General features: G+C 60.5%; 50 protein-coding genes, 1 pseudogene and 2 riboswitches (1 of these 53 running past the window's edge). Of the genes and pseudogenes, 38 read left to right on the top strand and 13 right to left on the bottom strand.

Features of this window, described 5'->3' with window-relative positions; genetic code table 11:
- The first annotated feature begins 750 nt into the window (after positions 1 to 750).
- From BFR47_RS01435 to BFR47_RS01450, 4 genes are all read left to right on the top strand, one after another.
- Complete coding sequence (locus tag BFR47_RS01435) at positions 751 to 1,689, top strand: PDC sensor domain-containing protein (RefSeq protein WP_071471414.1); 939 nt, start codon at positions 751 to 753, stop codon at positions 1,687 to 1,689.
- A gap of 86 nt (positions 1,690 to 1,775) precedes the next feature.
- Positions 1,776 to 2,177 carry a hypothetical protein gene (locus tag BFR47_RS01440; RefSeq protein ID WP_071471415.1) on the top strand — a complete coding sequence of 134 codons (402 nt, stop codon included), beginning with the start codon at positions 1,776 to 1,778 and terminating at the stop codon, positions 2,175 to 2,177.
- Positions 2,178 to 2,210: 33 nt separating this feature from the next.
- The gene (locus BFR47_RS01445; RefSeq protein WP_071471416.1) at positions 2,211 to 2,876 is read left to right on the top strand and encodes a hypothetical protein; all 666 of its coding nucleotides are present in this window, start codon (positions 2,211 to 2,213) and stop codon (positions 2,874 to 2,876) included.
- A gap of 35 nt (positions 2,877 to 2,911) precedes the next feature.
- The gene (locus BFR47_RS01450; RefSeq protein ID WP_071471417.1) at positions 2,912 to 3,262 is read left to right on the top strand and encodes a DnaJ family domain-containing protein; all 351 of its coding nucleotides are present in this window, start codon (positions 2,912 to 2,914) and stop codon (positions 3,260 to 3,262) included.
- A 92-nt stretch (positions 3,263 to 3,354) separates the two neighbouring features.
- Here BFR47_RS01450 and sstT read toward each other — a convergent pair whose 3' ends face one another.
- Positions 3,355 to 4,575: a serine/threonine transporter SstT gene (sstT, locus tag BFR47_RS01455; protein ID WP_071471418.1), complete on the bottom strand. Its 1,221-nt coding sequence runs from the start codon at positions 4,573 to 4,575 to the stop codon at positions 3,355 to 3,357.
- 375 nt (positions 4,576 to 4,950) lie between these two features.
- On the opposite strand from sstT, the gene BFR47_RS01460 reads away from it, so the two are divergent.
- From BFR47_RS01460 to BFR47_RS01485, 6 genes are all read left to right on the top strand, one after another.
- Positions 4,951 to 8,697: a hypothetical protein gene (locus BFR47_RS01460; protein WP_071471419.1), complete on the top strand. Its 3,747-nt coding sequence runs from the start codon at positions 4,951 to 4,953 to the stop codon at positions 8,695 to 8,697.
- A complete protein-coding gene (locus BFR47_RS01465) occupies positions 8,688 to 9,044 on the top strand; it encodes a hypothetical protein (RefSeq protein WP_071471420.1) in 357 nt (118 codons plus the stop codon). Before BFR47_RS01460 ends, BFR47_RS01465 begins: the two co-directional genes overlap by 10 nt.
- Positions 9,045 to 9,148: 104 nt before the next feature.
- Positions 9,149 to 10,066 (top strand): glycine betaine ABC transporter substrate-binding protein OsmF, encoded by a 918-nt coding sequence (osmF, locus tag BFR47_RS01470; RefSeq protein WP_083398962.1) that lies wholly within the window; start codon positions 9,149 to 9,151, stop codon positions 10,064 to 10,066.
- A gap of 269 nt (positions 10,067 to 10,335) precedes the next feature.
- A complete protein-coding gene (locus tag BFR47_RS01475) occupies positions 10,336 to 11,487 on the top strand; it encodes an ABC transporter permease (protein WP_071471421.1) in 1,152 nt (383 codons plus the stop codon).
- Positions 11,484 to 12,446, top strand: a complete 963-nt coding sequence (locus BFR47_RS01480; RefSeq protein WP_071471422.1) for an ABC transporter ATP-binding protein — start codon at positions 11,484 to 11,486, stop codon at positions 12,444 to 12,446. The genes BFR47_RS01475 and BFR47_RS01480 overlap by 4 nt, the downstream gene beginning before the upstream one ends.
- Positions 12,443 to 13,183: an ABC transporter permease gene (locus BFR47_RS01485; RefSeq protein WP_139215079.1), complete on the top strand. Its 741-nt coding sequence runs from the start codon at positions 12,443 to 12,445 to the stop codon at positions 13,181 to 13,183. Before BFR47_RS01480 ends, BFR47_RS01485 begins: the two co-directional genes overlap by 4 nt.
- 17 nt (positions 13,184 to 13,200) lie before the next feature.
- On the opposite strand, the gene BFR47_RS01490 is transcribed toward BFR47_RS01485, so the two are convergent.
- From BFR47_RS01490 to BFR47_RS01500, 3 genes are all read right to left on the bottom strand, one after another.
- Complete coding sequence (locus tag BFR47_RS01490) at positions 13,201 to 13,881, bottom strand: type 1 glutamine amidotransferase domain-containing protein (protein WP_071471423.1); 681 nt, start codon at positions 13,879 to 13,881, stop codon at positions 13,201 to 13,203.
- A gap of 175 nt (positions 13,882 to 14,056) precedes the next feature.
- Positions 14,057 to 15,358, bottom strand: a complete 1,302-nt coding sequence (locus BFR47_RS01495; protein ID WP_217645423.1) for an LLM class flavin-dependent oxidoreductase — start codon at positions 15,356 to 15,358, stop codon at positions 14,057 to 14,059.
- Positions 15,358 to 16,131 carry a 3-oxoacyl-ACP reductase gene (locus BFR47_RS01500; protein WP_071471424.1) on the bottom strand — a complete coding sequence of 258 codons (774 nt, stop codon included), beginning with the start codon at positions 16,129 to 16,131 and terminating at the stop codon, positions 15,358 to 15,360. Before BFR47_RS01500 ends, BFR47_RS01495 begins: the two co-directional genes overlap by 1 nt.
- 48 nt (positions 16,132 to 16,179) lie before the next feature.
- Positions 16,180 to 16,285: riboswitch (TPP riboswitch) on the bottom strand.
- Positions 16,286 to 16,460: 175 nt separating this feature from the next.
- On the opposite strand from BFR47_RS01500, the gene pyrC reads away from it, so the two are divergent.
- Positions 16,461 to 17,516: a dihydroorotase gene (pyrC, locus tag BFR47_RS01505; protein WP_071471425.1), complete on the top strand. Its 1,056-nt coding sequence runs from the start codon at positions 16,461 to 16,463 to the stop codon at positions 17,514 to 17,516.
- A gap of 146 nt (positions 17,517 to 17,662) precedes the next feature.
- Positions 17,663 to 17,770, top strand: a riboswitch (TPP riboswitch).
- Between the two features lie 99 nt (positions 17,771 to 17,869).
- Positions 17,870 to 19,309: a sodium:solute symporter family transporter gene (locus BFR47_RS01510; RefSeq protein ID WP_071471426.1), complete on the top strand. Its 1,440-nt coding sequence runs from the start codon at positions 17,870 to 17,872 to the stop codon at positions 19,307 to 19,309.
- A 146-nt stretch (positions 19,310 to 19,455) separates the two neighbouring features.
- Here BFR47_RS01510 and BFR47_RS01515 read toward each other — a convergent pair whose 3' ends face one another.
- Positions 19,456 to 19,827, bottom strand: a complete 372-nt coding sequence (locus tag BFR47_RS01515; RefSeq protein WP_175514044.1) for a cupin domain-containing protein — start codon at positions 19,825 to 19,827, stop codon at positions 19,456 to 19,458.
- Positions 19,828 to 20,081: 254 nt separating this feature from the next.
- Here BFR47_RS01515 and BFR47_RS01520 point away from each other — a divergent pair, with 254 nt between their 5' ends.
- The gene (locus tag BFR47_RS01520; RefSeq protein ID WP_071471427.1) at positions 20,082 to 20,351 is read left to right on the top strand and encodes an RNA recognition motif domain-containing protein; all 270 of its coding nucleotides are present in this window, start codon (positions 20,082 to 20,084) and stop codon (positions 20,349 to 20,351) included.
- Positions 20,341 to 20,814 carry a YehS family protein gene (locus tag BFR47_RS01525; protein WP_071471428.1) on the top strand — a complete coding sequence of 158 codons (474 nt, stop codon included), beginning with the start codon at positions 20,341 to 20,343 and terminating at the stop codon, positions 20,812 to 20,814. Before BFR47_RS01520 ends, BFR47_RS01525 begins: the two co-directional genes overlap by 11 nt.
- 69 nt (positions 20,815 to 20,883) lie before the next feature.
- On the opposite strand, the gene BFR47_RS01530 is transcribed toward BFR47_RS01525, so the two are convergent.
- Entirely contained in the window at positions 20,884 to 21,777 is an 894-nt protein-coding gene (locus BFR47_RS01530; protein ID WP_071471429.1) for a LysR family transcriptional regulator, read from the bottom strand.
- Between the two features lie 185 nt (positions 21,778 to 21,962).
- Between BFR47_RS01530 and BFR47_RS18405 the strand changes: the two genes are divergently transcribed.
- Positions 21,963 to 22,112, top strand: a complete 150-nt coding sequence (locus BFR47_RS18405) for a hypothetical protein (RefSeq protein ID WP_245748749.1) — start codon at positions 21,963 to 21,965, stop codon at positions 22,110 to 22,112.
- On the top strand, positions 22,106 to 23,002 hold the full coding sequence (locus BFR47_RS01535; RefSeq protein WP_245748750.1) for a YeiH family protein: 897 nt from the start codon (positions 22,106 to 22,108) through the stop codon (positions 23,000 to 23,002). The genes BFR47_RS18405 and BFR47_RS01535 overlap by 7 nt, the downstream gene beginning before the upstream one ends.
- A 74-nt stretch (positions 23,003 to 23,076) precedes the next feature.
- Here BFR47_RS01535 and BFR47_RS01540 read toward each other — a convergent pair whose 3' ends face one another.
- From BFR47_RS01540 to BFR47_RS18415, 3 genes are read right to left on the bottom strand one after another with little or no spacing between them, the layout of a single operon-like run.
- Entirely contained in the window at positions 23,077 to 24,108 is a 1,032-nt protein-coding gene (locus BFR47_RS01540; RefSeq protein WP_071471430.1) for a Gfo/Idh/MocA family oxidoreductase, read from the bottom strand.
- 12 nt (positions 24,109 to 24,120) lie between these two features.
- On the bottom strand, positions 24,121 to 24,630 hold the full coding sequence (locus BFR47_RS18410; protein ID WP_245748751.1) for a substrate binding domain-containing protein: 510 nt from the start codon (positions 24,628 to 24,630) through the stop codon (positions 24,121 to 24,123).
- A complete protein-coding gene (locus BFR47_RS18415) occupies positions 24,621 to 25,025 on the bottom strand; it encodes a LysR family transcriptional regulator (protein ID WP_245748752.1) in 405 nt (134 codons plus the stop codon). Before BFR47_RS18415 ends, BFR47_RS18410 begins: the two co-directional genes overlap by 10 nt.
- A gap of 158 nt (positions 25,026 to 25,183) precedes the next feature.
- Between BFR47_RS18415 and BFR47_RS01550 the strand changes: the two genes are divergently transcribed.
- From BFR47_RS01550 to BFR47_RS01570, 5 genes and pseudogenes are all read left to right on the top strand, one after another.
- Positions 25,184 to 26,884 (top strand): L-lactate permease, encoded by a 1,701-nt coding sequence (locus tag BFR47_RS01550; RefSeq protein WP_083398964.1) that lies wholly within the window; start codon positions 25,184 to 25,186, stop codon positions 26,882 to 26,884.
- Between the two features lie 73 nt (positions 26,885 to 26,957).
- Positions 26,958 to 27,730 (top strand): annotated as a pseudogene (locus BFR47_RS01555) ((Fe-S)-binding protein).
- Complete coding sequence (locus tag BFR47_RS01560) at positions 27,720 to 29,138, top strand: LutB/LldF family L-lactate oxidation iron-sulfur protein (RefSeq protein WP_071471432.1); 1,419 nt, start codon at positions 27,720 to 27,722, stop codon at positions 29,136 to 29,138. Before BFR47_RS01555 ends, BFR47_RS01560 begins: the two are co-directional and overlap by 11 nt.
- Complete coding sequence (locus tag BFR47_RS01565) at positions 29,138 to 29,791, top strand: LutC/YkgG family protein (protein ID WP_071471433.1); 654 nt, start codon at positions 29,138 to 29,140, stop codon at positions 29,789 to 29,791. Before BFR47_RS01560 ends, BFR47_RS01565 begins: the two co-directional genes overlap by 1 nt.
- 66 nt (positions 29,792 to 29,857) lie before the next feature.
- Complete coding sequence (locus BFR47_RS01570; RefSeq protein ID WP_071471434.1) at positions 29,858 to 32,659, top strand: FAD-binding and (Fe-S)-binding domain-containing protein; 2,802 nt, start codon at positions 29,858 to 29,860, stop codon at positions 32,657 to 32,659.
- 24 nt (positions 32,660 to 32,683) lie between these two features.
- Here the strand turns inward: BFR47_RS01570 and BFR47_RS01575 are convergent, their stop codons facing one another.
- A complete protein-coding gene (locus BFR47_RS01575; protein ID WP_071471435.1) occupies positions 32,684 to 34,483 on the bottom strand; it encodes a hybrid-cluster NAD(P)-dependent oxidoreductase in 1,800 nt (599 codons plus the stop codon).
- A 97-nt stretch (positions 34,484 to 34,580) separates the two neighbouring features.
- Between BFR47_RS01575 and BFR47_RS01580 the strand changes: the two genes are divergently transcribed.
- On the top strand, positions 34,581 to 34,931 hold the full coding sequence (locus BFR47_RS01580; RefSeq protein WP_071471436.1) for a RidA family protein: 351 nt from the start codon (positions 34,581 to 34,583) through the stop codon (positions 34,929 to 34,931).
- 70 nt (positions 34,932 to 35,001) lie between these two features.
- Here BFR47_RS01580 and gdhA read toward each other — a convergent pair whose 3' ends face one another.
- A complete protein-coding gene (gdhA, locus tag BFR47_RS01585) occupies positions 35,002 to 36,354 on the bottom strand; it encodes an NADP-specific glutamate dehydrogenase (RefSeq protein ID WP_071471437.1) in 1,353 nt (450 codons plus the stop codon).
- A 215-nt stretch (positions 36,355 to 36,569) separates the two neighbouring features.
- On the opposite strand from gdhA, the gene BFR47_RS18420 reads away from it, so the two are divergent.
- From BFR47_RS18420 to BFR47_RS01650, 14 genes are all read left to right on the top strand, one after another.
- On the top strand, positions 36,570 to 36,950 hold the full coding sequence (locus tag BFR47_RS18420) for a GspE/PulE/PilB domain-containing protein (RefSeq protein WP_245748754.1): 381 nt from the start codon (positions 36,570 to 36,572) through the stop codon (positions 36,948 to 36,950).
- Positions 36,947 to 38,284: a type II secretion system ATPase GspE gene (gene gspE, locus BFR47_RS01590; protein ID WP_245748755.1), complete on the top strand. Its 1,338-nt coding sequence runs from the start codon at positions 36,947 to 36,949 to the stop codon at positions 38,282 to 38,284. The genes BFR47_RS18420 and gspE overlap by 4 nt, the downstream gene beginning before the upstream one ends.
- A gap of 1 nt (position 38,285) precedes the next feature.
- A complete protein-coding gene (locus BFR47_RS01595; RefSeq protein WP_071471438.1) occupies positions 38,286 to 39,500 on the top strand; it encodes a type II secretion system F family protein in 1,215 nt (404 codons plus the stop codon).
- Between the two features lie 18 nt (positions 39,501 to 39,518).
- Positions 39,519 to 39,947 (top strand): type II secretion system major pseudopilin GspG, encoded by a 429-nt coding sequence (gspG, locus tag BFR47_RS01600; RefSeq protein WP_071471439.1) that lies wholly within the window; start codon positions 39,519 to 39,521, stop codon positions 39,945 to 39,947.
- Complete coding sequence (locus BFR47_RS01605) at positions 39,916 to 40,374, top strand: GspH/FimT family pseudopilin (RefSeq protein ID WP_071471440.1); 459 nt, start codon at positions 39,916 to 39,918, stop codon at positions 40,372 to 40,374. The genes gspG and BFR47_RS01605 overlap by 32 nt, the downstream gene beginning before the upstream one ends.
- Positions 40,367 to 40,768, top strand: coding sequence for a type IV pilus modification PilV family protein (locus BFR47_RS01610; protein ID WP_071471441.1), 402 nt, complete (start codon positions 40,367 to 40,369; stop codon positions 40,766 to 40,768). Before BFR47_RS01605 ends, BFR47_RS01610 begins: the two co-directional genes overlap by 8 nt.
- Positions 40,765 to 41,430: a prepilin-type N-terminal cleavage/methylation domain-containing protein gene (locus BFR47_RS01615; protein WP_071471442.1), complete on the top strand. Its 666-nt coding sequence runs from the start codon at positions 40,765 to 40,767 to the stop codon at positions 41,428 to 41,430. Before BFR47_RS01610 ends, BFR47_RS01615 begins: the two co-directional genes overlap by 4 nt.
- Positions 41,420 to 42,322, top strand: coding sequence for a type II secretion system minor pseudopilin (locus tag BFR47_RS01620; RefSeq protein ID WP_071471443.1), 903 nt, complete (start codon positions 41,420 to 41,422; stop codon positions 42,320 to 42,322). The genes BFR47_RS01615 and BFR47_RS01620 overlap by 11 nt, the downstream gene beginning before the upstream one ends.
- 11 nt (positions 42,323 to 42,333) lie before the next feature.
- On the top strand, positions 42,334 to 43,413 hold the full coding sequence (locus tag BFR47_RS01625) for a PilN domain-containing protein (protein WP_071471444.1): 1,080 nt from the start codon (positions 42,334 to 42,336) through the stop codon (positions 43,411 to 43,413).
- The gene (gspM, locus tag BFR47_RS01630) at positions 43,410 to 44,024 is read left to right on the top strand and encodes a type II secretion system protein GspM (protein ID WP_245748756.1); all 615 of its coding nucleotides are present in this window, start codon (positions 43,410 to 43,412) and stop codon (positions 44,022 to 44,024) included. The genes BFR47_RS01625 and gspM overlap by 4 nt, the downstream gene beginning before the upstream one ends.
- Positions 44,025 to 44,059: 35 nt before the next feature.
- Positions 44,060 to 44,617: a hypothetical protein gene (locus BFR47_RS01635; RefSeq protein WP_139215080.1), complete on the top strand. Its 558-nt coding sequence runs from the start codon at positions 44,060 to 44,062 to the stop codon at positions 44,615 to 44,617.
- Positions 44,614 to 46,707, top strand: a complete 2,094-nt coding sequence (gspD, locus tag BFR47_RS01640; protein WP_071471446.1) for a type II secretion system secretin GspD — start codon at positions 44,614 to 44,616, stop codon at positions 46,705 to 46,707. Before BFR47_RS01635 ends, gspD begins: the two co-directional genes overlap by 4 nt.
- A gap of 302 nt (positions 46,708 to 47,009) precedes the next feature.
- Positions 47,010 to 48,419 (top strand): hypothetical protein, encoded by a 1,410-nt coding sequence (locus BFR47_RS01645; protein WP_139215081.1) that lies wholly within the window; start codon positions 47,010 to 47,012, stop codon positions 48,417 to 48,419.
- A 641-nt stretch (positions 48,420 to 49,060) separates the two neighbouring features.
- Positions 49,061 to 51,139 carry an Ig-like domain-containing protein gene (locus tag BFR47_RS01650; RefSeq protein WP_139215082.1) on the top strand — a complete coding sequence of 693 codons (2,079 nt, stop codon included), beginning with the start codon at positions 49,061 to 49,063 and terminating at the stop codon, positions 51,137 to 51,139.
- Positions 51,140 to 51,196: 57 nt separating this feature from the next.
- Here the strand turns inward: BFR47_RS01650 and BFR47_RS01655 are convergent, their stop codons facing one another.
- Positions 51,197 to 53,536 (bottom strand): Ig-like domain-containing protein, encoded by a 2,340-nt coding sequence (locus BFR47_RS01655; protein ID WP_071471449.1) that lies wholly within the window; start codon positions 53,534 to 53,536, stop codon positions 51,197 to 51,199.
- 721 nt (positions 53,537 to 54,257) lie between these two features.
- Positions 54,258 to 55,661, bottom strand: coding sequence for a sigma-54 dependent transcriptional regulator (locus tag BFR47_RS01660; RefSeq protein ID WP_071471450.1), 1,404 nt, complete (start codon positions 55,659 to 55,661; stop codon positions 54,258 to 54,260).
- A 142-nt stretch (positions 55,662 to 55,803) separates the two neighbouring features.
- On the opposite strand from BFR47_RS01660, the gene BFR47_RS01665 reads away from it, so the two are divergent.
- On the top strand, positions 55,804 to 57,522 hold the full coding sequence (locus BFR47_RS01665) for an AAA family ATPase (protein WP_071471451.1): 1,719 nt from the start codon (positions 55,804 to 55,806) through the stop codon (positions 57,520 to 57,522).
- Positions 57,506 to 57,671 carry the start of a general secretion pathway protein GspB gene (locus tag BFR47_RS01670; RefSeq protein ID WP_071471452.1) on the top strand. It continues 533 nt past the right edge of the window, so the window shows 166 of its 699 coding nt (coding positions 1-166); it begins with the start codon at positions 57,506 to 57,508; the stop codon falls past the right edge of the window. Before BFR47_RS01665 ends, BFR47_RS01670 begins: the two co-directional genes overlap by 17 nt.

The raw sequence follows: 57,671 nt of genomic DNA on the forward strand, positions 1-57,671 counted from the left end.
AAGGTGGTGTCACATGCCTTGCATTGGAACCGAGGATGACCCGCAGAAGTCAGTCCTCTACGGCGGTAAAGAGTGCTAGGTGCATCAGCATAGAGCCCAAATTGTGGGCATTCTATGTTGTGGCAGCCGAATCCATCCTGCCGGTAGACCTTGGATAATACTGGTTTGTAACGAAGTCGCTCTACCTCTTCAGAGACAGCAATGTTGCTCTTTATCATGTAGATACGACCACAGCTAACACACTGAATGCATGATTCTTTTTTCATTCCTGTCAGTTTGTAGTGTGGGTCTTTTCTACTCTGGGTAGGGGATATGTTGAAGTTTTGGCAAGTTGGGTTCACGCAGACGTTCAGATCGACATTATCTGCGGTTTTCTCTGGAACCCTTGGTTGAGGTGCTTGGCCGGATATCTGTCCCATGGATGCCACCCATTAGCTGTATGTAAATACAGTATGGATGTGCATCCATGTGTTATCAACCACTCACCTTATGCACACGAAAGGGGAATGGCTTGGAATTACTCACCGGCCTTTTTACGTTCTCCAGACCCGGAGCCTGCCGGCGGCGACGACGAGCTGGCCTGATCCCTGTTGAGCGGCGCCCCGCTGCCCAACATCAGCCAGCAGCCCTGCTCCCGACGAGATCACATCCTTAACAATTATCTGGTTTCCATATCGAATACTGTCATCTACTTGCGCTACAGTCGTGACCTCAGCATTCACCCATTGCAAGCCAGAGAACCCCTCAGCCGTGAGCACCCACAATCATTTCCGCCTGCTGGAGCAGTACCAGCAATACGAGTCCGTCATCCACAGCCTGATGGAATCGATCATGACCAGCCTGAACGGGCCTGCGCTGTTGCAGGACAGTCAGGCCCAACAGCAGAGCATCGACTACCTCAGCCGGGCCTATCCCTTTGTTGAGCTGCTTTACAGTCTGGACAGCGACGGCATCCAGCTGATGGACTCCGCCAACAGCCCCACCATGAGCGAGCGCCAGCGCCGTTCGCTGGGCAAGGGCAGTGACCGCAGCCAGCGTCCCTATGTGCTGGCCGCAAAACAGCAGGCCAATGCCGTTGTGGTCACCAGCCCCTACCTGTCGAATGCCACCCATCAACTGGCCATATCGGTGGTACAGCATCTGGTGGACGAGCAAGGCCGCGATCGCGGTTACCTGGTGATCAACTTCAACCTGCGCCGCCTGATTTCCTACCTCAACGGCGACGAGATGCGCTTTCGCTGCCATCACTACTTCCAGTGGATCTACGGCCTGATCGGCGGCCTGCTGATCCTGGTGGCGGCGCTGTTGTTGTATTCGGCGTTCGAATCTCTGGTGTCGGTGTTCGATGAAGACAGCAATATCGCGACCGGCGCCTTCGGCACCGTTATCCTGATCACCCTGGGGATGTCGATTTTCGACCTGGGCAAGACCATCCTCGAGGAAGAGGTGCTGGTGAACAAGGATATCCACCATCACGACTCGACCCGGCGCACCATCTCCCGCTTCATGGCGGCCATCATCATTGCGGTTTCTATCGAAGCCCTGCTGCTGATGTTCAAGTCTCTGCTCGACGGCGATGGCGGCAACCAGCTGATCAATGCGGTATGGATGCTGATGGCCGCGGTGGCCATGCTGGCCGGCCTGGGGGTCTACCTCAAACTGAGCCGGGACAACCAGACCGCCGACTAGCCGCCCTCCGGGCGGCTCAGCCTGCTAAAATGGAAAGTGAGCGCACACTCTGATGCGATATTTTTCCCGCCTGCTGGAGGCGCCCGATGAACATCCTGCTTCGGTATGGCCTGCTGATCGCCCTGCTGGGGACGGTCCCGAGCGGCGTGCAGGCCACGCCAGGACTACTGGACGGGATGAGCTTTGTCGGCCTCAATGGCGAGGCGGGCAAGCCCCTCGACCCGGATGAACACGAGGAAATCACCTTTCACGACGGCCTGTTCACCTCGGTGTCCTGCGAGCCCTATCATTTCGGGAGTGCAGAGTATTCAACCACCGAAGTTGACGGTGCCATTCATTTCACCGCGGTGACCGAGAGTCCGACCCACGGCAAGATAAGCTGGCAAGGGGTGGTGAAGGGCCGCACCGCCGAGGTCGGCTTTGTCTGGACCAAGGAACGCTGGTACTGGAATACCCGCCGGGAATACTGGTTCAGAGGCACCCTTTAGCAATAAGGCATGCCATGCTCGTGAAAGGCGTATATGACTGACTCACATCAAGATCCTGACGGAAATAGCCGACTGGCCCGCTACCTCCGACTCGCCCTGCTGGTCGGCATTATCATCGTGCTGAACATAGGGGGCGGCTGGCTGGCCCGCCAGCTCAACCTGCAGCTGTTTCCCCGGCACGATACGCTGATCGGTTTGGTGATACTGACGGCAGCCTGCCTCTATATTCTGCTGATGGCGATACCCTTCATGCCCGGCATAGAAATCGGGCTGGCGTTGATGATGCTGCTGGGCAGCGAGGGCGCCCTGCTGGTTTACCTGTGCACCCTTGCCGCCCTGTCGCTCAGCTTCCTGATCGGTTGGCTCATTCCGCCTCCCCTGATCCGCTGCCTGCTGAACTGGCTGCACCTGTACCAGGCCGGCGATCTGGTCAGACAGCTGGCTCCCCTGGGCCGGCAACAACGGCTGGCCCTGCTCGGCGAGCGGCTCCCCAGACGCATCGCACCGCTGCTGCTGAAATACCGCTACCTGACCATTGCCGCCGCCCTCAACCTGCCGGGCAATACCCTGATTGGCGGCGGCGGCGGCATCGGCCTGGTGGTGGGCATGAGCAGGCTGATCCCCTTTCACGGTTTTATTATGCTGACAGCCCTGGCCGTGGCGCCGGTGCCAATCTGGTTTTTCTTTTTCGGCGGATAGGCCGGTCACCCCCTCTGCCACAGACAGGAGGCAACATGTGGTTAATCGACAAGCTGGCCGAACAGGCCATCGACAAGGCCCGGCGGGAAGGTCAGCTCGATAACCTTCCCGGTGCCGGCAAACCGCTGGTACTGGAAGACGACAACCAGGTTCCCGAGCCGCTGCGTGCCGGCTACCGGCTGCTGAAAAACGCCGGTTTCCTGCCGCCGGAGCTGGAAGCACGCAAGGAATATCTGGCACTCCATGAATTGCTGGAAACGGTAGCCGCACCCCAGCAGGCCGAGCTGCAACGCCGCCTCCGCCAGCTGGAACTGACCCTGGGCGAGCGTTTCAGCCAGTTGCCGGCAGCGGCAAAACAGCAGCTTGCCGCCAAAAAGTCAGGCTGATCCGGCCACCAGCGTCGTCAGGCATGAAATGCAAAAGGCCGGTTGGCGTGCGCCAACCGGCCTTTGGATTACCGGGATGGTTTACTGTCGGTTCAGGCCTTGTGCTGATCGGCCTGGCAGGCGGCGGCGGTAAACAGCACGTCGGTAGAGCTGTTGAGGCCGGTTTCTGCCGAATCCTGCAGCACGCCGATGATGAAGCCCACGGCCACCACCTGCATCGCCACCTCGTTGGAGATACCGAACAGGCTGCAGGCCAGCGGGATCAGCAGCAGCGAGCCACCGGCCACGCCGGAGGCGCCACAGGCAGAAACAGATGCGATCACACTCAGCAGCAGGGCGGTGGCGATGTCTACCTCGATACCCAGAGTATGCACCGCGGCCAGGGTCAGCACGGTAATGGTGATGGCGGCGCCGCCCATGTTGATGGTGGCTCCCAGCGGGATGGACACCGAATAGGTGTCTTCATGCAGATCCAGCCGCTTGCACAGGTCCATGTTGACCGGAATGTTGGCGGCGGAGCTGCGGGTGAAGAAGGCGGTCACGCCGCTCTCACGCAGGCACTTGAACACCAGCGGATAAGGATTGCGACGGATCTTGTAATAGACGATCAGCGGGTTCATCACCAGGGCGATGATCATCATGGAGCCGATCAGTACCGCCAGCAGCTGGGCGTAACCCCACAGGGCCTCGAAGCCGGTGTCGGCGATGGTGCTGGCCACCAGGCCGAAAATACCGACAGGCGCCAGCCGGATCACGAACTTGACGATGCCGGACACGCCGTTGGCAACATCCCGGAACAGGTGCTTGGTGGAGTCGGCACCATGACGCATGGCCAGACCCAGGCCGATGGCCCAGGCCAGCACACCGATGAAGTTACCGGTCAGCAGCGCATTGACGGGATTATCCACTACCTTGAACAGCAGGGTCTGCATCACCTCACCGATGCCCTCGGGCGGAGAGGCCTCGGCGCCGCTGGTCACCAGCACCAGCTCGGTGGGGAAGACAAAGCTCATCACCACCGCGGTCAGAGCGGCGGCAAAGGTACCCAGCAGGTACAACGACAGTATCGGCTTGATGCTGGTCTGGTTGCCCTGCTTGTGGTTGGCGATGGACGAGGCCACCAGCACGAACACCAGCACCGGCGCCACGGCCTTGAGCGCGCTGACAAACAGGCTGCCCAACAGGCCGACCGAGGTGGCGGTGGCCGGCGATGCAACTGCCAGCAGGGTACCGGCGATGATGCCGATCAGGATTTGAGTGACCAGGCTGCCGCTGTTGGCGACCCGAAGCAGAAGAGGTTGTGTTTGGTTCATAGTCATCCTTTGATGGGCGAAAATCCATCTCATACGCTAAAGACGCTGCGACTTTATAGCAGAACCGACTAGAAAAAAACCAAAAGTGCAGCATTTTGCAACAGCCGACACATATGAACCCGCTTTTATGCTATTTTTGGATATATAAGAAGCTATAAAATTACGTTTCGAAATAAAAAAGCCGTCTTCTCCCCGCACCAGACAGCCATCCCTCGGAGAATGTCGACCGTTAAGGCAACCCAGATCTATTGCCGTTTGACTCTATTTCCTGCCAGCTCCTGCTACGCTTGATAATCTATCGGCCACATCGTTGCCAACCGACCATCAGGCTCATAACAATGCCGATATCGCCGTCGCTGCCAAGGAAGGAACCCTATGCGCCCCGTCACCATGGTTTTCTTGTTGATGTTGACCTTGCTGCCGTTCACGGGCAGGGCCCTGAGTCCGGAGCAGGTACCTGCTCCGCTGCAACCCTGGATTGACTGGGTACTGCACGGCGAAGAACAGCGTCACTGCCCCTTTGTCTACCATCAGGGGACCGCCTACCAGTGCGCCTGGCCCACCCGGCTGGCGCTGAACCTGAGTGATAACGGCGGTCGCTTCAGCCAGCAATGGCAACTCTATCGGGAAAGCTGGGTGCGACTGCCCGGCGACCATAAATACTGGCCCCAGCAGATCACCGTTAACGGCGAACCGATGCCGGTATCGGCGGACAAGGGCACACCCCGAATCAAGCTGCCCGCCGGGAAACATCTCATCGAAGGCCAATGGCAGTGGACCCGATTGCCGACAACGTTGCCCCTCAACCCCGCCACCGGCTTGCTGGCACTCACTATCAATAATAAACAGGTAGCGTGGCCGGAACTGGATAAAACAGGCCGCCTCTGGCTCGGCCAACGCAAGGCCGGTGCCGAGGATACCCCCCCTCGGGGAGATGCACTGACGCTGCAGGTGTATCGCAAGGTCGAAGACAACATTCCCCTGCAGATCACCACCCTGCTCAATCTGGAGGTGGCCGGTGAGCAACGCGAACTGCTGCTGGGCCCGATGCTGCTCGACCAGCAGATCCCGCTGCAACTCGACAGCCCCCTGCCCGCCAGGCTCGAACCCGACGGCCGCTTGCGGGTACAGGTACGCCCCGGTCGCTGGAGCATCCGCCTGCTCAGCCGTCATCCGGACCCGGTGACCCGCCTCGCCGCGCCCACCGTGCCCGCTCCCTGGCCGGAACAGGAAGTCTGGGTGTTCCAGGCCGTCAATCAGCTGCGGCTGGTCGAGGTCGAGAATTTGGTCGCCATCGATCCACAGCAAACCAGTCTGCCGCAAGACTGGCAACGTCTGCCCGCCTACCAGCTCGGCCAGGGTGAACAGATGCAGCTCAGGGTGATCCGGCGCGGCGACCGGGAGCCAGAGCCGGATCGGCTCGGCCTGCAGCGCCAGCTGTGGCTGGATTTCGACGGGGGTGGCTACACGGTGCAGGACAGCATCACCGGCCGCATGACCCGGGGCTGGCGGCTGGAAACCACCCCGGCCCTGCAACTGGGCCGGGTTTCCATCGACGGCCAGCCCCAGTTTATTACCCGTCAGGAAGACTCGGACCGGCTGGGCGTGGAAGTCCGTCGGGGGGCGCTCAATCTCAGTGCCGACAGCCGCTATGAGGGGGACATCCGCACCCTGCCGGCGGTGGGCTGGGATACCGACCTGCAAAGCCTGCACACCCGGCTGCACCTGCCGCCGGGCTGGAAGCTCTTTTCCGCCTCGGGCATGGATAACGCCCCCAGTACCTGGCTGCAACGCTGGACCCTGCTGGATTTGTTTCTGGTGCTGATCGCCGCCCTGGCCGCCTATCGCCTCTGGGGCTGGCAATGGGGCTTGCTGGCCCTGCTGACCCTGGTTCTGATCTGGCACCAGTCCACCGGCATGGGGCCACCGCGCTGGGTCTGGCTGCATCTGCTGGCGGCCACGGCGCTGCTGCGGGTGCTGCCCGCCGGCCGGCTGCGACAGGGGATGATCGGTTATCGCAATCTCAGTCTGCTGGTGCTGCTGCTGATCGCCATTCCCTTCATGGTGGCCGAGGTGCGCACCGCCATGTACCCGCAGCTGGCGCAGGCCTCGGCCTATAACCCCTTTCCCGTCGAAGCCGAAGCCCCGATGGAAATGACCACCGGCGCCGAACAGACATTACCGGCCACGGCACCGTTGCGGGAACTGGCCGACAAGCGGCAGGCCTCGTCCTATGCCTCCGGCCAGGGCAAACCGCTGACGCAACTCGATCCCGATGCCCGGGTGCAAACCGGCCCCGGCCTGCCGAACTGGCAATGGAACAGCGTCGAGCTAAGCTGGAACGGCCCGGTGCAACGGGATCAGCAGATCCGGCTGGTGCTGCTGTCACCCGGCATCAATCTGCTGCTGAACCTGCTGCGGGTGGCACTGGTCAGCCTGCTGGTACTGCGTATGGCGGGGGTAAGCTTCAGCCGTGGTCGCGGCTTCCATCTGCAACAGGGCCTGTTGTCGGCTCTGGTGCCGATATGGCTGCCGGTTTCGCTGCTGCTGTTGTTGACCCTGCCGAGCCCGGCCCGGGCGGACATGCCGGATGCCCGGCTGCTCGAGCAACTGAAAACCCGGCTGCTGGCTCCGCCCGACTGCCTGCCTGACTGTGCCCAGATATCCATTCTGCGCCTGACTGTCAGCCCGCAACAACTCGATGCCGAACTGGAAGTACATGCCCAGGAAGCGGTCGCCGTGCCCCTGCCGGCCAACACCGATCACTGGATGCCGCGCCGGGTACTGATAGAGGGGGTAGTGGCCGAGGCGCTGCTGCGTGATAGAACCGGCACCCTTTATCTGCCGCTGTCGGCGGGCATTCACCGGGTCAGGCTGAGTGGACCCCTGCCCGAGCAGGACGGCGTACAGCTGCCCCTGAGCCTGCGCCCTCATCGGATAGAAACACAGATGGATGGCTGGGCCCTGCAAGGGGTGGATGAAAATGGTGTGCCCGGCGATCAGCTGCAGTTGAACCGGATCCGCCCGCAAAGCGCCGCGGCGGAGCACAACAGACTGGAGCCCGGCATGCTGCCGGATTTTGTCCGGGTGGAGCGGATACTGCGGCTCGATCTGGACTGGATGGTCGAAACCCGGGTCTCCCGCCAATCGCCGGCCGGACAACCTATCTCACTGGAGATACCGCTGCTGCCGGGTGAGTCGGTACTCACCGACGGCGTGCGCGTACAGGACGGCAAGGTCATGCTCGATCTTGCCGCCAGCCAGCAACAGGCATACTGGCAGTCCCGTCTGGAGAAAATACCGCACCTCATCCTGACTGCGCCCGACACCCGTCGCTGGACCGAAACCTGGCGCGTGGATATCAGCCCGATCTGGCATCTGGAGAGCAGCGGCATACCGGTGATCCATCATCAGGATCAGACCGGTAACTGGCTGCCGGAATGGCGGCCCTGGCCCGGAGAGCAGCTCAGGCTCGATATCAGCCGCCCCGCCGGAGTCGACGGTCAAACCCTGACCATCGATCACACCCGGTTAAAGGTGCAACCCGGCAAGCGCGCAATCGACGCCAGCCTGCGACTGCACCTGCGCAGCAGCCAGGGCGGCCAGCACAGCCTGCAACTGCCCGACAAGGTGGAACTGCTGGCGGTGACTATCGACGGCAAGGCCCAGCCGATCCGTCTGCAGGGCCAGACCCTGACCTTTCCGCTGACGCCGGGCGCCCAGACCCTGGACGTCCACTGGCGCCACAATGACGGCATCAGCCCGCTGCTCTATACGCCGAACATCGAGCCGGGCAGCGCCAGCGTCAACAACAACATCGAGCTGGAACTGGGCCGGGACCGCTGGATCCTGTTCGCCATGGGTCCGCGGATGGGTCCGGCGGTGCTGTTCTGGAGCCTGCTGACCATCACCCTGCTGCTGGCCGTCGGGCTGAGCCGGGTCTCCTTCACCCCGCTGCGCCTGCATCACTGGCTACTGCTGGGCATAGGACTGACCCAGGTGCCCTTGTGGATGGCGCTGATGGTGGTGGCCTGGCTGCTGGCCCTCGGCCTGCGTGGTCGCTGGCAGCATGCGGAAGCGGCCGGCTGTTCAATCTGGTCCAAATCGGCCTGGTGCTGCTGACCATCGCGGCCCTGAGCTATCTGTTCTATGCCATACAACAGGGCCTGCTGGGCCTGCCCGACATGCAGATCAGCGGCAACAACTCCTATGCCAGTACCCTGCGCTGGTATCAGGATCGAAGCGAGGCCGCGCTGCCCCAGGCCTGGGTGCTGTCGGTGCCGCTGCTGGTGTACCGGTTGCTGATGCTGGCCTGGGCACTGTGGCTGGCTTTCGCCCTGCTGAACTGGTTGCGCTGGGGCTGGGGTTGCTTCTCCAGCCACGGCATCTGGCGACCATTGCGGCTGCGGATCGCGAAAAACGACAAAAATGAGCCAAGGGGCCGCCGAGACAATCAGCCCAGGAGCTGAGCAAGGCGAACCGCAAATACCGGTTAACGGTTTACCGAGGGTCTGGCTTTGCATAGAGTATCCTTATGCATTCGGGACCCATTCTCAAGACAAGGAAAAACGACATGAAAAAGTCGCTGGCTTCGGCCGTGTTTACCCTTTCCATGGCCGTGGCTCAGCCCGCTCTGGCCGCCGACTCCATAGTGGTGTCTTCCAAGATCGACACCGAAGGCGGCCTGTTGGGCAATGTTATCTATCTGGCGCTGGAAAATGCAGGACTCGAGGTAGAGAATCGTTCTCAACTGGGCGGTACCCCCATAGTACGCAAGGCCATCATCTCCGGCGAAATCGATATCTATCCGGAATACACCGGCAACGCCGCCTTCTTTCACCAACGGGAAGAAGACGCGGTATGGAAAGACTTTCAGCAGGGTTACGATCTGGCCAAACAGCTGGATTACGACCAGCACCAGCTGGTGTGGCTGACGCCGGCCAACGCCAACAACACCTGGGCCATCGCGCTGCGTCAGGATATCGCCGATAGTAACCAGTTACATACCATGTCCGACTTCGGCCGCTACGTCAGCCAGGGGGGCGAGGTCAAGCTGGCCGCCTCGGCCGAGTTCGTCTCCAGCCCGGCGGTCTTGCCCGCCTTTCAGCAGACCTATGACTTCACCCTGAGCGACGATCAACTGCTGGTGCTGTCCGGTGGTAACACCGCCGCCACCATCAAGGCGGCGGCGCTGCAGACCGACAACACCAATGCCGCCATGGTATACGGCACCGACGGCGCCATCGCCTCGGTCGGCCTGGTGGTCATGGAAGACGACAAGGGCGTGCAACCGGTCTACGCCCCGGCACCCATAGTGCGCCAGCAAACCCTGCAGGCACACCCCGAGATCGCCGGCATACTGGAACCCATCTTCCAGTCGCTGGACGTCAAGACCCTGCAGCAGCTGAACAGCCGCATCGCCATCGGTGGTGAAAGCGCCCAGGCCGTCGCCAGAAGCTACCTGTCCGACAAGGGCTTTTTGAAGGACTGATGCCATCGGATTAAAGATGCGTGAAAATTGCCAATAACACCGTTAAACGTGTACGCATCGGACAAAGGGTCCACTCCGCCGACTCGCTGCAAGTACATCCATGTACGCTCTCTGTTTCATCCCTGAAACAGAAGGTCGGCGGAGCAGATCCCTTTGTCCTCCTTTACGCTCTGGTGTCGCCTGTCTGCATTACCACCAGCACCTCGGTTGCTGCTGAGAGACAGCAATATAAATCGGCGGTTTTTTTAAGTCTGTGCCAGGAGTCTTTTTTGAAGTTTTCCAATCTGGACAAGGTCGGCGGCATACTCGGGTTCGCCCTGCTGCTGTCGCTGTTTGCCCTGCCCTTCGTCAGCCTGCAACCCAACCGTATCATGCCCGGCCAGCGCCTCGGCCTGCTGGAGGCAGCCAGCCTCAATACCCTGATGCCACTGCTGCTGATGTTAGTGCTTACCAGCCTGACATCCCTGTTCAAAACGGCAATACGCATCCGTTTGGTGCTGACCCTGATAACGCTGATGGCGCTGATGTATGCCGTCGGCGCCGGCGCATCCCAGCAGCTAAGCGATGCCAGCCCCCTGGCCCGGGTTTCCCTCAACGCCGGCTTCTGGCTGGCGATATTCTGGCTGGCGCTGCTGATCACCGACGCCGCCATCAAGCTGGCCTTGCGTCCCCTGCCCCGGCTGGCGCTGGTGACCCTGATAATGACGGCGGTGATGGCCCTGCTGGCCGCCGGCCACTGGGACGATCTGTCGCTGCTGCGGGAATATCACAACCAGACCGACTTCTGGGGCCAGGCGGTGCGCCATCTGCAGCTGTCGCTCGGCAGCATAGTGCCGGCGGTGCTGGTCGGCATTCCGCTGGGGGTGCGTAGTCATCGCTCGGCCCGCCTCAAGGCCATGGTCTTTCCGGTGCTCAATGTCCTGCAGACCATTCCCAGTCTGGCCATGTTCGGCCTGCTGATGATCCCCCTCAGCCTGCTCGCCACCGGCTACCCGCTGCTGGCCGAGCTGGGTATCCGCGGCATCGGCGCCGCACCGGCGGTGATAGCGCTGTTCTTCTATTCGCTGCTGCCCATCGTCAGCAATACGGCCCTGGGCTTCGACAAGATAGACGCCCGGGTGCGGGAAGCCGCCACCGGCATGGGCATGAATGCCCGCCAGCGACTGTGGCAGGTGGAGTTTCCGCTGGCCATGCCGGTGATCCTCACCGGCCTGCGAGTGGTGGTGACCATGAACATCGGCCTGGTGGCGGTGGCGGCCCTGGTGGGCGGTGGCGGCTTCGGCACCTATATCTTCCAGGGACTGGGCCAGACCGCCACCGACCTCGTGATCCTCGGCGCCGTGCCGACCCTGGTGCTGGCCTTTTTGTTCGCCATCGTCATCGACACCCTGATAGCCCTGCAACGAGGCGGCAAAGCATGATCGAAGTAAAAGCACTCAGCAAACAGTTTGGCGCACAAATGGCCGTCAATAACCTCTCGCTCAAGGTAGATCGCGGCCAGTTCTGCATGCTGGTCGGTACTTCCGGCTGCGGCAAGTCCACCACCCTGCGCATGATCAACCGGCTGATAGAGCCCAGCGGCGGCCAGATCCTGATCAACAATCAGGATGTTACCAGCCTGCCGCCGGAGCAGCTCCGGCGGCGCATCGGCTACGTGATCCAGGGGGTGGGACTCTTTCCGCACCGCAGCATCCATCAGAACATTGCCACCGTGCCCCGGCTGCTGGGCTGGAAAAAGGCGGATATCGATGCGCGGGTCACCGAGCTGCTGACCCTGTTCAAGCTGGATGCCGCCACCTTTGCCGGCAAATATCCGCACCAGCTGTCGGGCGGCGAACAGCAACGGGTGGGCGTGGCCCGTGCCCTCGCCGCCCGGCCGGAACTGCTGCTGATGGACGAACCCTTCGGCGCCCTGGATCCACTGACCCGGGAGCTGCTGCAGGATGAATTGTTGCGGGTGCAGAAGCTGCTGGGCATTACCATCATCATGGTGACTCACGATCTGGAAGAAGCGATGAAGATGGCCGATGTCATCGCGGTGATGGACAAGGGCGAGCTGCTGCAGCTGGATACCCCCGAGACCCTGTTACGCCATCCACGAGAGGGCTTCGTGCAGAGTCTGGTGGGCGGAATGGACCGCTCCCTGCATTTGCTTGCCATCAAGCCGGTGAGCCAGGTGATGACTCCCCTGTCTTTGCAACAACAGCAACAGCCATCGCCGTCACCGGCCCCCACCATCGAGGCCAACGCCAACCTGCGCGACGCCATGGCGCTGCTGATCTGGGAGCAGGCGGAACAACTGCAGGTGGTGGATGCCGACGGCACCCCCATCGGTCGAGTCACCATGCATGATCTGCTGCAACAGGGCGCCAGAGCATGAAGATCTCCTCTGTTCGCGGCTGGCTGGCCATCGGTCTCCCCCTGCTGCTGTTGCTGATCATGACCCTGAAGATGCCATGGCTGGAGCCGCTGTTTCGCCCGCTGGTCGATGCCCGGGCCCCTGCCATCTATCCCCGCGACAGCTTCCTCAACCTGCTGATCTGGCATCTGGCGGCGGTATTCATCGCCATCGCCGCCGCCACCCTGGTGGCCCTGGGTGGCGGCATTCTGGTCACCCGTGCCGCCGGCCGGGAGTTTCTGCCCCTGGCACGGGCCATCGCCAACCTGGGCCAGACCTTTCCGCCGGTGGCGGTGCTGGCGCTGGCGGTGCCGGCGCTGGGCTTCGGTCTGACACCGACTCTGGTGGCACTGTTTCTCTACGGCATGCTGCCGATCTATGAAAATACCGTCACCGGCCTGCAGCAGGTGCCCGCCAGCGTGCGCGAGGCGGCGCGCGGCATGGGCATGAGCCCGCGCCAGCAACTGTTGTCGGTGGAGCTGCCGCTGGCGCTGCCGATGATCATCGCCGGTATCCGTATTTCACTGGTGATCAGCATCGGTACCGCCACCATAGGGTCGACGGTGGCGGCCAAGGGGTTCGGGGAAGTAATCATCGCCGGCCTGCTGACCGACAACATGGCTTTCGTGCTGCAGGGCGGCATCATGGTGGCATTGGTGGCCATCCTGATCGACGCCATGTTTCAACGGTTGGAGCGGCGGCTGTCGCCGCCGGGCTGAAGCGTCAGTGCTTCAACTTAATGCTTCAACAGGGCCAGCAAGGCCTCGGCGGCAGGCTCGGAAGAGGCCGGGTTCTGACCGGTCACCAGCAGGCCGTCGGTTTCCACATGAGGATGCCAGTCATCGGCCTTGCGATAGTCGCCGCCGTTTTTCCGGAGCATATCCTCCACCAGAAAAGGCACTATGTCGGTCAGCTGCACCGCGGCTTCTTCGCTGTTGGTAAAGCCGGTCACCCGCTTGCCGTCCACCAGGGGTTTGCCGGTGCCAGAACGGACATGGCGCAGCACCGCCGGAGCATGGCACACCGCCGCCACCGGTTTGCTGGCCGCGGCAAAAGACTCGATCAGCGCGATGGAGTCGGCATCTTCCGCCAGATCCCACAGGGGACCGTGGCCACCGGGATAAAACACCGCATCAAAATCGGCTGCCGACACCTCGGCCAGCTTGTGGGTGCTGGCCAGCTCCGCCTGGGCGGCCGGATCTGCCCGAAAACGCTCGGTAGCAGCGGTTTGGGCATCGGTTGCATCGCTTTTCGGATCCAGCGGCGGCTGGCCGCCCTTGGGTGAAACCAGGGTGATGGTGGCGCCCGCATCCTTGAACACGTAATAAGGGGCGGCAAACTCCTCCAGCCAGAAACCGGTTTTCTCGCCGGTATCCCCCAACTGGTCGTGGGAGGTCAGTACCATCAGAATACGCATATCGACTCCTTGTTCGTTACAGAACACACGCTTGTACCAATCTGACTAACCATAGGATCATGTCGCTTCAGAGGCAGCAGGGCCGAATTGTATGTCGAAGCACCGGCTTCATCCTATCAGTGTTATCAGGGTAGTCGACGACACAGAAGATGATAGTGTGCCGTCGACATTAGGCTTACTCGGGCCGGGGCAACCCCAGATGATCGCGCAGGGTGGAACCCTGATATTCGGTACGGAACAGGCCGCGGCGCTGCAGTTCCGGTACTACCTGTTCGACGAAATCCTCGATACCGGCAGGCAGCGAGGGCGGCATCAGGTTGAAGCCGTCGGCACCTTCGTTGCGGAACCAGTTTTCCATCCTGTCGGCAATCTGCTCCGGGGTGCCGACCATGGTGCAGTGGCCGCCGCCAGCCGCCAACCGCCCCAGCAGCTGGCGCACCGTGGGTTGCTCGGTTTCGATGATCCGCAATATGGTGCCGTAGCGGCCCTTGGGGCCGGTGAAGGCCTCCAGCGAAGGCAGTGCCGGCACCGGTGCGTCCAGCTCCCAGCTCATGCAGTCCTGCTCGGTAAAAAGTCCGAGCTGGCGCAACGAGGCTTCCACCGGCAGCAATTCGTCCAGCTCCCGCTGTTTGGCTTTGGCCTCGGCTTCGGTCGAGGCCACATAGGTCACCAGCCCCGGCATGATGGGCACAGCCGCGGTTCTGCCCGCTTGCTGCACCCGCCGCTTGATGTCCCGGTAGTAGTCCTGAGCCGCCGGCAGATCGTAGGCCACCGCGTAGATGGCTTCGGCGCGCCGGGCGGCCAGCTCCCGTCCCTGCTCCGAGGCACCGGCCTGGAACAGCACCGGGTGGCCCTGGGGCGGACGCGGCACATTGAGCGGCCCGTCCACCAGGAAGAATTCGCCGTGATGATTGATGGGCTGCACCCTGGCCGGATCCGCATAATGGCCCTGCCGGTCTAAGGTCAGCGCATCTGCCTGCCAGGAATCCCACAGCTTGAGCACCGCCTCCACAAATTCATCGGCACGGCGATAACGCTCCGCATGGCCTGGCATGGTCTCATAGCCGTGGTTGCGCGCCTCCACATCGAACATCGAGGTCACCACGTTCCAGCCGACCCGGCCACCGGAAATATGATCCAGCGAGGCCACCAGCCGGGCCGCATGAAAGGGGGTGTAAAAGGTGCTGGAGACGGTGCTGATCAGGCCGATGCGGTCGGTGGCCCGGCTCATGGCCGCCATGGCCGTGAGTGGCTCCAGAAACCAGTGGCTGCCGTCGGCCACATTGCCCGCCGACTGGCCGTCGGCGAAGAACACCGCGTCCAGCTTGCCGCGCTCGGCGGTCTGCGCCAGCCGCTCGTAATAACGGATATCTCCCAGCTGTTCCACCGATGAGGCCGGGTGACGCCAGGCCCCCTTGTGATGCCCACAACCGAGCAGAAACAGGTTGAGGTGCATCATCCGTGATTCCGCCGTCATCAGTTTTTCACCAGACCGCCATCCACCACCAGATTCTGGCCGGTGACCGAGCGAGACCAGGGCGAGGCGAAGAACAGGGTGGCATCGGCAAATTCCGCCGGCGTGGTCACCCGCCGCAGCGGGGTAGCGGCGGCGATGTAGTCGAACACCGCCTCGGGCGTGGCGGCAGAGGCATCGGTGGTGCGCAGCAGACCGCCGGACACCATGTTGACGGTAATGCCGTCCGGGCCCAGATCCTGTGACAGGGTGCGGGTCAGCGACAGCAACGCCGCCTTGGCGGCGGTGTAATCGTGATAAGGCACCACCGGATTCTGGAACAGGTTGGTACCGACGTTGACGATACGGCCGAAGCCCGCCTCGCGCATGCCGGGCAGTGCCGCCTGGGTGGTGTTGAGTGCGCCCCTGACCACGCCTTCCAGCTGCTGGTTGAGATCTTCCCAGCGCAGCTGATCGGCATTGGCCCGGCCATCACCGTTGAAGGAGAAAGCCGGCAGGGCGTTGTTGACTACTGTGGTGATCGGGCTGCCGAAATGCTCCCGGGCGTGGGCGAACATGGCCTGCACCGCGCCGGCATCGGACACATCCGCCTGCACCGCCAGCGCCCGGCCGGGCGCCTCTGCCGCCAGTTTTTCGGCGGCCTCGGCGCTGTTCAGATAGTTGATCACCACCCGCGCGCCTTCACGCAGAAAAGCCCGCACCAGATGTTCGCCCAGGCCGCGTCCGCCACCGGTAACCAGCACCAGCTGTTCGTTCAGATTGATGGAAGTTTGCATTGCTACCTCTTGTTAGAGGCGAAGGCATGGACGGGCAGAATATGCCGCTAGCCGGCTGGCTGACATCCCTTCGCCAGTATGAACTGGATCAGGTTCGACGGGTGTGTTCTCAGCCCTGCCGGCCTTTGGCCGCAGGACACCCCGTGTCACATTCAGACCATAGCACACCCCCGCTCGGGTTTAATAGCCCGAGAGCGGGTGCCGTGAGGGCTAGAAAAACCACCATCGGGGCCGCCTGTTTACCCCTCACATTTTCAGAAGTTTGGTGAAACCCTGCGGGAAGTGGATAATGAAACTCTGGATGTAATGGATAACCCGCCGAGCCGACTATGACCGCAAAAACGACCGCAAACACGACCACACTGACCATCACCCGCCCCGACGACTGGCACCTGCACCTGCGCGATGGCGAACAGCTGAAAGATACCGTTCGCGATGCCAGCCGCTATCTGGGCCGCGCCCTCGTCATGCCCAACCTGCTGCCACCGGCCACCACCACCGAGATGGCGCTGGCCTACCGCGACCGCATTCTGGCGGTGCGCCCGCAGGGCAGCCGGTTCGAACCGCTGATGAGCATCTACCTGACCGACAACACGGATCCGCAGGAAATCCGCAAGGCGAAAGCCACCGGCAAGATCATGGCCTGCAAGCTCTACCCGGCCGGCGCCACCACCAACTCCGACTCCGGCGTGACCGATGTGAAAAACATCTACCCGGTGCTGGAAGCCATGCAGGAAACCGGCACCCTGCTGCTGCTGCACGGTGAGGTGACCGACTCGCGCATCGATATCTTCGACCGGGAAAAGGTCTTCCTCGACACCGTTCTGCCGGATGTGGTGCGCGACTTCCCGCAGCTGAAAATCGTGCTGGAGCACATCACCACCGAACACGCGGTGAACTTCGTGGAACAGGCCGGCGACAACGTGGCAGCCACCATCACCGCCCATCACCTGCTGTTCAATCGCAACCACATGCTGGCGGGCGGCATTCGCCCGCATTTCTACTGTCTGCCCATTCTCAAGCGCAACACCCACCAGCAGGCACTGGTGCGGGCTGCCACCAGCGGCAACAAGAAATTCTTCATGGGTACCGATTCGGCCCCCCACTTCCAGCACCGCAAGGAAGCGGCCTGCGGCTGTGCCGGCGCCTATACCTCGCACGCCGCGATAGAACTCTACGCCGAAGCCTTCGAAGAAGCCGGTGCACTGGACAAGCTGGAAGCCTTTGCCAGCCACTACGGCCCGGATTTTTACGGCCTGCCGCGCAATGAAGACACCATCACCCTGGTAAGGGAAAGCTGGACCGTCGACGACACCCTGCCCCTGGGCGGCGACCAGCTGGTACCGATCCGCGCCGGTGAAACCATCGACTGGCTGGTGAAATAAGCCAGCCGCGCTGCCGAAATACAAACGCGGCCCTGCCGCGTTTTTTTGTGGGCGTCATCTGTGGCGCTTGCGCCTCCGGTACCGACTGTCCCTATCGAGCGGGCCGGACTGGCAATTGACAAGCCAGGGCTGCGTCCCTACTCTGGCGCTATTCCTGGGGGAGCCCTTGCGGGCTGAGACTCTGCGATAACACGCAGTAACCCTTCGAACCTGATCCGGATAATGCCGGCGAAGGGAAGGAAATGACTGATCCTCACTCTCCCTCCCGATCTGCCTGCCATTGCCCGGCGCCCTGTAGCCAATGAATGACTACCACCGCCATGCCTGTCCGTAACGGGCAAAGGGAGAACATCATGCTGGACACCACCGCCACGGTTCTGTGGCTTTGTTTATTTGCCGCCGTCTTTGCCATTCCCGGCCTGCTCTATGCCCGCCGCCGGCAAGACAAGCTGGAAGACTTCGTCGTGGCCCGCAACAGCCAGAACAGCACCGCCACCATGCTGACTCTGCTGGCCACCACCATGGGCACCTGGATCCTGTTTGGCCCCGCCCAGGCCGCCACCTGGGGTGGCGTGGGAGCCATTACCGGCTATGCCCTGGGCGCAATGGCGCCCAGGCTTATCATGATTCCGCTGGGCAGCCGCATCCGCACGCTGATGCCCGAAGGCCACACCCTTACCGAGTTCGTGCTCGGCCGCTATGGCCGCAGCATGTACGGCTTTGTGCTGGTGATCATGATGTTCTACCTGTTTATCTCGCTCACCGCCGGCCTCACCGCCATCGCCCAGATGGTGGCGCTGCTGGCGCCGGTGCCGCTGTGGGTCACCGCCACCATAGTGATGGGCGCCACCCTGATCTATACCCTGTACGGCGGGCTTAGGGTCACCATTTTCACCGACCGGGTGCAGATGCTGGTGATACTGCCGTTTCTGCTGCTGCTGATCCTGTTCGGCTGGCAGGCCGCCGGCGGTCTGGCACCGGCCCTGGCCGGGCTGCAGGAAAAAGCCCCGCATTTGCTGAATCCGCTCGATACCACCGGCCTGAAATCCGGTCTGACCTTTTTCATTGCGGTGGTACTGACCGGCCTCTTTTATCAGGGCACCTGGCAGCGGGTGTTTGCCGCCAGAGACAACAAGGTGATCCGCAACAGCTTCATTCTGAGCGGCGTGCTCAGCTTCCCCATCATCTTCATCATGGGCCTGTTCGGGCTGGTATTCGTGGGACTGGGGCTGCCCGGAGACGGCTCGGTGGCCCTGTTCAGCGTGCTGATGCCAAACATGCCGCTGTGGTTTGCCATCGGCCTGCTGCCCTTCGGGCTGGCGCTGATCATGAGCAGTGCCGACTCCACCATCAGCGGTATTTCCAGCATGATAGTGGTGGACCTGCGTCGCCTGCTGCCGAACATCAGCGCCCACAAGCTGCTTGGCCTGTCGCGCTGGCTGATCATGCTGTTGTCCGTTCCGGTGCTGATCGTCGCCTCTCAGGGCTTCAGCGTGCTCTATCTGTTCCTGCTTGCCGATCTGCTGTGCTGCGCCGCCGCCTTCCCGGTGTTCTTCGGCTTCTACAACGCCCGCTATCAGAGCTATAACGCCGTACTCAGCACCCTGGCCGGTCTGATCGCCGGCCTCTGGCTGTTCCCGGCGCCGGGAGAGCCCATCCGCTACCTGCTGGAGTCCTTCCTGCTGGCCACTCTGGTGCCGGTGCTGGTATCCGGCCTGCTGATGCTGGTGCCGAACCGCCAGCCGTTCGACTTCTCGATACTGCGCCAGCGCATCCGCAGCCTCGAAAGCTGATGACCCGGGAGCGGCCCTCCCGGGCCGTTCCCGTCTGGCTCCGACAAGCCGCCTGCATGACAAAAAGGGCCAGCCGCTACGTCAGCGACTGGCCCTTTTCCGGCCTTGTCCTTTACCAACCCGGTCATCGGGGACGAATCACCGCCTCACCGGGATTCGGGCACGAAAATCACATAGTATTTCTTGGTGAATTCCAGTACCTGCCAGGTCCCCTTGAAACCATAGGGGATCATGAAGGCGTCTCCCTTGCGGAAATCCTTGCTGTTACCCTGCTCGTCGGCGATGCGCACATAGCCCTCCAGGATATAGCAGAACTCGTTGCGCTCGCTCACCGCATGCCACTTGCCCGGTTCACTTTCCCAGAAGCCCGCATCCAGCTGCCTGGTGCTGTCGGTAAAGTAATTGGCGGTTCCCTGTCTGGGCGTACCTTCGAGCCGTCGCTCGGGAGGCGGCTCGCTGGCGGCAGGCGCCAGGGGATGGTGAGAAAAGGCCACCACCGTATCTATCGTCACCGGCATCACTCTCTCCTTGATATGCATAAAAGCCCGGGCCACAGCTTTGTCTTCCATGCAGGATTTGATTAGCACCAACCTACCCAGGCTGATGGAGCCAGCAGCGCAATGGCCTGCCCGGTGAACTATATTGCAACCAGTGGCGGGGCAGACGCCGGTCGGCGAATCTGTTACACTCGCCGCCCTTTTGCGCCATCACAGCCGCGCTTGTTTAGCCATCACACCCTTGTATTTCGCACCGGCGTCATACTGGAGACACCATGAAAATCATGATCCGGGGCCTGTCCCGCCTCACCACAGAAGACAAGGTACTGGCTCTGCTGGCACCTTACGGCCTGGTGCATTACTTCCATCTGGTCATGGATCCCAGCACCAACAATTCCAAGGGCTTCGGCTTCGCCTTCATGCCCAATCCATCCCAGGCCAAGGCGGCCATCAAGAGCCTGAACGGCATGGAAGTGGATGGTCAGAAAATTCGCGTGAAAAAAGCGGAAGTGAAAGCAGAGGAGCAAGGCGGCAATGACCAATAACGATATTCTGCGCCGCATCCGTTATGCCCTGGATCTGAACGACAAACAAGCCATCGCGCTGTTCGGTCTGGGTGACATCGCCATCGACGAAGCACAGTTTCTGGCGCTGCTGGCCAAGGAAGAAGATGCCAACTACCACAGCTGCAGCGACAAGCAAATTCTGGGGTTTCTGGACGGTCTGATCCTGAAGAATCGCGGCCCGCGCGAAGGTGGCCCGGCACCGCGCCCGGAGCAGGCCGAGCCCATCAACAACCAGGTGTTCAAGAAGCTGCGCGTAGCGCTGGAATTGAAAGAGGAAGACATTCTCGGGTTGCTGGCCCTGGCCGGTTTCACCGTCAGAAAGCCCGAGCTGACCTCGCTGTTCCGCAAGCCCGGTCACAAGCATTATCAACCCTGTGGCGATCAGTTCCTGCGCAACTTCCTCCAGGGGCTGGCGCTGCAGCGGCGCCACGGCGCCGAGTAAGCGCCCACCAGTACGGATGGATGCCTCAGCCCGGTCGGCAGCTCCTGCTGACCGGGTGACTGCCCCCCGCTAGGTGACCGTCTGGCAGATCTGTTGCCAGCACAGCGCCACCTGTTCGGAGCGAAAGGGTTGCCGGCAACACAGTTCGATATCCAGCCGTACCCATGCCGACAACGGCAATTCCACCAGCCGTCCCTGCGCCAGCTCTTCCCGGACCAGACTCGCCGGCAAAAAGCTGGCGCCGTCCCCCTGCAGCGCCAGCGCCTTGAGCCCCTCGCCCAGGGCATTTTCGCATACCGGTCGCCAGGCTTGTTCACTCAGGGCCGGCAGGCATTTACGCTGGACAAGATCGCCCAGAAACGACGTTGGCGGATACAGCAGCAACCGCAACGGTTGTGCGGTCGACAGCCCGTGCAAGGGAAGTCCATCGGCATCGGCCGCCGACACCAGCACCATGCGATCCTGCCCCACCACCCGTCGTTCCACATCGGGACGCTTCAGCTCCGGGCTCACCTCGTCACAGGAAAAACACAGCAGAAAGTCGACCGAGCCGGCCATGAACTGCTCGAGGGCATCCTGATAATGACCGGTATTCAGGCGGATCAGGCTGTCTCCCAGTTGCGGACGCAGGCGGTGGATCCAGCCGGGAAAGAAGGTCACCGCCAGCGAAGGCTGGGCCATGAAATTCAGGCTGTGATGTTCGTTCAGGCTCTGACGCAACTGGCCACGGATACCGTAAATCTGGGACAGCAACAGCCGGGCCTGTTCCAGAAAGTTTTCACCCGCGGCGGTCAACACCATGGGATGGCGATCTCGCTGCACCAGCGGCACCCCCATCCAGTTTTCCAGTGAACGAATACGCCGGCTGAACGCCGGCTGGGTCACAAAGCGGACTTCCGCTGCCTTGGAAAAATTACCCTGCTCGGCCAGGGCAACAAAATCGTGCAGCCATTTGCTTTCCATGCATCACCCGTTAATCGCTTGATGCCGCATTGTATGCAGAAAAGTAACGGGGCCGCTATAAAAAGGCATTAGATCCCCCCATTGCCGACTCATACCATGGACTTATCAAGGCCTCCTATAATATCCGCGTGCAAAGCGAACCGTGGGAGCGCCGTCAACCTAGACTAACAGCAAGGACGGAACACATGGCTGTGGAAACCGGTAACCAGGTGGTGGGTATGTTGCAACAGATAGAAAAGGTGAGAAAACGCTACTTTCCCGGGGTATGCGTAGCGGTCACCATCGGTATCGCCGCCAGCTCCTGTCGGAACATTACGGTGCTCCCGCCATGCTGATGGCGCTGCTGCTCGGATTGGCATTCAATTTTCTGAGTCAGGAGTCCGTCTGTCTGCCCGGGCTGGAGCTTTCCGCCAAGACGGTGCTTCGCCTCGGTGTGGCCATGCTCGGGCTGCGCATTACCTTCAGTGACGTGCTGACCCTCGGCTGGTCCCCCCTGCTGATGGTGTGCTCGGCGGTGGTACTGACCATCGGTTTTGGTGTGGTCATGGCACGCCTGCTGGGCTTTTCGTCCTCCTTCGGTACCCTCACCGGCGGCTCGGTCGCCATTTGCGGCGCTTCGGCGGCCATGGCCATCAGCAGCGTGCTGAAACAGGACGAACAGGCCAAGCGCGATACCCTGTTCACCGTGATCAGCGTCACCACCCTCAGTACCCTGGCCATGATCTTCTATCCGATGATCAGCAGCAGCCTGGGTCTGACCCCGCAGGAAGCCGGGCTCTTTATCGGCGCTACCATTCACGACGTGGCCCAGGTGGTCGGCGCCGGCTACAGCATGTCCAGCGAAGTGGGCGATCTCAGCACCTTCGTCAAGCTGTTGCGCGTCGCCATGCTGGTGCCCATCGTGATGACCATCGGCATCCTGATCCGTCGGGCCGCCCGCCAGAGAGGTGAAGATCAGGGCAGCAAGGGCGTGGCCATTCCCGGTTTTCTGCTCGGCTTTGTGGCCCTGTTCATTCTCAACAGCCTGGGCTGGATCCCGAGCAGCATCAGCCAGCCGCTGGCCGGCAGTTCTTCCTGGCTGCTGCTGACCGCCATCGCCGCCCTGGGCGTGCGTACCCAGCTCAAGGACATTCTCTCGGTGGGCTGGAAACCGGTGCTGCTGGTGATACTGGAAACCCTGTTTATCGCCGCCCTGATCATCGCCTATATCCTGATTGGCAAATAAACCGAACCAAGCATTCGACACCCAGTAAAACTAAAACGGCGACCCCAGGGTCGCCGTTGTCATTGCTGCCGAGCCTAGCCGAAGCTGGTGGCGGTCAACGGCAGGGTGCGTCCCTCCGTCGAGCTTTTTTCGGCCAGGTTGATGATATTGAGGCCATCCAGCGCATCCTGCATGGTCACCGGCAGCGGGCCCTCACCACGAATGGCCTTGGCGGTGCCCTCATAGAAATAACGATACCCCCCGATTTCCGACTCGATCACCTGCGGCTCATCATCGGAATAGAAGATGCCGTAATCGGATTCGGCTTCCTTGGCCAGATAGGGCGAGTCCGGCACTATGCCGTCCTGCAGCCGCTCTTCCTGGGGATCGAAACCGCGCTTGATGTAACAGCCGCGCTCGCCCTGCAGCTTGAAGCGCAGGGTCGGTCCCGGATGATAGGGGCTGGAATGCAGCAGCACTTCCTTGTCGGAATAATGCAGCTGCACATGGAAGTAATCGGTCACCTCGGATCCGGGCCGCATCGACAGGCAACGCGCAGTCACCGCCAGTGGCTTGCCGAACAACACCAGCACCTGATCCACCAGGTGCCCGCCCAGATCGAACCAGACACCGGCCCCCACCCCGGGCTTCTCTTCCCGCACCCGCGGCCGGAAGCGGTCGAAGTGGGACTCGAAGCCGTGAATGGGCCCCAGGGTCTCGTCGGCCAGCAGTTTGCGCAGGGTGAGAAAATCGCTGTCCCAGCGGCGATTATGAAAGGGGATCAGGCACAGCTTGTTGCTATCGGCCAGCCGCATCAGCTCGGCGCCTTGGTGCAGCTGGGTAACACAAGGGTTTTCCATCACCACGTGCAGCCCCAGGTTCAGCGCCTTGCGACCCAGCTCGTAATGCACCTCGTTGGGCGCGGTGATCACCACCAGCCGGGCGCCGGATTCGGCCAGCATCTGATCCACGTCGGTATACACCTTCACCTCGGGCCAGTCTTTCGCCGCCCTTTCCGGCTTGGAGGTACTGATGGCCACCAGCTCGAATTCGGGCAGACAGTCGATAAAGGGCAGATGGAAAATACTGGCGGACTGGCCGTAGCCAATCACGGCGGTCTTAATCATGGGTCAACCTCGTTAAAAGTAATGCTTGATATCCATGTAACGGGAACGGATATACTCGATCAACAGCTTTATTTTGCGCGGTGGCTGGCGACTGTAGGAGTAGACGGCATAAATCCCCAGTATCTTGCCGACCTGCCGGGGTAACAGCTCGACAAGCTGCCCGGACTGCAGGTCGGAGTAAACCAGACAACGGGGCACGTACGCCAGGCCATGGCCAGCCAGGGCCGCCCTGCGCAGGGCGGCGGCATTGTTGGTGGAAAAGTTGCCGCTCACCCGCAGCGGATAAACTTCGCCATACCGGTTGAACAGCCAGTCACGGGCCCCGCTCTCCTGATAGCTGTAGATAAGACAGTTATGCTCTAACAGATCCTCCGGCACCTGGGGCTTGCCACGGCGACTAATATACGCAGGAGCGGCACAGATGGTCCAATGTGAATCCAGGATATGACGCGCGATCAGGTTGGAATCGTCCAGGTGCCCGGTACGAATCACCAGATCATACCCCTCTCCAATCAAGTCCACGAAACGATTCTCCAGCGACATATCCACCGAAATAGCCGGATGCAGTTCACAAAATTCGCGACCGCCTCCGCCAGCAACAACTCGCCGGAAATGGTGGGAACCGACATCCTGATATGCCCCTGCAGCGACTGGCTGTAGCCGGTAACGGCGTCAAATGCTTCCTGAGCGGCCAGTGCCACCAGGCGGGCACGCTGGTACAACACCTGTCCGGCCTCACTCAGCGTCAAGCGCCGCGTGGTGCGGTGGATCAGGGTACTGCCCAACTCCTTTTCCAGCCGGGCGATACGCTTGCTCACCACCGAGTTGGTCAGGCCGTTGGCGTCGGCCGCCTTACTGAAGGAGCCTAATTCAACCACCTGGGCAAACAGAATCAGATCATCGGTTTTCGGCATCATTCATCCACTTTTGGAAACAATTGGTTTCATTAAATCTATATATCCACAAAAGACAAGGGGATAAAGTTACATCACGTTAACAACCCGGTCACCATCCTGCTCTAGAGTAAGAGTATGCCTGTGATGGCCACCAAGACATAATCAAGGAAGGAACCGTTATGCTGAATGATTCCCTACTGGCACTGCTGGCATTTTCGCCCATCGTGCTCGCCGCCATTCTGCTGGTCGGCCTGCAATGGCCGGCCAAGCGCGCCATGCCCCTGGCATTTATCCTGACCGTGCTCGTCGCTCTGCTGGTATGGGACATGAATGGCACCCGGGTGATCGCCTCCAGCCTGCAGGGGCTGGCGATTTCCATCTCGTTGCTGTGGATTATCTTCGGCGCCATCCTGTTGCTGAATACCCTGAAGCATACCGGCGCCATCACCACCATTCGCAACGGCTTCACCGCCATCTCACCGGATCGCCGCATCCAGGCCATTATCGTCGCCTGGTGCTTCGGCTGCTTTATCGAGGGCGCCTCCGGCTTTGGTACTCCCGCCGCCGTGGCCGCGCCGCTGATGGTGGCGCTGGGCTTCCCGGCTCTGGCGGCGGTACTGATGGGCATGATGATCCAGAGCACACCGGTGTCGTTCGGTGCCGTGGGCACCCCCATCATCGTCGGCGTGACCAGCGGCCTGGATAACGCCGCCATCAACACCACCCTGACCACCGCCGGCTCCGGCTGGCAAGACTATCTGCAAACCGTGACCAGCAACGTGGCGGTCACCCACGCCATCATCGGCATCCTGATGCCCCTGTTCATGTGCATGATGCTGACCCGCTTCTTCGGCAAGAACAAGAGCTGGAAAGAAGGCCTCGACATACTGCCGTTTGCCATCTTCGCGGGTCTGGCCTTTACCGTGCCTTACGCCCTTACCGGTGTTCTGCTCGGCCCGGAATTTCCTTCTCTGGTCGGCGGCCTGGTGGGTCTGGCCATCGTCGTCACCGCCACGCGTAAAGGCTTTCTGGTCCCCAAGAGCTCCTTCGAGTTCCCGGAAGAAAAAAGCTGGCCGGCAGAATGGCTGGGCTCGCTCACCATTAACAAAGAAGATCTGAAACAGCACCCCATCGGACTGGGCCTCGCCTGGTTCCCTTATCTGCTGCTCCCGGTGCTGCTGGTACTGAGCCGCACCAGTGACAGTTTCAAGGGCCTGCTCACCAGCTGGAGTATCGCCTTCAACAATATTCTGGGCGAAGCCGGTATCAGCGCCAGCATCCAGCCCCTGTACCTGCCCGGCGGCATTCTGGTGTTCGTTTCCCTTGTGGCGGTATTGAGCCAGACCCGCTCGCTTGCCGCCTTCGTCCCGGCCGTCGCCGAGTCTTCCCGCACCCTGCTCGGCGCCGGCTTCGTGCTGATGTTCACCGTGCCCATGGTGAGGATCTTCATCAACTCCGGGGTCAACGAGGCCGACATTGCCAGCATGCCGGTGATGACCGCCAAGGTTGCCGCCGACCTGGTCGGTGATTTCTTCCCGGCCATCAGCGGGGTCATCGGTGCCCTGGGGGCCTTTATCGCCGGTTCCAATACCGTGTCCAACATGATGTTTTCCCAGTTCCAGTTCGAGGTCGCCCAGACGCTGAACGTATCCACCGCCATGGTGGTGGCGCTGCAGGCGGTGGGAGCGGCGGCCGGCAACATGATCGCCATTCACAACGTGGTCGCGGCCTCGGCCACCGTCGGCCTGCTCGGTCGGGAAGGCACCACCTTGCGCAAGACCGCCCTGCCCACCCTCTACTATCTGGTGGCCCTCGGCGTCATCGGCATGATTGCCATCTATGGACTGGGTATTTCGGATCCCCTGCTGAAGTTGTCTTGAGTTGCGTTGCCTGCCGGTCGGCACCAGACCGGCAGGCAACAGCTAAAACAGTGTTATTTGAAGGAATTGCCTTATGTCGTCAGCTATTCGCATCTATCCGGCCAAGCCAGAAAAGGTATATGTCTACGCCACCTGCCTGGTGGACATGTTCTCCCCCCGGAGCGGGATGGATGCCATCCGTCTGCTGGAACTGGCCGGCGTCGAGGTCATCTATGTGCCCAAGCAAACCTGCTGCGGCCAGCCGGCCTATTCATCCGGCTACGAAGATGACGCCAAAACCACGGCCCTGAGCCAGATGGCACTGTTCCCCGCCCCCTGGCCGGTGATCGTGCTGTCCGGTTCCTGCGGCGGCATGATGCACCATCACTACCGCCGGCTGTTCGCCGGCAGCGAGCAGGAAGCGGTGGTTAACCAATTTTGTGATCGGGTATTCGAACTCACCGAGTTTCTGGTGCAGGTATGCCGCATCCGGCTCAGCGATCAGGGCCCGGCCACCTCGGTGGTATTGCATACCTCCTGCGCCGCCCGCCGGGAAATGAAAGTTCACAACACCGCCCGCCAGCTGTTGAGCCAGCTGGAGCGTGTGGAACTGCGTGAACAGGCCTACGAAAGCGAGTGCTGCGGCTTCGGCGGCACCTTCTCGGTGCGCCATCCGGCGATCAGCGAAGCCATGGTGCAAGACAAGACCCAACACCTGAGCGAAGCTGGCGCGGAGCAGCTCATCAGTGCCGACTGGGGTTGCCTGCTCAACATCAACGGCGCCCTGGAATATCAGGCAAAGCACTCAAAGGGACACACTTGGCCACCTTCCTGCTGAGCCGGCTGGAGGGACATCATGCACAATAAACCCCAGCTGTTTCATCCCCAGGCCGAGGCCGCCCTGGCCAATCCCGAACTGCGCGCCAACTTCCGTGGCGCCATGGACTATCTGCGCGACAAACGCCAGACCGCCTTCGCCGATCCGGATGAAGAAAGCGCCATCCGCGACCGGGCCGAAGCCATCCGTCAGCGCTGTCTGAGCAAGCTGCCGGCACTGCTGGAGCAACTGGAAGCCAATTGCATCGCCAACGGCATTCGGGTGCACTGGGCCGAGAACGCCGAACAGGCCAATGCCCTCTTCGCCGACATCATCCAGTCTCATGGCGGCACCCAGGTGGTGAAAGGCAAGTCCATGGTGAGCGAAGAGATCGAGCTGAACCACGCCATGGCGAAGGAAGGCATCGACTGCCTGGAAAGCGACATGGGCGAATACATCGTCCAGCTCGGCGACGAGACCCCCTCGCACATCATCATGCCCGCCATCCACAAGAACAAGCAGCAGGTAGCGGACCTGTTTGCCGAGCACGTGCCCGGCTTCAAACACACCCTGGACGTGGATACCCTGATCCGGACCGGACGTAATGTGTTGCGCGAGAAATTCCGTAGCGCCCACATCGGGGTGTCGGGCGTCAACTTCGCGGTGGCCGAAACCGGCACCCTGTGTCTGGTGGAAAACGAAGGCAACGGGCGCATGTGCACTACTGTGCCCGAGGTACATATCGCCATCACCGGTATCGAAAAGGTGGTGGAGTTTCTGGCCGACGTACCGCCGCTGTTCAGCGCTCTCACCCGCTCGGCAACTGGCCAGACTATTACCACCTACTTCAACATGATCAGCGGCCCCCGCAAGCACGACGAGCTGGATGGCCCCAGAGAAGTGCATCTGGTGCTGCTCGACAACGGTCGCAGCCAGGCCTTCGTGGACGAAGAAATGCGCAAGACGCTGCAGTGCATTCGCTGCGGCGCCTGCATGAATCACTGTCCGGTCTACACCCGCATCGGCGGCCATGCCTATGGCACCGTCTATCCCGGCCCCATCGGCAAGATTATTTCGCCCCACCTGATGGGGCTGGAGGCGACCCGGGAGCTGCCCACCGCCTCCAGTCTCTGTGGCGCCTGCGGCGAAGTCTGCCCGGTACGTATTCCCATTCCCGAACTGTTGCAACGGCTGCGGCGCGAGGCCAAGCAGGAGCCCCGCCCCGGGGTACCGGTACTACGCGGCCAAAACTCCGCCAGCAGCAATACCGAGGCCTTTATCTGGCGCAGTTTCGGCCTGCTCACCCGCACGCCTGCGCTGTACCGCGTGATGAGCTGGTGCGCCACCCGCCTGCGCGGCCTGATCCCGAGCAAACTGGGCCCCTGGACCCGTTGCCGCACCGCCCCCAGACCCGCCGCCAGAACCCTGCGTGAACTGATGGCCGAGAGGAACAAATAATGTCGACCGCCCGCAACGCCATACTCAACCGACTGCGCCAGGCAGAGATCAAGCCGCTGCCGGTCAATAATCCGGACTACCCGGTCTGGGATAACACCGACCGTAGCGCCATGCTGACCCGGTTGACCGAACTGCTGCAGCAGAATCACGCCGAGGTACTCAGACTGAACCGCGCTGAACTGATCACCACCCTGAAGACCCGGATAGAACAGATGGGACTGAAACGTATCGCCACCGGCACCGGCGGAGACTTTCATGCCGAGCTCACTGAGGCCCTGGCCGACTGCGCCGAACAGCGGCTATTCGACCAGTCGCTGGAGCAGTGGAAAGACGAGCTGTTCAACCGGGTCGATGCCGGCATTACCGGTTGTCACGGCGCCATTGCCGCCACCGGCAGCCTGGTACTCTGGCCCGGGCCGGCAGAACCTCGTACCCTGTCACTGGTGCCGCCCTGTCATATCGCCATTCTCAAGGCCTCGACCCTGTACCCCAACCTGCCGGCGATGATGGCCGACCAGCACTGGGCCGGCGCTATGCCCACCAACCTGCTGCTGGTCTCGGGACCGTCCAAGACCGCCGATATTCAGCAAACCCTGGCCTATGGCGCCCACGGACCCAGCCAGCTACTGGTGCTGATCCTGGAGGATGCCTGATAACCGATGCCTGATGACGACGCCAATACCGAAACCACTTTTAGTTCTGATGCTAGAGGACCTTTGATGGAACATCGTTACCGCCTGCTGCTTGATGCTCTGGCCCAGTTTCTGCCCGCCGAGCGAATCATTACCGACAGCTCCCTCTGCCTGGCCTACGGTACCGACGCCAGCTTTTACCGCCTGTTGCCCAAGATGGTGTTGCGCCTGAGCAGCCTGGAAGAAGTAGTGCGGGTGTTGCAGCGGTGTGGCGAGTACCAGGTTCACTGCACCTTTCGCGCCGCCGGCACCAGCCTGTCGGGCCAGGCGGTGTCCGACTCGGTGCTGATCACCCTCACCGACGACTGGCGCCAGCACCACATTCTGGACGACGGCCATAGAATAGCCCTGCAACCCGGCGTGATCGGGGCCGATGCCAATAAATACCTGGCCCCCTTCGGCCGCAAGATAGGTCCCGACCCGGCGTCCATCAACAGCTGCAAGATAGGCGGCATCGCCGCCAACAACGCCTCGGGCATGTGCTGTGGTACCGCCCAGAATTCCTATCGCACCCTGGATGGCCTGAGTCTGGTGCTGGCCGATGGCACCACACTCGATACCCGGAATGAACAAAGCCGGGCCCGCTTTGCCGAACAACAGCCGGCGCTGCTGGCCGGCCTGCGGCAACTGGCGGAAGAAACCAGGGCCAACCCCGAACTGGCCGAGCGTATTCGTCACAAGTACCGGCTCAAGAACACCACCGGTTACAGCCTCAACGCGCTGGTGGACTTCGAAGACCCCTTCGACATCCTGGCCCACCTGATGATCGGCTCGGAAGGCACCCTCGGCTTTATCGCCGAAGTCAGTTACCACACGGTGCCCGACCATCCGTTCAAGGCGTCCTGCCTGCTGGTTTACCCGGATATCGAAACCACCTGCCTGGCGGTGACCGAACTGGCCCACACCTCGGTGGCGGCGGTAGAACTGATGGACGGCCGGGCATTGCGCTCCATCGCCGACAAGGCCGGCATGCCGGCCTTTGTCAGAGATCTGGATCTGGAAGCGGCCGCCCTGCTGATTGAAGTGCATGGCGAAAACGAAGCCCAGCTGCTGGCGCAGTGCGAGCAGGCGATGACGACGGTGGCCGGATTCGAGCGATGCAACGAAGTTCCCTTCACCCAGGACAAGAAGGTCTGTGCCAGCCTGTGGGCCATGCGCAAGGGCATGTTTCCGGCGGTCGGTGCGGTGCGTGAAACCGGCACTACGGTGATCATCGAAGACGTGGCGTTTCACGTGGAACAACTGGCGCCGGCGGTACGCAGCTTGACCGAACTGTTCGACCGCTTCGGCTACGATGAGGCCATCATCTTCGGCCATGCCCTGGCCGGCAACCTGCATTTTGTGTTCACCCAGGGCTTCGACTCCCAGGAAGAACTGGATCGCTACGGCGACTTCATGGACGCGGTGGCCCAACTGGTGGCGGTGGAGTATCAGGGCTCGCTCAAGGCCGAACACGGCACCGGTCGCAACATGGCCCCCTATGTAGAACTGGAATGGGGCAAGGAAGGTTACGCGCTGATGCAACGCATCAAGGCGCTGCTGGATCCCGCGGGTATCCTCAATCCGGGAGTCATCCTCAACGAGGACCGGCAGTCTCATCTGAAAAACCTCAAACCTCTGCCCGCCGCCGACGACATCGTCGACAAGTGTATCGAATGCGGCTTCTGCGAGGCGGTGTGTCCGTCCCGGGATCTGAGCCTGACGCCGCGCCAGCGCATCGTGCTCTATCGTGAACTGCAGCGCCGGGAGGCCGACGGCGACGCCATCGACGACTCGCTGCAGCGGGTATTTGAATATCAGGGACTGGACACCTGTGCCGCCACCGGCCTCTGCGAACAGCGCTGCCCCGTGGGTATCAACACCGGCAATCTGGTGCGCAAGCTGCGTACCGCCCGCTACCGGAAATTCGAGTCCATCGCGCGCTGGAGTGCCGATCACTTCACCACCACCACCAAAGCGGTGGCCATCGGTCTGAACAGCGCCGATCTGGGCCGCAGGCTGCTGGGGAATGGCACCATGAGCAGCCTGAACCGGGGTCTGCGCAAGCTGAGTCATGACAAGGTGCCGCTGTGGTTGCCGGAAACGCCGGCCGCCAACCGGCATCGACCACAGGCTTCGGATCAGGGGCGGCCCAAGGTGGTGTATTTCCCCTCCTGCGCCAGCCGCACCCTCGGCCAGTCGCCGGATGCCCGTGACCGCCGGTCGCTGACCGAAGTCACTCAGGCGGTACTGGAAAAAGCCGGCTTCGACATCATATTGCCCCGGGATCTCAACAACCTGTGTTGTGGCATGCCTTATCAGAGCAAGGGCATGAGCGGAGTGGCCGACGACAAGACGCGCGAGCTGGAGGCGAGCCTGTGGCAGGCCTCGGAGCAGGGCCGCTGGCCGGTGCTGATGGACACCAGCCCCTGCGCCAAACTCGGTCAGGACGGCTTTACCCTGCCACTCAGGATCCATGAACCGGTGACCTTTGTGCTGGAGCAGGCGATGGACAGGCTGACGCTGACACCGGTGGAAGAAACCGTGATGCTGCACATCACCTGCAGCAGCCGGCGTATGGGGCTGGCCGACAGGATGCTGGAACTGGCCCGGCGCTGTGCCACCGAGGTGGTGGTGCCGGAACACATCGAATGCTGCGGCTTTGCCGGCGACAAGGGATTTACCACTCCGGAACTCAACGCCGCCGCCCTCAAGCCATTGAAGGAGCAGATACCGGCCGGCTGCACCCGCGGGGTCAGCAACAGCCGCACCTGCGAACTGGGCCTCAGCCACCACAGCGGCATCAACTACGAGTCCATTCTCTACCTGGTGGATGCAGCGAGTCAGTAATGATGTGAGGTTACGTTTTACTCGTCACAACAGGGTGACATCCGACAGGGGCACACAGCAGCAGGTCAGGATCACCCCGGCTGCTCGCTCCGCCGCCGACAAGGCCGGGGCCTCGGGCTGATCCACCTCGCCGGATGCGAGGGTCTGCTTGCAGCTGCCGCAGATGCCGGCCCGACAGGACCAGGGCAGGTTCATGCCCTGTCCTTCCGCCTGGGTCAGCAAATCCTGCCGGTTGTTGCCGACAAATTCCCGTTCACCGATACGAATATTCAGGCTTCGTGTTTCACGTGAAACAGTCTCGCTTTGCGGACCGGCAAAATACTCCTGCTGCAGCATGCCCACCGGTACCCCCAGTGCCAGCAGCCAGCTGCGCGCCTGCTGCATGAAACCCGCCGGGCCACAGAGATAGACCCGACGTTGCTGCAAGGCCGGCACCGTTGCCAGCTGGGCCAGGGTAAGACGACCACCCTCGCCCCGCTCCGGCCGGGTCAGCACAAACTCCAGCTGCAGACCAGGGTGCTCGGCGGCCAGCTGTTCCAGTTCGCCTCTGGCGGGAATGTCGGCTTCACTGCGGCACACATGAACGAACACCAGATCCTGCAACTGCTTCCTGTCCGCCAGCGCACGCACCATCGACAGCATGGGCGTGACACCGGAGCCGGCGGACAACAGCAGATAACGCGCGGCCGCTTCGAGGGTAAAGTCACCGGCCGGCTCGTGCGCCAGCAGCTCGCAGCCCGGCTGCAATGTCTCGGCCAGCCAGTTGGAGACCCGGCCGTCGGGCTGGCGTTTCACGCTGATAGCGTAACGACCCGGGCGGGTCGGACTGGAACTCAGGGTGTAATAGCGCAGCTGCCGCTGCCCGTCTATGTCCAGGGCCACCGGCAGGTGCTGACCCGGCTGGTAGTCGCTCAGCGGCTTGCCGTCTGCCGCCTCCAGCCAGTAGGTGTCCATGTCCCGCGCCAGAGGCTCGCGGGCCACACACCGCAATGGCCGGCGCCTGGGCGCCGTATCCGGATAAAGGGGCGCCGATGCGTATTCCAGCACCTCTATTTCGTCGTCCAGCCGGATCTCGCCTTCATTGAGCGGCACCAGGTTCTGACCGAAATAGACCTCGCCGTCCCCGCCCCGCCGATAACGCAGCAACGTGGCCAGCGGTTCCTTCATGCGGTTGAAGTGTTCACTACCCGGTTCTATGGTAGTCATCACACAGCGGCTGCAGGGCTTGGCCACCACAAATTCCACCGTGCCGATACGGATGCGCCGCCAGCCATCTTCCTCGAATGGCCGGCTGCCCCTCACCACCAGATTGGTACGAAACTGGGACATTTCCAGCCGGGCATCGGCACGCAGATTGAGATCGGCGAGCGAGGCTTCCGAAATCAGCAGCAGCGGGTAGCCGTCGGCAAAGCTGACCGAGGTATTCAGCTTGTCCCGGTAACGGCCCGATTGTTCACCCACCCAGAGTAACTGCACCGGTTGTTCCAGGATCTGGCTGAACCAGGCGTCATAGTCCGGGTGCGTACTCCAGGCGGTAAATTCATCGCCCCACACCGCCGTGGTGACCGGCTGCTGCCCAAACTGCCGCTGGCGTACCGCCAGCTGCTTATCGCGGTACCGCAGATCCAGACCACCGGATACCGGCGTCACCACGATGGACTGGATGCGAGGATGGGTACGGGCGGTCACGAAGCTGCCGTCGGGCCTGGCCAGCATGTAGCGGCGATCACCGCCCAATCCCTCGCGGGAGACCCAGGCCTGCTCCACCCTGACCGCCGCCGCCGATTTAATCGGATAAAGATTCAGTCCCGTGATCACCGCCATATAATTTCACCTTGCTCATCACAATCAGTTTACAACCGCAGTTCAATCGGTAAGGTTTGATACATACTGCCATTTTCATCGTTATAACGGAGTACAAATGACCATCGAACGTCAGCAGATTGGCCAGCGCATGAGCCGTATCGTCAAGCACAACGGCACCATCTATCTGTGCGGCCAGGTCTGCAAGGATGCCACCAAGGACATCACCGAGCAAACCGCCACCATGCTGGAAAAAGTGGATGAGCTGCTGCAGGAAGCCGGTTCCAGCCGCGAGCATATACTGTCCGCCACCATCTACCTGAATACCATGGCCGATTTTACCGCCATGAACGCGGTATGGGATGCCTGGGTGCCGGAAGGTCATGCCCCGGCCCGTGCCTGCGTGGAGGCCGCCATGGCCCGTCCCGAGCTGCTGGTGGAAATTTCGGTGGTCGCAGCCGAACGCTGAGTTTCTGGCGCCACAAAAAATAAAAGCCCGGAATACCGGGCTTTTAGACGTTGATAAAGCGGATGCTCGCTTACACTACGCCTTGCTCAATCATGGCGTCGGCTACCTTGCGGAAGCCGGCGATATTGGCACCCAGCATCAGGTTGTGGGGTTTGCCAAACTCGGCCGCGGTTTCGCTGGCACTCAGGAAGATGTTCTTCATGATCACCTTCAGCTTCTCGTCTACTTCCTCGAAGCTCCAACGCTGCATGCTGGCATTCTGCGCCATTTCCAACTGACTGGTGGCCACACCGCCGGCATTGGCGGCCTTGCCCGGTCCGTAATGGATTCTGGCATCCAGGAACACTTCTACCGCATCCTGGGTGGAAGGCATATTGGCCCCTTCCGATACTCCGATACAGCCGTTGGCGATCAGTGCCTTGGCATCGGCTTCGCCAAGCTCGTTCTGGGTGGCACAGGGGAACGCCAGATCGGCAGGCAGGCGCCATACCGCGTTACCATCGGCCGGATAGTCGGCGACCGGAATGAAACGGGCATCCGGATGCGCGGTCAGATATTCGTTCAGACGCACCTTGCGCACTTCCTTCAGATCTTTCAGGGTATCCAGATTCACACCGGCTTCGTGATAGATGGTGCCACTGGAATCGGAGCAGCTCACCGGAACCGCACCCAGTTGATACAGTTTCTCGATGGTATAGATGGCCACGTTGCCGGCGCCGGACACCAGGCAGCGCTTGCCGGACAGAGTGTCGCCCTTGGCTTCCAGCATGTACTGGGCAAAATAGACACAGCCGTAACCAGTCGCTTCCTTGCGAACCAGAGAACCGCCCCATAGCAGGCTCTTGCCGGTAAAGACACCGTCGTAATTGCCGGTCAGGCGCTTGTACTGGCCGAACATGTAGCCGATTTCGCGGGCACCCACGCCGATATCACCGGCGGGCACGTCGGTGGTCGGGCCGATGTGACGATACAGTTCGTTGATGAAGGACTGGCAGAAACGCATGATTTCGCCGTCAGACTTGCCCTTGGGATCGAAGTTGGCACCGCCCTTGCCGCCGCCGATCGGCAGACCGGTCAGGGCATTCTTGAAGATTTGTTCAAAACCGAGAAACTTGATGATGCCGGCGTTAACGCTGGGGTGAAAGCGCAAACCACCTTTATAGGGCCCCAGGGCCGAGTTGAACTCGATGCGATAACCCTTGTTGACCTGCACCTTGCCCTGATCATCAACCCAGGGAACGCGGAACATGATCTGGCGCTCGGGCTCGATCATCCGCTCGATAATGGAATGCAACTGATACTTTTCACTGCTTTCCAGGATGGGCTGCAGCGAGTCCAGTACCTCCTCCACCGCCTGATAGAATTCTGCCTGAGCCGGGCTGGTTTTCTTGAGTTTGGCAATGGTGTCATGAATATACGTCACGATGTCTTCCTTGTTATTTTTAGAATAACTTTCTCTCGGGTACATGCTGAGACCCGGCGCTATTGAAATATGGATGTCATATTCGGTCAATGGCATAAAGTAAATAAAAGACAGAATATTTATTCATTCCCGGCGTTTATTTCGGCGCAATTCACTTGGCCAGCGATCGCTTAAAGCCGTCTATGCTTGATCCGAGGTACAGGGAGAAACAGCGGATGGATACGAAAGAGTCTCTTTTTGCGGTCGACGATACACAACTGGGACAAGCCCTGATAGAGCAGGGACACATCTCGGATAAAGAACTTGCCCGCCTGGAGCGAATGCGCCAAACACAGACCGACAGCGGCTCGCTGACGGCGTTGCTGTTGAATCTGGGCATGATATCGGAACGCGAGCTGGCCAGATGCCTGTCCGATCTGACCCGACTGCCGCTGACCTCCACCGAGGACTACCCGCTTTCTTCTCCTCTCGACATCGAGCTGCCCTACCGATTCCTGAAAGAACATCACCTGGTGCCATTGCGGCAGGAGAAAGATGAACTGGTGCTGGCCATGGTCGACCCCAGAGACGACTTCTCCGTTCGCGCCATGGCATGATGTGCCAGCAACCGGTGCGGCTGCAGGTGGGAGTCAGCTCGGAAGTCACCTCTACCATCGAGCGTCTCTACGGTGAAGGGCAGAGCAAAATGGGCGATATCCTCTCTGCGGTACAGCAGGAGGAAGAAACGGAAGAAAGCATCGCCCAGCTCAAGGACATGGCCAGCGAGGCACCGGTGATCCGCCTGGTCAACCTGATCATCCAGAAGGCGGTGGATCTGCGCGCCTCCGACATTCATGTCGAGCCGTTCGAAAACCGGCTCAACATCCGCTACCGCATCGACGGCGTGCTACAACAAAGCGAAGCCCCGCCGGTAAACATGACCCCGGCCATTATCTCCCGCATCAAGATCATGGCCCGGCTCAATATCGCCGAGCGACGCCTGCCCCAGGATGGCCGTATCGAGCTCAAAATACAGGGCATGGAGCTGGATATCCGGGTCTCCACCGTCCCCACCATGCACGGCGAAAGCCTGGTCATGCGACTGCTCAACCGGGAGAGTGTCATTCTTGATTTCGATGCCCTGGGATTTTCCGAACACACCAAACGGCGCTTTCAGCAGGTATTGAAAATCCCCCACGGCATGGTGATGGTGACCGGCCCTACCGGCAGCGGTAAAACCACCACGCTCTACACCGCCCTCAACCAGCTGAATACCACCGAGCTCAAGCTGATCACGGTGGAAGATCCGGTGGAATACCAGCTTGAAGGGGTCAACCAAATCCACGTCAAGCCGGCCATCGGGCTGACCTTCGCCAGTGCCCTGCGCTCCATCGTTCGTCAGGATCCCGACGTCATCATGGTCGGGGAAATGCGGGATCTGGAAACCGCCCGTATCTGCGTGCAGTCGGCGCTCACCGGACACCTGGTGCTGTCGACCCTGCACACCAACGACGCCGCCAGCAGCGTCACCCGACTGCTGGAAATGGGCGTGGAAGACTACCTGCTCACCTCCACCCTCAACGGAGTAATAGGGCAGCGGCTGGTACGGGTGCTGTGCGCCCACTGCAAGGAGCGCTACCAGCCATTGCCGGAGTTGGTGCGAGAACTGAAGCTGACACCGCTAAACCCGGGTGAGTCCATTCATCTGCACAGGCCCGTCGGCTGCCCCCACTGTGCCGGCACCGGCTACCACGGTCGTCTGGCCATTCAAGAGCTGCTGGTCATGAACGACGACATTCGCAAACTGGTGCTGAGCCATGCCGACGCCGGCAAGATTCAGGAGGCGGCCATCCGCAACGGCATGACCACCATGTACGGAGACGGCCTGCACAAGGCCCTGCACGGCATCACCAATATCGAAGAGGTGATTCGGGTCACCCAGGGGGCATGAGGTGGCGCTGTATTATTTCAAGGCGGTGAACCAGAATGGCGAGCCTCAGGAAGGCCGGCTCGAAGGACAGGACCAGCAGGCCATAGTGCGGCAGCTGCAACAGCGGGGGCTGATCCCGCTCAGCGTGGTGCAGGATGCCGGACAAAGCCATTCAGCGGGGACCGGCTGGCTGCACCGACGGCGCACCGGCGAGCGCCAGATCCAGGCCCTGACCCAGGATCTGGCCGCCCTGCTGAAGGCCGGCATCCCCCTGGAACGGGCCCTGGGCATCATGATCCAGGTGCGCGGTCAGACCGGCGATATTCGTCTGCTCGGCCAGATCCGCGAAGGCATTCAGCGTGGACAAGGCCTGTCGGTGGTACTGGCCGAACAGGGGGAGGACTTTTCTCCCTTCTATCTGAACATGATCCGGGCCGCCGAAATCTCCGGCAACCTGGAGCAGGGGCTGGCCGAGCTGGCAGTCTACCTGGAGCGCAGCCGTCAGCTCAGGGAAAAAGCCCTGTCGGCTCTGATTTACCCCATCATACTGGTGCTGGTATCGGCGGTATCGCTGCTGATCATCCTGACCTACGTCATCCCCCAGTTCCAGCAGCTGTTTGCCGACATGGGGCAGACCATGCCGTTGTCTACCCGTATCGTGATCGGCAGTGCCGAGTTTCTGCGTGACATGGGGCTGTGGCTGCTGCTGGCCCTGTTGCTGGCGTTGATTGCCGGCCAGCGCCTGCTGGCCAGGCCCGAGCCACGCCTGGCCTGGGACAGCTTCAAGCTGCGCCTGCCCCTGGCCGGAGAGCTGATCCGCCGGCTGGAAGTCGCCCGCTTCAGCCGCAGTCTCGGCACCCTGATGAAAGGCGGGGTCCCCCTGCTCAACGCACTCACCATTGCCCGGGACACGGTAGGCAATCACCTGCTGGCCCGGACCCTCGGCGAGGCGGCCAGCAGCCTGAAGGAAGGCAAGCGACTGGCCGATCCGCTGCAGGCCTCGGGCCAGTTTCCACCACTGGCGATACAGATGATCCGGGTTGGTGAAGAAACCGGCCAGCTGGAAGACATGCTGCTGAAGGTCGCCGACCGCTATGACCGGGAAGTGGAAAATGCCATCCAGCGGATGCTGACCATTCTCGAGCCGGTGCTGATTGTCGGCCTCGGCGTGCTCATCGCCGGCATCATCATCTCCATTCTGGTCGCTATCCTCAGTATCAACGAATTGCCCATATAGGCATATAGGGAGGTAAAGGTGCGTTATCAACACAAAACGTCATGGCAGGGTTTCACCCTGCTCGAACTGCTGGTGGTGCTGGTGATCCTCGGCCTGCTGGCCAGTCTGGTCGGCCCCCAGGTCCTGCGCCAGCTCAGCGGCTCCAAGACCAAGACCGCCTCCCTGCAGATCAAGGAACTCGGTACGGCGCTGGATCTGTACCGGCTGGAAGTAGGCCGCTACCCCACGACCAGCGAAGGGCTCAATGCCCTGGTCAGCGCCCCGGCCAACGCCCGGGGCTGGAACGGCCCCTATCTGACCAAGAAGACCATTCCTCAGGATCCCTGGGGCAACGACTACCAGTATCGCGCCCCCGGACAACAGGGGGAGTTCGATCTGTTCAGCCTGGGCGCGGACAACCAGCAGGGAGGCAGCGGTGAGGATCAGGACGTGGTCAGCTGGGAATAATCCACACCAAACGGGTTTTACCCTGCTGGAACTGCTGGTGGTGCTGACCCTGGCCAGCCTGCTGCTGGCCGTGGCCATGCCCCGCTTCGCCGCCCTGCTGCCGGGAGCCGAGCTGAAAAGCTACAGCCGGCAAACCGCCGCCCTGCTCAGGCTGGCCCGCAGCCAGGCCATTGCCACCGGTGATGAGGTAAGGGTGGAGCTCGACCCCGATGCCCGCCATTCCCGGATGACCGGGCGGCAAAAAGCCTCTCCCTGGCCGGAACAGATAGCAGTGTCATTCGATGGCATCATTGATAACGATGATACCGGTCCGGTGTTCTATCCGGATGGCAGCGCCAGTGGCGGCACCCTGCACATCGCCGGCAACGGGCGGCACTACCGGATCGACGTGAACTGGCTGACCGGCCGGGTAAGCCTCCATGACTAGACAACACATGTTCATACAACGGGGATTTTCACTGCTGGAAGTGCTGGTGGCCTTTACCATACTGACCATCACCCTGGGGGTGCTGCTCAATATCTTTTCGCTGGCCATTCGTACCACCCAGTCAGCCCAGCAGCAGCAGAAAGCCATGCTGCTGGCGGAGTCGAAACTGACCGAACTGTATGCCGGCACCACACTGCAACCGGGCCGCGAGCAGGGCTGGTTTGACGACCACTACTGGTGGGAAACCCGAGTCGAGGAATTCGATACCCGGGAGCTGATGGACAACCAATCCCTGCTGCTCCCCTATCGGCTGTCGGTGGTGGTGGGCTGGGGTATCCATGACCGGCACTACCAGCTCACCACCCTGCGACTGGTCAGGCAGGAGGCCAGATGAAGCGGCAACACGGCTTTACCCTGCTGGAACTGGTGGTCTCCCTGACCCTGCTGACCCTGCTCTCGGGGCTGATGTTCGGCGGCTTTCGGCTCGCTGGCAGGGCCTGGGAAACGGTCGGCGAGCGTAATGCCGACATCAGCGAGCAGGTACAACTGCAACTGTTTTTGCGCAATCTGCTGGAGCAGGCAGAGGCGCGAGAGGTGCCGAATCAACGGCAGGCCCCGCTGCTGTCCTTTCAGGGAACCGAGCAATCGCTGGTGTTTCTGGCCCCGCAACCCCGGCGACTGAGCACTTCCGTCGAACCGGTCTGGTTCTATCTGGCACTGGACCAGTCCGATCCCGATCACCCGGTTCTGTCGCTCAAATCACAGCCACTGGTTGTTGAAACGGAGCCGCAGGAGCAGGCGCCGGCCTTCGACTGGTACCGGCTGCTGGACGACTTTCGCCAGCCGGAGCTGATCCCCCCCCTGCTGGAACTGGAGATAGCGTCATTCAGCCTGCATTACCTGCCGGCAGAAGAGCAGAACATACCGACCTGGCAACCCGAGTGGCTGGAGCAGGATCAACTGCCAGCCCTGATCCGCCTGCAGCTGGGTCCGGACTGGCCGCCCCTGGTGGTCGCCTCCCGCCGGCACCGTTACGAGATCAAGGATGAATATTGAACGCAACCGGGGCATAGCCCTGATCAGCGTGCTGTGGGTATTGACCCTGCTGACCCTGCTGGCCACCGGCCTGTCTTTGAACAGCCGCAGCCAGGCCCGGCAGAGCGGTAACATCGCTCATGCCGCCCAGGTTCGCCATGCCGCCGATGCCGGCGTGCAACTGGCGCTGCTGATGCTGGCGCAACCGCAGGAGCAGCAACCCTGGCTGGCCGATGGTAGCCCCTATCTGATCCGGCTGGACGACATCGATGTTCGGGTGGCCCTGTTCAACGAAAACGGTCGCATCGACCTCAACGCCGCCGGTCCCGAGCTGCTCGACGGCCTGCTGGCCACCGCCGGGGTGGACGACGACCTGCGCGCCCGGCTGGTGGATGCCATCATGGACTGGCGCGACGGCGACGATCTGCGCCGGCTCAACGGGGCCGAGGCTGACGACTACCTGGCTGCCGGCCTGGATTACGGCCCGAGCAACGCCCCCTTCCGAACGGTGGACGAAGTACTGCGCGTGCTGGACATGACGCCCGCCATTTACCGGCGGATCCGGCACAGTCTGACCCTGAAAAATCCGCGCAACAGCATCAATCCGCTTTACGCCCCGCGCCAGGTACTGCTGGCGCTGCCGGGCACCGACGAGGTCACCGTCGATCAGTTTATCGCCGACCGGCGCCGTAATCATGCAGCCGGTCAGCCCTTGCCCGCCACGGATATGTTCCCCCGCGCCTTGCTCTCTGGCGGCTCATCGGGGGTCAACTACACTGTTCATACAGAAGCTCGAATGAATACAGTTTATCGCTACCGGCTGACAGCCAGCCTGCTTAACCGTCGCGGTCAACCCATTCTGGAACAGATAACACAGGAATTCATCCCGCTGTTCACCGAGCCGGACGCCTAACGGAGATCCCTATGGATGGGGAAAAGTTCACCCAGCAGCTGTTTCATTACGGCCGGTTACTCTGGCAGCCCCTGTCTGCTTTCTGGCAATGGTGGAGCCGGCAGTTATTCAGCCTGTTGCCCGCATCCATCAGTCACCGTCTGCTCAGCCAGAAACAACGACTGCTCATTTATCCCGGGCAGGAACATTATCGGCTGGAGCTGGAGCCGGGCGGCGAACAACTGCTGCTGGACGATACCCCAGAGCAAAGCCGGTTGCTGACAGAGATGCTGCGCCAGGCAGACAGCATCCGACTGTGCCTCAACGGCAAGGACGTGCTCTGTACCCGCATCTCCCTGCCTGCGGCCACCGCCGGCAACCTGGATGATGTACTGCGCTTCGAGATGGACCGGCACACCCCTTTTAGTGCCGAACAGGTCTATTTTGGCTATCGCATCGCCGCCCGGGATAAACGGCAACCCCTCATCCAGGTTGACCTGCTGCTGGCACCGCGAGCACAGGTGGACCCGCAACTGGCCGAACTGAACCAGCTCGGGCTGGTGCCCACCGCCCTGACCGATGCCGAACATCCACAGGCGCCGGTGATTCAGCTACCGGTACCACCTGGCGCCGCCATCAGCAAGGCCCGGCGATTGAAGACCCTGCAGGGTGCCCTGGTGCTGCTGATGCTGTTCCTGCTGATTGCCGTGCCGCTTTACCAGCGACAGAACCGTATCGAGGCTTTGAATGCCCAACTGGACATCCCCCGGCAACGGGCCGAGCAGGCCGCCGAACTCAAACGACAACTGCAAGAGCTGCAGCAAAGCCGGCTGTTTCTGGCGCAGGCACGAGCCCGGCAGCCTTCGGCCCTGTCACTGCTGGATGCCCTGACCCGCCAGCTACCCGACCACACCTGGCTCAGCCGTTTCGAACTGCGCGACGGCAGGGTGCAACTGCGCGGCGAGTCGGCCAATGCCTCCGAGCTTATCGGCATTCTGGAAGCCTCACCCTTGTTCTTCGATGTGCGCTTCAGTTCACCGGTAACCAATAACCCGGCCACCAGCAAGGATCGCTTCATGATCGATGCCCGTTTCGGCGAGGAGGGATCATGATCAACCTCAGTCAGCGCCAGCAACAGGCGGTGGCCCTGGGCCTGCTGATCGCGGTTCTGCTGCTGGTATTCAGCCTGGTTATCAAGCCTCTGCTCGGCCTGTTTCTGCAACAGGGGGCCGTCATTCACCAGCTTGAAGACCGGCTCCATCGCTATCAGCGGCTGTCGGCCGAACTGGAACAGACCGAACAGGCGTTGCAGCAGCTGCGCGACGCCACTCCCGATACCGGCCTTTATCTGCCGGAGCGCCGCCCCAGCCTGGCTTCTGCCTGGCTGCAGCAGCACCTGAACCGGCTGGTCAGCCGCAGCGGCGGCCAGCTGGTCAGTATTCAGAATGCCCAGCCCGATACCGAAAGTCCGCTGCAAGGCGTGATGCTGCGGGTTCACCTGCGCAGCGAAATCGATCAACTGGTGCCCCTGATCCATGCGATCGAGTCGGGGGATCAGGCCCTGTTCATGCACGATCTGGTGATCACCGCCAATCCCCGGCGGGCCACAGCCCGCAACAATAGCAACAGGGTGATCCGCCGCCAGAGGGCGAACACACGGCAGATCCCCTCACTCGATGTTCGCTTCGATCTGGTCGGTTATACCCAAAGGGAGGCGCTATGAAGCCCTGCTTGTTTGTGAAACACAGGGGGTTGTTTATGAAATCCTGGGTGTTGTTGCTGGCCGTGCCGGTACTGTGGCTGCCGCCTACCCGGGCGCAGGACGATGGCGCCCCGACACCGGCCTATCCCCCCCTCAAACAATTCGAGGAAATCATGGCACGGCCCCTGTTTGACGACTCGCGCCGGCCGCAGCCAGACGAAGAAGAGGAAAGCGTCAGCGAGAGCGCCGCCGCCATGCGCGAGAAATGGCGGCTGAGCGGCGTGGTATGGGAAGACGACCAGCAACTGGCCCTGTTCAGCGAACGCCAGGGAGCGGGGCGGGCGCGCATCAAGACCGGCATGTATCTGGACGGCAACTGGCAGCTGGAAGAGATAGGGATGGATACCGTGACCCTGAGCGACGGCAGCCAGACCCTGCGACTGGAGCTGTGGGAACCCCGGCAACCCTCGACCCGGCCGGCCGCCGACCCGGCGGTGCCTGCCGACGCTCAGCACAATCCGAACGAAGCAAACCCCGCACCGGACACCGACGCTGCAGAAACAACCGAAGCGGATGAAGACAACACACAGGGAAGTAACGGGGAGTCACAATGACCAACTCACACCAGACTACATGGCTGTTTATCAGCGTCTCCTGCCTGCTGCTGATCGCCTGTACCAATCCGACCGGAGACAGGGCCGCGCTCGACAAACCCTGGGGCCAGGCCAGCATGACCAGCGATTACGATCCGGTACGGTTGCCTTCCCGTCACGATGAACATCCCCCCCGTGCAGTCGCCACCGCGGCCGACCCGGGCACGCGCCCGGCCACCCGTTCCGAGATTTACCGCGGCTCGGGAAACTTCGTCAAACTCGGCCAGACCAGTCAGACGCCGGTGAACACCGCCGCCCCCGGCGACATCACCCTCAATTTTCAGGGCTCCGACATCGCCGAGGTGGTGAAAACCGTGCTCGGCGATATCCTGCAGCTCAACTATTCGCTGGACGAGCGGGTGCGCGGCCAGGTATATCTGCAGACCAACACCCCGATCCGGGAAGAAGCCCTGCTGCCGACCCTGGAAAGCCTGTTGCAGACCCACGGAGCCGCTCTGGTGCACAGCAACGGCCTCTATACCGTGGTACCGGCTTCCGAGGTTCCTACCTCGGCCCTCAATCCACAACTGACGACCACCGCCGAACGCGGCTACCAGATGCTGATTTTGCCGCTGCGCTACATTGGCGCCCGGGAAATGGAAAAAATTCTCGAACCGGTCAAGCCACGCCAGGGCGCCATGATGGTGGACGACAGACGCAACATGCTCACCCTGGTCGGCAGCCGTGACGAACTGGTCAACATTCGCGACACCGTCAATCTGTTCGATGTGGATCAGTTGCGCGGCATGTCGGTCGGGTTGTTCCGGCTGCAGGCCAGCAGCGCCGACGTGATCGCCAGCGAACTGCAGGCGATTTTCGGCGACCAGGCCGAAGGCCCGCTGGCCGGCATGGTACGTTATCTGCCGATAGAGCGACTGAACGCCCTGCTGGTGATCACCCCGCAGGAACGCTACCTGACCGACGCCCGAGTGTGGATAGAACGGCTGGATAGGGCCGAAAACCCGCGTGGCCTCAACATGTATGTGTACCACGTGCAGAACGGCAAGGCCGATCACCTGGCCACCCTGCTCAACCAGTTGTTCGACAGCCAGCGCCGCAACAGCGCCGGCTCCTCCCTGCCGCCGACCACGCCACCGGCGGAAGACGGCGCGCCGCTGCAAATCGCCACCGGCATCAACGCCGCCAACCTGGACGTGGGCGAAGTGAGCGTGATTGCCGACACCGAACGCAACGCCCTGGTGGTCATGGCCGCCAGTGCCGATTACCAGAAGGTGGAGCAGGCCATCAAGCGGCTGGATCAGCTGCCGCTGCAGGTACTGGTGGAGGCGACCATAGTGGAGGTGAGCCTGGATGACGAGCTGCGCTACGGCCTGCAATGGTATTTCAAGAACCGGCTGGGGGGCGGCCGCAGCGGGGTGGGCGCCATCGGCTCGTTGCCGATTCCCTCCCCCTTCGACGGCGGTCTGGATGTGAGCGCCAGCTACGAGGTGTTCAATGCCAGCGGTACCCGCGCCCTGCTCACGGCCCTGGCCAGCGATTCCAAGGTGAATGTGATTTCCTCACCCTCGCTGATGGTGCTGGACAACCAGAAGGCGTTGATCCGGGTGGGGGATCAGGTGCCCATTCGAACCTCGGAAACCACCAATCTCAACAGCGACGTGGGCAACGTGACCAGTACCATCCAGTACCGGGACACCGGCGTGCTGCTGGAGGTGACCCCGCGGGTAAACGCCGGCGGCATGGTGGTGCTGGAACTGGTGCAGGAGGTGAACGACGTGGCCACCACCACCAGCTCCAATATTCAGTCGCCGACCATCACCCAACGCAAAATAGATACCCGGGTGGCGGTGCAGAGCGGCGAGACGCTGGTACTGGGCGGGCTGATCCGCGAGAACAAGTCCCAGGACAGCCAGGGCGTGCCCGGCATTCGCCATGTGCCGGTGCTGGGCTGGCTGTTCGGCAGCAGCGGCACCAACGTGAAGCGCACCGAACTGGTGGTACTGATCACCCCCACCGCCGTGGCCAATCCGGCCGATGCCCGCGCCGTGACCCAGGAATATCGCAGCAAGCTGCAGCAGGTGGCGATGTAAAAAACAATCAGGCATACAGCCCCTTGCCGCCGGCTGTATGCCCATTTTTCTGTATCATCCCTGCAACAGGTTAAAGCTAAAAATTATTCAATAAAATTAATTACTTAAACTTTTCGTGAAAAGGAGTATTAACCAGCCTTTACAACTTACGTCTCTCCTTGCTCCCTCCAATGAAATCACACAATACAAATCAACAAGATATGACTTATGGCATAAATACTGCGTCTACCTGGGCAGCCCTCCGAGCTGCTTCTCCATTCATTGGGGGAGTGGGTTTTGTCGTAGGATAAGGAGAAAGTGTCATGTTCTTACGAAGTGACTATAAACCGGGTGCAGCCGGTGCAACGCTGCGATCCCTTTCGGTAGCCAGTGTCTGTACCCTGATAATGGCATTCAGTATGCCCGTTGCGGGGACCACCCCAGAACCAGGAGACACCATAAAACCAGGGGACCCCATAGCTATACCAAACTACAAGCATCAATGCTCGGATGGCTTGGTCGGCTTCAAGATAGATATAGAAAATGGTTTTTCCTACGACGGGTATGAAGATCCAGCAACCGGTGTCGTGTTCAAGTTAACGGGCGGCAGCAATAAAACCTTTGACTGGTCGATACATGAAGGTCTGGTGCATGAAGTTGCCGTGGCCGGTGGCAGCAGTACCCACGTATTCAACTACTCCCCTCCGGTAGAAAAAGGAGAGGGTTTATATGCCCCTGATAACAAGGGTGGCAACCGGGCAGGGGTCAGCCATGTGGCCTTCTGTTATGATCCGGTCAAGGCGAAAATTGAAGTCAGCAAGGTCTGTACCGCTCAGGATATAACCGAGACCTATGATGGTTTTATTGCTACCAACACAGTGGTTGTAACCAACGCGGGCAATGTAACACTCGGCGACATCGCCTTAAAAGAAACCCTTGATAACTGCAAGGTCACCAAAATAAACGGCGATCCAATCAATCCCAAAATCGCACTGACAAAAGGCGAATTTGTTCCTGTTGATAACCTAGACCTGAACAAGGACGAGTCGGCAACACTCATCGTCCGGTGTAGAACCGATGAGCCTAACCTCAAAAATACCATCTATGCACGAGGCGAAACCTCACTCGGAACAAAGGTCAGTGATTCAGCCGAATCGGATCCCTACAGTCAATGCAAATTTGTGCATAAAACCAGGGTGAAGGTTGAAAAAACCTGCGTGGAAAACAGCGTGCACCTGCAGTCGCTTTCCACCGATCTGGGCGATCTACTGGCGGTGCGGGTCTGCCCGTCCATTGTCATTTACAACAAGAGTACCGAACCGCTGAAATACATCCGCGTGCACGATGAGTCTATCGACTTGCTTGCAGGAGAGGGTGGATACACCCTGGATAATGCAATTCTTTATCCGGGTAAGGAAATCAACCTGTCCGAATGGATCAATAGTTATGACCCGGATAGCAAAGGCAAGCTCTGTTATTACCCGGATGTGCCAAGAGGCCATGATAGAAATTCACTTCATCCTCTGAATGAAGCGTTGCAGGATTTCTACGATCCCAACTCTACCGCTTTCTTCAATCAGGTGAGGGTTGAAGCTAAGGGTAAATGGAGTAAAACACCGGTTGAAGACTCGGATAGCACCTATAGCTGGGATGAGATAAACAATGAATGGGTAGCCGAATGCCCGCTGTGTACCTGCCAGGGCGAAGAGTGTGATGCACAAGCAACAGAGTAACTAACCAGGAATAAACAGAGCACGAGGGGTGGCATTAGCCACCCCTTCTTTTTACTGAATATTGCAGCCATTCCCCCTTGTAGTTGCCACAATTTCCTCGCCCCACAGCAAGAATTAACAGTTTTAAAAAAGATTAATTAATTGAAAAAAAAGGATTATTTGTTAAACCACCACCCTACATGTATCAAAAATGTAACACCAAGATAAACCCGACATCATATAAACAATAAAAAACAATAAAAAACAATAAGTTAAAAACATGGACCAAATATTGCTTATTATACCTCACCTTGCCGGACTAACCGGAAATTGAAAAAACAGCTCTCTTTGTGGCTGATTAATACACAGTCACAGTGAAAGTGAACTCGTTATCCGGAGTGGCACATTGCACTGGCAGGGTATTTAACCGTCTATCTCGATGTTAAAAGCTAAATAGGGATTAGCAAAAAACATCAACCTGATTGTGGGCTTAGGTGACTTATGGCTCACACCAGGCCGAAACAGCCCGGAGTTTTTCCTTCATCGGATATCCGGCATTTTCGTATATCAAGGCGGATGCCTTGGTCTGGAGGTATAACATGCAACGAATAGATAACTTGCCAGGCACTATCTCTGCCTGGTTACTGGGAGCCTTGCTATGTATGGGATCGCTACCGGCCATGTCCGTGCCGGTGGAAGATCTCGGCCTGTTTGAACTGGACGGCAACGCCCTTCAGGATGTCATGCCGCCACCGCCGGATGACTGGCAAACCCTCTATAATGGAGGGCTCAACAACGGTGGCTCACCCGAGGTCTTTACCGGGGTCAACCCCGATGCGGCCCCGGTGACTATCTTTGACGGGGGTAAAAAGGATATCCAGCCTATCGGCGACTGGAGCCATAAAAACGGCTCTGTGCCCGACAAGGACGATATCACCAACGCCTATGCCGCTTCCTATACGGATTCAGCAACAGGAGACCGAATCCTCTACTTCGGCGCCGACCGTTTCAGCAACGTGGGCGATGCCTTTATGGGCTTCTGGTTCTTTAAGGACGAAGTGAAGGCCGAGGACGACGGCAGCTTCAGCGGGAACCACCAGCTGGGCGATACCCTGGTGCTGGTGAACTTCCCCCAGGCCAACAACGCCGTGCCCCTGATCCAGGTGGTGGAATGGGTCGGCAATGGCGAATTTAGCGGAGCTGGCGAGCCCGGCTGCTCCAAAGCCGCCAACAACAACCCCCAGCCGGGCCAGTGTATAGCCAAGAATCTGCGTCTGATCGCCGGGGAGTCCGGCGACGGCGCCATCTGTAACAACGGCGGCATAGATGAGGCCTGCGCCATCACCAACGAGGTTACCGAGACCTCGCCCTGGCCCTATACCGCCAAGAACGGCTTGGTCGGTGCCTTTCCGTTTGAAAGTTTCTTCGAAGGGGGCATCAACCTGACCCAACTGATCCCGGGCGACAGCTGCTTCGCCAGCTTCATGGCCGAGACCCGCTCCTCCAGCAGCTTTACCGCCACCCTCAAGGACTTCGTGCTGGATTCCTTCCCGGTCTGCTCTACCAACATCAGTACCGCCATCCACTCGGGCGCCGACCATGTGACAGACCTGCAAGGGGGCAACATCAGTGCCGGCACGGGCATCCATGACTTGGCCACTGTCAGCTTCTCCGGCCCTACCGGCCTGCAGGTGCTGGGTACAGTGACCTTCGATACCTACGCCGCCACCTGTCTCGATCTGCTCGATACAAACGGCGACCCGGTCGATCCGCTGCCCGATGCTCTGGCTAATTACTCCACCGCCGTGGACTACACCCTGGACGGCACGACCAACAGCGTACAGGTGGAATCCAATGGCCTGACCAGTGAAGATGCGGGCTTCCCCAGCGATACCGATAGCGATTCTCCGAACCCGGGGGCCTTCGCCTATCTGGTGCGCTTTGTCGCTGCCGCCAACAGCCCGGTACCGAGCTCCGCCTATCACTGCGAAGAATTGTTCGTCGAGACACTGACGCCCACCGTGGCCACCGAAATCCACGAGGGAACCGGCCACAGTCCTGATATACAGGACACCATCCAGGCCGTCGGCATCAGTCTCCACGATCTGGCCAAGGTCACCGGTGGCAATAACTTGCTGCCCACCGGAACGGTCACCTTTGTCTTCTATGACAATGCCACCTGCGACGGAACTGTGCTGGCCACCCACAGCAGTAAAGTCCTGAGCGGCTCGGGTGTGTTGGCAACCACCGAATCCGACGACTACAGCACCGTCGGTTATCTGTCCACCGCCAATACCCGAGATCTTTCGATCAGAGCCAGCTATAGCGGGGATACCAACTATGCTCCCGCCCAGGCTCCGTGCGAAGACCTGACCATCGCCAAGCGCAACCCCAGCATAGAGACCCATGTCATACTGCTGGATCAGGCCAAGGTCGAAGGGGATGGTAACACCATCATCGGTGTGGGCGAGCCCAGCGGGGTGGTCGACTTTACCGTCTATGGTACTAATAATTGCACCGGTACTGCCCTGAAAACCATCACCGGCGTGTCTCTCGTGGACATCAGCGGCGAGCTGATCGCCCGTCTGCTGAGCACAGATGAAGTGATCGTCAAGGCGCTGAATGCAACCAGCCATGTCTCTTACCTGGCTGCCTACCAGGGCGACAATAACTACAAGGCCGTCACCCATGGGTGCGAAGTGGTGAGCGTCACCCTGCCCGCCAAGACCACAGCCCAGTAATCCTGTCTGGGGCAAAAATAAACGCGGTGGCGCAATGCCACCGCTTTTTTTTATAAGCTATTTTTTACCCTTACCCGGCCCACCGCCGGTGCCGCCGGTACCGGTCAGGCTGATGCGGACCCTGGCCTGGGCATTGTGACTGCCGTTGGTGATCTGATAGTCGAAGCTGTCACCGTCTTTGAAATTGCGCGCCGGTGTATAGCTCAGGCTGCCATCGCCATTGATCACCACGCTGCCCTTGGCCCCCTGGGTAACCTCGGCTACCCGCAAGGGGGCATTGGCCGGATCCCAGTCGTTATTGAGCACATAGATAACGATCGGCTGCTTGCTGTCCATCTGGGCCTCATCGTCCACCGCCACCGGCGGCAGGCTGTCGGCTGTGACATGATAGATCAGCTGGGTGCCGGCCTCGGCCTCGCCACTCCAGGCTCTGACTGTGATGCCATGCTCACCCGAGGCGGCATCGGCGGCCGAAGTCACCGCCAAACTGGTGGTGACCGTCTCGCCCGGAGCCAATGACAACAGACTGTCGGTCAGCTGTACCGACCAGCCGGTCGGCCCCTGAACGTCAAGGGTAATATCCAGTGAGCCACAATCAACGCCATTGGGGTTAGTTACCTGTAACTGGTAGTTCAGGGTCTCTCCCGGAGCGCCCTGCTGGCTTGCTGATATGGCCTCAACAACCGCCGGCTGGCTGACACAGGGGCTATCGAACAGACGGATATCGACGACAGCTTCGGTGCCATCGACCCTAATCGGGGTAAACTCGAGCAGGCCATCCGGATCGACAAAGGTGCTGCCCGCCTCCAGCGCCGGATCCCGGGTGTAGAGGTCAACATTGGTTTCCGGCGTCATATCCAGCAGATAGACGCCATTGGAAGCCCCCCCTTCGTAGTGCACCCGTACCGTCACCCCATTGGTTACATTTTCCGTATCCATCATGCTATCCGCAGCCGCGATAGAACCATCGAAGCCGATGGGTTGGCGATATTCCAGGTAATACCAGGTCTTGCGCCCGTTCTCATTGATATTTTTCAATATCTTCAGGGCCTTGACTCCGGCCTGTTGAGCCGCCACCGGAGACAGGGTGTACTGGCCGCTGTCGATCACGGTCAGCACTTGTTCGTCATCCAACCAGCCCAGCCGCTGCTTTTGCATCGCATTGAAATGGCCGGAAGGTGCCCAGCCCATCACATCCAGGCCATCGCCGTATTCCAGGTTGGTGCAGTTTGGCCAGGGGTTTACACCAACGGCTCCGCCGCCGCCGCCGACACTGGTGCCATCGTTACACATCAGGGAGTGGGCATGAGGGGCCCCCAGATTATGGCCGTATTCGTGGGCCATCACCGGCAAGGACAAGCTTTCGTTTATCCAGGCTTGGGAAGGAGTCCCCCCCACGCTGGCCAAGCCGGAAAAATGACAGAAATTATTTGGAAAAACATAGACATAACGATTGTATTGAGACAATTCGACACCGGCTTCGACAGCCTCATCCTGAGCCTGGGCAGCCAGTGTCTTCACGTCACAGACCTGGCTGGACAGCGGTATGGTGAACCAACCCGCCACCTCTCCCGTCAACCAGCTACGACCGTAGGTATTCTCCTGATAATAGGCATCGACCTGGCCGAACACCAGCTGACTAGCCTCCTCCCTGGTATATGGCTGTTCGGCTTTGTCTGTAAAGTTGACCAGCATCACCAGGGTCTTTTGTTCGCCCAGACTGGGGCCGGCGCTCGACATCACCGAGGAGCCGGTTGCGGTGCCATCACCACCGATTTGTAGTAATTGCAGCCCGCCATCCACCACCCCGGTCTCGTCTACTACCCCTTCCGCCTTGGGCAGCAACCAGCCCTTGGCCTTGACCCGACTGCCGTGAGGCAGTTCGGCCTGGTTGTCGGTGGCAAGCAGGGTGACTTCCTCCCCATCTGCCGTCTTCAGGCGGTGCAGCAGCCGGTGACTACCATCGACATGATCTTCATAGAGCGCTTCCAGCTCACCTTCCAGCTCGAAACGTTGCTCCAGCATGGTCCGAATATCGGCCGGCATGCCCTGACGCTGTTGCTCGGAAATGGCTGTGTCCAGCACCGCCCACGGATCCGTTTGTACCAGCTCGACCAGTAACTGCGCACGGCTCTGAGCCAGCTCGGCCAGTTGTTGCTGAGCGCGGGACTTGTCGGCGCCATTGGCGGCGGCCTGCCAGTGCCGGTATTGCGCCAGCAGGGCGCCTGTCTGCTGCTCTGCCCGCTGGCGGGCATCTTGCGCGGCGGCGGCCGAAGTTTCGGCTGCGGAATACTCCTCATGTTCCGAACCGGCAAAAGCGGATACTGACGTGCTCAACGCAGCGGCAACGCCACTGGCTGCCAGAAAAAAGACAATAATAGGCCTGGAGAGGCGCATCGATTTCTCCCAAAAAAATACATAAGAATGCCTGCCCCAATAAAGGGGCCATTCAAATCTTTAATAATGCTTTACATACCAGGATGGCAGTTTTACTGCTCTGGCGAATGGCGGTGGCAAGACACTCAAATGGTGCTCAGGCAACCGAACGGCGGGCACTATAGCATTCCGATCTGGTTACTTTTTATTCCATATTGGTATAAAAATAACCACAACGGTTAAATTAAAAGCACATGGATTCTATTGAATATGATCATGAAATGTTAAGTGACTAATATCGATGGAATAACTCAACTGGTTGTTTTTTAATCAGTTAAATCAGGCCTCGTCGCATTGCTGATTTCACAGGGTCAGTTTTTGTCATGGTTATTTCCGAATGAAACTGGGCTATATCACCTGTTCGACGAGTTTCAAGATCGGTGATGAACTTCATCCCATAGGGTAATGTACGGGCAGCAATGACGGCGAGGGTAATAACGGCAGTAAAAACGCGAGCCACAACGAATCCATACCCGACCGAGTTTTTTTCTTTCTTCGTCTGCTGGCGGTATTTGTTTCACTCTTGCATGCTTCATGGAGTCATCTTTGCGATGCCGGTTATGCTACCCATGAAATAAACAAGGCAAGTTTTACACCATATTTTAATATCCCAATATAATCAGATACTTTTACTCATCTTAAACGTCGTCTTCTCGAAAACTGTTAACCACAAGAAACAGACTCAATCTTTTGCTGCTTCATGCAACTGATGCTTTTCCATCAGTCGGTACAGGGTAACCCGCGACACCCCCAGCAGCCGGGCGGCAGAGGTCATATTATGGCCGGCTTTTTTCAGGCTGCGCCGAATGGCCTGCCGTTCGGCCTGATGGCGGGCCTGCTCCAGTGTCGGTACCGGCCCTCCGCTCTCTCCGTCCCCGGTGTGCTCCAGCCCCAGATCGGCGGCGGTAATCAAGCGGTTGTCACTCATCACTATGGCCTTGCGTACCCGGTTGATCAGCTCGCGCACATTGCCCGGCCAGTCGTGCCGGTTCATGGCGGCGGTGGCCTTGCGGCTGAAGCCTCTGACCTTGTGGTTTTGCCCCTCGGTAAACTTGCGAAAGAAGAAGTTGGCCAGCAACTCGATATCTCCGTCCCGTTCCTTGAGGTCCGGCACTTCAATGCTGAGCACATTCAGCCGGTAGTAGAGATCCTCCCGAAAGGCGCCTTCTTTTATTTCTTGCTCCAGATCCCGGTGGGTGGCGGCAATGACCCGGGCATCGATATACAGGGTTTCATGACCGCCCAGCCGCTCTATGGTTTCTTCCTGCAGAAAGCGCAGCAGGTTTACCTGCAATGGCAGCGGTAAATCGCCAATTTCATCGAGAAACAGGGTGCCGCCCATGGCGGCTTCAATCCGACCTGTCTTGCGGCAATGGGCGCCGGTAAAGGCGCCCTTTTCATGACCAAACAGCTCGGCCTGCACCAGATTTTCCGGCAGGGCGCCGCAGTTCAGTGCCACAAAGGGTCCCTTGTGACGACGGGAACGCTGATGAATGGCCCGGGCGATCAGCTCCTTGCCGGTGCCGCTGCTGCCGGTGATCAGCACGGTGGCATCCACCCCCGCTACCTTGCGGATCTGGCTGAACACCAGCCTGATGGCCGGGCTGGCACCCACCATCTGGCATTCTTCCCGGTAGCGTCGCTGCTCATGCTCGGCATCGCACAAGTCGCCCAGACCATAGGCATGGCCCAGGGTGGCCGACAGAAAATGCATCTTGTCGGTGAGCGGCAGGGTGTAATAGTCGAAGAAATAGTCATAGATAAGCTGGCTGAAACCGTCCTGCTCTATGCTGTCCGCATCGAGCAGGGCAATCCAGTACAGTGGCGGCGATGCTTCCACCAGCTGTTCGAAGGCCACTTTCCGTTCACGGTCCAGCTTGTCAAAACGCACCAGCGCCACTCGAAACACGCAGTCCTGCATGGCCGCACGCGCCTCCTGGACCGAGCCAACCCGGATCACTTGCCAGTCATCCAGCAAATCGGTCACGCCCTCTTCCCGAGACGATAACCAATCGAGGTAAAGTACCTTTCTCGGTGTTTGCTGCGGTTCACGTGCCCGGCATTGAGTTATGGGTTCTGTTGTCATTATCCATCGCCATCCTTGAACAGATATCAACCAGTTTAGTACAGCCGAAATGGCTCCCGCATGCTAAGACCACGTCACCGGCTGAGCGGGTTGGGCTGGCGGCTTCTATATTTACAGCTATGTAGATTCAGGGATGATCACCATGTACGGCACTTATTTCGGCCTCAGCGATCTGCCTTTTTCCATAGCGCCCGATCCGCGTTTTCTCTACCTCAGCCAGCAACACCGGGAGGCGCTGGCTCACTTGCAGTATGGGCTCGTCTGCCACGGCGGCTTTGTGCTGCTGACCGGTGAAGTCGGCACCGGCAAGACCACCGTCTGTCGCTGCCTGCTGGAACAGGTGCCGGAGCAGACCGATCTGGCATTTATTCTCAATCCCGGCTGTTCGGTGCTGGAATTGCTGGCCGCCCTCTGTCGGGAACTGGCAATAACGGTGCCTGAGCCGTCCCATGGACAGCAGCTGACCGATGCCATTCATCATCACCTGCTCGATACCCATGCCCGGGGCCGCCAGACGGTGCTGATCATCGACGAAGCACAGAATCTCTCCACCGAGGTGCTGGAGCAGATCCGGCTGCTGACCAATCTGGAAACCGATACCCACAAGCTGTTGCAGATTATCCTGCTGGGGCAGCCGGAACTGGCAGACAAGCTACGACAGCCCGAACTGCGCCAGTTGTCCCAGCGGATCACCGCCCGTTATCATCTGGGTCCCCTTACCTTCACGGAAATGAAAGCCTATATTGCCCACCGGCTGTCGGTGGCGGGCATAGAGGCGGCACTGTTCCAGCACAACAGCCTGCGCCGGCTGTATCGCCTGACCGGCGGCGTGCCCAGGCTCATCAATGTGATCTGCGACCGGGCCTTGCTGGGGGCCTATGTACAACGGCTGCCCCGGGTCGATCTGGCCACCCTCAACCGCGCCGCCGTCGAGGTACTGGGCGCTTCGCCGCCACGCTCGCGCTGGCCGCGAAGCGCCGTTGCCGCCGGCCTGCTCGCCCTGGTCGTCACCGGCGGCTGGCTGGCCCAGTCTCCCTGGCCGGCTCTGGCCGACATCCGCTGGCCGGCAGCGCCAACGCCGCCAGCCATCGATACCGGGTCACCGTCTCCACAACCGGAATGGCGTACGGGCACCACCATCGCCAGCACTCCGGGGCCGGCCGCGCCAGAACAGCCTAGCAAGTCTGCACCGGCCCACAAGGATGTCAGCCCACCACAGGATCCATGGCAATGGCCTGCCGCCCTGACCACCGATTTAAGCCAGGTCATGGCATATCGGCACCTGTTCTCGCTATGGGGGCTTGATTACGACCCGGCCGAAGATCCCGTGGTGTGCCCTTTTGCTCGCCGGCATCGACTGGAATGCGCCTTTCAGAGCGGCGATCTCGCCACGGTGCGGCAACAGAATCACCCGGTCATTTTTCGCCTGGAGCACCCGGCAAAAGGCGCCGTTTATGCCACCCTGACCCGTCTCGATGACGATCGGGCAGAACTGATGGTCGGCGGTCAGCTCAAGCAGATGTCGCTGACGGAGCTCACCGCCAGCTGGCCCCACAGCTACGTGCTGTTGTGGCAATTGCCGCCGCATTATCAGGCGCCACTCCATCCCGGTAGCCGAGAAGAAACCGTCATCTGGCTGGAGCAGCAAATGGCACGCTGGCAAGGACGAGAGCCGCGCCGTCAAAACCGGCATTACGATGAGCTACTCGTCGGTGATATCAGGGCATTTCAACACAGCAGGGGGCTGACGGCCGATGGCATTTTCGGGCCGCAAACCAGCATTTATCTCAGTGCCACTCAGTTGAACGACTTGCCCGGACTCGCAGGCCAACAGGAGATAACCAGTGTCCTACATCCTTGATGCGCTCAAACAATCGGAACGCCAGCGAGGCCGGCAGACTCCATCGGCGGAAATGGGCATACCGGCCGGCACCGCAGTTGTACCGCCGGCTCCCCGTTCTCGACGCCGGTTATGGTGGCTGCTGGCCGGTGTGCTGCTGGCGCTGATGC

The organism is Oceanisphaera psychrotolerans (assembly GCF_001870485.1).
In the GTDB taxonomy this organism is placed as follows: Bacteria; Pseudomonadota; Gammaproteobacteria; order Enterobacterales; family Aeromonadaceae; genus Oceanimonas; species Oceanimonas psychrotolerans.

Bases quoted from the DNA above. Each gene is read 5' to 3' on its own strand.
- BFR47_RS01445 (WP_071471416.1), top strand. From the start codon at position 2,211: ATGACTGACTCACATCAAGATCCTGACGGAAATAGCCGACTGGCCCGC.
- BFR47_RS01535 (WP_245748750.1), top strand. From the start codon at position 22,106: ATGCTGATGGCGCTGCTGCTCGGATTGGCATTCAATTTTCTGAGTCAG.
- BFR47_RS01620 (WP_071471443.1), top strand. From the start codon at position 41,420: ATGAATATTGAACGCAACCGGGGCATAGCCCTGATCAGCGTGCTGTGG.
- gspD (WP_071471446.1), top strand. From the start codon at position 44,614: ATGACCAACTCACACCAGACTACATGGCTGTTTATCAGCGTCTCCTGC.
- BFR47_RS01665 (WP_071471451.1), top strand. From the start codon at position 55,804: ATGTACGGCACTTATTTCGGCCTCAGCGATCTGCCTTTTTCCATAGCG.
- BFR47_RS01530 (WP_071471429.1), bottom strand. From the start codon at position 21,777: ATGGAAAGCAAATGGCTGCACGATTTTGTTGCCCTGGCCGAGCAGGGT.
- BFR47_RS18415 (WP_245748752.1), bottom strand. From the start codon at position 25,025: ATGATGCCGAAAACCGATGATCTGATTCTGTTTGCCCAGGTGGTTGAA.
- BFR47_RS01480 (WP_071471422.1), top strand. From the start codon at position 11,484: ATGATCGAAGTAAAAGCACTCAGCAAACAGTTTGGCGCACAAATGGCC.
- BFR47_RS01610 (WP_071471441.1), top strand. From the start codon at position 40,367: ATGACTAGACAACACATGTTCATACAACGGGGATTTTCACTGCTGGAA.
- BFR47_RS01550 (WP_083398964.1), top strand. From the start codon at position 25,184: ATGCTGAATGATTCCCTACTGGCACTGCTGGCATTTTCGCCCATCGTG.
- BFR47_RS01540 (WP_071471430.1), bottom strand. From the start codon at position 24,108: ATGATTAAGACCGCCGTGATTGGCTACGGCCAGTCCGCCAGTATTTTC.
- BFR47_RS01645 (WP_139215081.1), top strand. From the start codon at position 47,010: ATGTTCTTACGAAGTGACTATAAACCGGGTGCAGCCGGTGCAACGCTG.
- BFR47_RS01485 (WP_139215079.1), top strand. From the start codon at position 12,443: ATGAAGATCTCCTCTGTTCGCGGCTGGCTGGCCATCGGTCTCCCCCTG.
- BFR47_RS01490 (WP_071471423.1), bottom strand. From the start codon at position 13,881: ATGCGTATTCTGATGGTACTGACCTCCCACGACCAGTTGGGGGATACC.
- BFR47_RS01525 (WP_071471428.1), top strand. From the start codon at position 20,341: ATGACCAATAACGATATTCTGCGCCGCATCCGTTATGCCCTGGATCTG.
- BFR47_RS01635 (WP_139215080.1), top strand. From the start codon at position 44,060: ATGAAATCCTGGGTGTTGTTGCTGGCCGTGCCGGTACTGTGGCTGCCG.
- BFR47_RS01460 (WP_071471419.1), top strand. From the start codon at position 4,951: ATGCGCCCCGTCACCATGGTTTTCTTGTTGATGTTGACCTTGCTGCCG.
- BFR47_RS01655 (WP_071471449.1), bottom strand. From the start codon at position 53,536: ATGCGCCTCTCCAGGCCTATTATTGTCTTTTTTCTGGCAGCCAGTGGC.
- BFR47_RS01450 (WP_071471417.1), top strand. From the start codon at position 2,912: ATGTGGTTAATCGACAAGCTGGCCGAACAGGCCATCGACAAGGCCCGG.
- BFR47_RS01515 (WP_175514044.1), bottom strand. From the start codon at position 19,827: ATGCCGGTGACGATAGATACGGTGGTGGCCTTTTCTCACCATCCCCTG.
- osmF (WP_083398962.1), top strand. From the start codon at position 9,149: ATGAAAAAGTCGCTGGCTTCGGCCGTGTTTACCCTTTCCATGGCCGTG.
- BFR47_RS01560 (WP_071471432.1), top strand. From the start codon at position 27,720: ATGCACAATAAACCCCAGCTGTTTCATCCCCAGGCCGAGGCCGCCCTG.
- BFR47_RS01440 (WP_071471415.1), top strand. From the start codon at position 1,776: ATGAACATCCTGCTTCGGTATGGCCTGCTGATCGCCCTGCTGGGGACG.
- BFR47_RS01510 (WP_071471426.1), top strand. From the start codon at position 17,870: ATGCTGGACACCACCGCCACGGTTCTGTGGCTTTGTTTATTTGCCGCC.
- BFR47_RS01565 (WP_071471433.1), top strand. From the start codon at position 29,138: ATGTCGACCGCCCGCAACGCCATACTCAACCGACTGCGCCAGGCAGAG.
- sstT (WP_071471418.1), bottom strand. From the start codon at position 4,575: ATGAACCAAACACAACCTCTTCTGCTTCGGGTCGCCAACAGCGGCAGC.
- BFR47_RS01520 (WP_071471427.1), top strand. From the start codon at position 20,082: ATGAAAATCATGATCCGGGGCCTGTCCCGCCTCACCACAGAAGACAAG.
- BFR47_RS18420 (WP_245748754.1), top strand. From the start codon at position 36,570: ATGGATACGAAAGAGTCTCTTTTTGCGGTCGACGATACACAACTGGGA.
- BFR47_RS18405 (WP_245748749.1), top strand. From the start codon at position 21,963: ATGGCTGTGGAAACCGGTAACCAGGTGGTGGGTATGTTGCAACAGATA.
- pyrC (WP_071471425.1), top strand. From the start codon at position 16,461: ATGACCGCAAAAACGACCGCAAACACGACCACACTGACCATCACCCGC.
- BFR47_RS01615 (WP_071471442.1), top strand. From the start codon at position 40,765: ATGAAGCGGCAACACGGCTTTACCCTGCTGGAACTGGTGGTCTCCCTG.
- BFR47_RS01575 (WP_071471435.1), bottom strand. From the start codon at position 34,483: ATGGCGGTGATCACGGGACTGAATCTTTATCCGATTAAATCGGCGGCG.
- BFR47_RS01650 (WP_139215082.1), top strand. From the start codon at position 49,061: ATGGGATCGCTACCGGCCATGTCCGTGCCGGTGGAAGATCTCGGCCTG.
- gspE (WP_245748755.1), top strand. From the start codon at position 36,947: ATGATGTGCCAGCAACCGGTGCGGCTGCAGGTGGGAGTCAGCTCGGAA.
- BFR47_RS01500 (WP_071471424.1), bottom strand. From the start codon at position 16,131: ATGCAAACTTCCATCAATCTGAACGAACAGCTGGTGCTGGTTACCGGT.
- BFR47_RS01570 (WP_071471434.1), top strand. From the start codon at position 29,858: ATGGAACATCGTTACCGCCTGCTGCTTGATGCTCTGGCCCAGTTTCTG.
- gspM (WP_245748756.1), top strand. From the start codon at position 43,410: ATGATCAACCTCAGTCAGCGCCAGCAACAGGCGGTGGCCCTGGGCCTG.
- BFR47_RS01580 (WP_071471436.1), top strand. From the start codon at position 34,581: ATGACCATCGAACGTCAGCAGATTGGCCAGCGCATGAGCCGTATCGTC.
- BFR47_RS01495 (WP_217645423.1), bottom strand. From the start codon at position 15,358: ATGACGGCGGAATCACGGATGATGCACCTCAACCTGTTTCTGCTCGGT.
- BFR47_RS01660 (WP_071471450.1), bottom strand. From the start codon at position 55,661: ATGACAACAGAACCCATAACTCAATGCCGGGCACGTGAACCGCAGCAA.
- BFR47_RS01625 (WP_071471444.1), top strand. From the start codon at position 42,334: ATGGATGGGGAAAAGTTCACCCAGCAGCTGTTTCATTACGGCCGGTTA.